Genomic DNA, 57671 nt, shown 5'->3' on the forward strand with positions numbered 1-57671 from the left:
TTTAATTCTGGCCCGTTTCTTTCCGTCGTTTTTATTTTTGTCTGCATCTACCGTTTCAGGAAATCCAAAAGGAAGGTCATGGAAAGTCTGACCATTTTCATCTGTAGGAGGTGCAGGAGCAGGTTTATCTGTGAGTAGAATTTGAATGATATCTTCTGCCTTTTTACCGGAAAGAGAGCTGAGTAACGATGGTGTATGACCAAAGGTTGTCCTTCTTAACAGATGGGCTACTTGAGCAGTTGTCAGGGGAGTTTTATGAGTATCAAGTAATGCCATGGCAGTTTGTTTAAAGAGTAATTGCAAACTGCCACTTGGATACTGAATAGAATAGGAAGGTTTAACCGGGCAAAATAAAATTAAGCGAACTTTAGTAAGCGGTAAAATAAGGGGCTCTTATTTGTTCAGAATACGTTTGATATCATTGGCCTCAGTCAGATATTGCTTAAATTTATCATATCCCTCAGAAAGCATTAAGCCTTTAAATTTTAAAAGTGTATTAATGTATTCATCTAATACGTCAATGATATTATCCTGATTTTGTCTGAAAATCGGAATCCATGTTTCAGGTGAAGACTTTGCCAGACGGACTGTTGACTCAAAACCTGAACTTGCCAGGTCAAAAATACTGTCTTCATCACGTTCTTTTGCCAGAACGGTTGACGCTAAAGCGAAAGAACAGATATGTGAAATATGTGAAATATAGGCTGTGTGGACATCATGCGAAGCAGAATCCAGGTATTTCAGCCTCATTTTCAATCCGGATTCATACATATTCTGAATGGTAGCTACTGCTTCCGGTCTGGAATCTTCTATATCACAAAGTACGCATACCTTGTTATCAAAAAGATGGTGAATTGCTGCTTCAGGGCCTGAAAACTCTGTTCCTGCCATTGGGTGAGTAGCTACGAAATTGGCTCTTTTCGGATGGTTTTTAACGGCATTAATCACCGGAACTTTCGTTGAACCTACTTCAATAATCACCTGATTTTCAGTAAGTGTATCCAAAATAGCCGGAAGGAGCGTGGCTAGCGAGTCAACGGGAGTTGCCAGAATAATGATGTCTGATTCCTTCACAGCATCATTTAATAAGGCCACTTTATCAACCAGTTTTAATTCCAATGCTTTGATAACGTGAGCAGTGCTGTTATCCACTCCAATTACTGTGTCAGCAAATCCATTTTCTTTTAAACTCAATGCCATAGAACCACCAATAAGTCCCAGACCCACAACTGTAATAGTCATAATTTTGTGTTTTATTTATAAGAGAAGAGCGGTAAAAGAAGGGGTTCAAAATCCTTCTTTCAGTCCTTAATTCTCATAATAGCATTTTCAAAAAGAGAAACCTCGGCGCAAAGAGAGATTCGGATGTATCGGTCTCCTGCCGAACCGAAAATACCTCCCGGTGTAATAAATACAGCTGATTTCTCTAAAATCAAGTCTGAAAGCTCATAGCCGGAAGTATATTTTTCCGGGATTTTTGCCCAGACAAACATACCTGTCTGAGCCGTATCATATTCACATTCAAGCAAATCCATTAATTTAAATACGGTTTGCTGACGAACTTTATAGATGGCATTCAGTTCGTCGTACCAGGACTTAGGATTCTGAAGTGCTTTAACAGCGGCCAGCTGGAGAGGCAGGAACATTCCCGAATCCATATTCGATTTGAAACGGAGAACATTACTTACATATTCTGCTTTTCCGGCAAGCATTCCAACACGCCATCCGGCCATGTTTTGCGACTTTGACAAAGAATTTAATTCCAATGCCACATCTTTCATTCCTTCAACCGATAATATGCTCATTGGGTTATCGTTCAGGATAAATGAATATGGGTTGTCATTGACAATCAGTATATTATGATTTTTTGCAAAATCTCTTAACTCTTCAAAAAAGGCTTTATTAGCTTTCGCACCTGTAGGCATGTGTGGATAATTTACCCACATTAGTTTCACTTTTGAAAGGTCTTTTTTCGCTAATTCTTTCAAATCAGGTAACCAGCCTCTGTCTTCCGAAAGCTCATATTCTACGACGGTTGCGCCGGCAAGCAATGAAGCGGCACGGTAAGTAGGATAACCCGGATTAGGAACTAAAACTTCATCACCGGCTTCCAGGTAGGTCATGGAAATATGCATGATACCTTCTTTTGAGCCTAGTAATGGTAAAATTTCAGTAACCGGATTTAAAGTAACATTAAAATAAGTCTGATACCAGTCCGCGAATGCTTCACGAAAAGCCGGAACACCCACATAGCTTTGATAAGCATGATTTTTAGGATTTTTAGCAGTTTCAGCTAAAGCCTCGATTGTTTCCGGAGAAGGGGGTAAATCGGGACTGCCAATGCCTAAATTCAATACGTCAATGCCTTTGGCGCGCATGTCGGCAATTTGTTTCAATTTGGTGGAAAAATAATATTCCTGTACCAAATTCATTCGGGATGCAGGTTGTATGTTCATTTTTGTTTAAATCAGACCTTTTGTTACTGGCAAAAGGCCTTTTCTGGTAATTTTTTGACAATAAAAAAACCGACTTTTTCAAGTCGGTTTCTATATATGATTTTTCTTTATTTCTGTTGGATTTCAGACAAACCATAACCGACTTACGCTGGAGTACCGTAGTAGTAATAGTAAGTTCTGTATGTGTTGATTGTCAAATTCATGACTTCAAAGTTAGTGCGAAAATTTTAGTTGACCAAGAAAAAAAATTATGATTTTAAAATTTCATTAACTGTCTGCCAGACGAGGTCGTTTTCGAAACCCTTGCTCAGTGCGTACCTGACAAGTTTTTGTTTTAGCATCATGGGATTCTCACCCTTTAAAGAATGGGCTTTTTTATCAATAATTTTAAGTAAAGTATCCATGTAATCTTCATCATTGATTTCAGCCATACCTGCTTTTATACAATATTCAGAGAGCTTCCGAAGTTTAAGTTCCTGTCTTATTTTCAGTCTTCCCCAGTGTTTTTGTCTGAATTTTGAACCGGCAAATACTTTGGCAAAACGCTCTTCATTGAGATAATTATTTTCAATCAGCCATACTACTATCTCTTCAGAGTCATCTCCGTAAACCCCGACCTCCATCAGTTTTTCTTTTACTTCATGATGGGTTCTTTCCTGATAGGCACAAAAATTAGCAGCTTTTTTCAGCGCTTCTTTATTCATTTTTATTTTTTGAATTTTCAGATCCGGATATAAGGTCTGACGTATGAGAAAGCATACTTATTTTAAAATCCTTTTCGTCGTTTGCAACTGATAGCGTAATAAGATCTTTTTACCGGAAACTTCCTCCAGAAAAGGCTTTAGGATTTTATCTGCATTTTCTTTCGTTTGTTCTACAATTCCGGCCTCGTAAGCAGATTGCTGAATTTGGGTTTCTGCTTGTTTAAAGGCCTGATCTACCAGTTTAGCTTCTTCCAGAAGTGCAAACTGGGTATCATAGACTTTTGATTTGCTATGATCTATTTTATAAGTACAGATTTCCGGATCCGGCAGGTGGACAACCAGGGTGTCATGACTGGTACTTAAATCGGCCATGCTGACTTTCGTCAGGTCGAGACAGCCAATGGCTTCTCCTTCCACGATTAGAATGGCTTTAGCGTCTGGCAAAAATTGCTTGTGAATCCTGCTTTCCACGACGTCTTTAAATCTGTAATTGACTAATTCCAATTTCCCCATAGCCGTAATTTTCTGAATGACTAAATGATGAGTCACTTCCAGGTCATCACCGGCAAAGGGGTTTTTGAAATCTTTGAATTTTTCCCAGATCCATATTGCTGAGACAATAATGAACAGGATCGGGAGTAAACGGATAACAGTTTTTAACATTTCTACAATGGTTTTCCGGGGCAATTTAGGGAAATTCCCGAAAGAATCAGCTTATTCTGCCCTTCATATCATTTTCAGTAAAAAGCAAAGAGCCTGCAAATTTTTAAACTTGCAGGCTCTTTTATATCAATATGGCCGAAATTAATGGCCGTGACTTTCTACAGTAATTTTCTCTAAATCAAACAATTCATTCAGTACATCCACCAGTTGTTCTGCCTCGCCGCGTTTGCAGGCAGCTTTTAACTGGATAACAGGCAGCTTAAGGAATTTTTGAACGATTCCCATGGTAATTTTCTCAATTTTCTCCGATTCCTCGGTACTCATTCCTTTGAGATGTCTTGATAACTCTTCCTTACGAATTTGTTCAAGCGCATTTTTCAGTTTGTTGATAGTCGGAGAAACAACCATTTCTTTAGACCAGTCATCAAAACCTGTAATGGCTTCGGCAATAATTTCTTTTACGTGAGGTATCGCACGAAGGCGTTGCTGTAAAGCTTCATCTGCTCTCTGACGAAGGGTATCAATATTATATACTAAAACACCAGGTAAATCTTCCAGGGTATCTTCAACACTTCTCGGTACAGAAAGGTCAATGAAATATTTGAAAGTAAGAACCTCCATTTTTGAAACCAGTTCTTTTGTAATAACAGGTTTATCCATCATTACAGAAGAAATAATTACGTCTGCTTTGGCAATTTCTTCTTCCAGATTTTCGAAATCAGCTACTCTGAAATTGTGTCCGGCAGCGATTTTGTCTGATTTGGCACGGGTACGATTGGTAATTGTAATGTCTGCAAATTCCTTATCTGCCAGATTTTTACAAACATCAGCCCCGATTTCACCTAAACCGATAATGAGGACTTTCGGCTGAGTCATTTTCTGAGTCAATTCTTCAGTCAGTGCAACAGTGGCATAAGAAACTGAAGCAGCACCATCACGGAAAGAAGTTTCCTGAGCTACTTTTTTATTGGCAAAGAAAATGGTATGCATCAGACGGTGTAAGAATGGACCAGCCATGTCTATATCCGCCGACCATTGGTAAGCATGTTTGATCTGATTTGGAATCTGTAAATCTCCTACAACTTTTGAATGTAGTCCAGTGGCTACTTCAAAGAGATGTTTTACAGCTTCTTCCTGACTTTGGAATATCTCAAAATAAGACAGGTAATCCTCTGTATTGGTAATTCCTTTTTGAATTAAAAGGGATTTGATTATGTCGCCTGAATAATTCTTGTCTGAAATATAATAGATCTCGGTACGGTTGCAGGTTGATACAATCAGACTTTCCTGTATGCCAAATAAGTCCTTAAGCATCAAGGCAAAGTTTTTACTTTCACCTTCGTTAAGTGCAACTTGTTCCCTCACTGAAAGCGGGGCAGATTTATATGATAGACTGAACGCTTTAAATTGATTTTGCATCTTCTCGATACTATATAGATTCACAAAATTACGACACGATTCATTAATAAAATACACAAATTCCGAAAGAAAAATTTATTTAGAACTTGTATAAATAATAACTAATTTTCTGACTATGATTTCCGGGAAAAATTAAATTGTTAAGAAGAAATACTTAATCGCAAAAATAGGTATTATTCAAGCCTTATAAACTGACTTTTGTCATGTTAACAACTGATTTAGAGAAGCAAAATTTTCAGGAAATTCGGGGATTTATGTAGAAAATCCCCGAAAAGTAATTCCAAACCACTAAACTATTGTCCTACAATATCTCCTTTCAAACCACCCAAAGCTGTAAGCAGCTGGATTTTGGTTCTTGATTCAACATTGTATTTTATCAAAGATGCCTGTAAGTCTGATACCAGTGCATTGAACTGAGCCTCATTGATATTCATACCTTTATGAGCAGTTTTCATATCCTTACCGGTGTATTTTTCAGTACCACCTGTAGCCATACCAACCTGATTGATCAGATTATTTCTTAGTCTGGTCAGACGGGCAGGATCAGCTACTGCTGCGGCAAAGAATGAATTAATGCGGTTATCGGCTGCCACTTTTCCTAAAAAGTCATCAATTACAGTACTGATACCTGCATTTCCACCCAAACGGACATAAAGTGTAGTCGGGCCTTCAACGATATCTCCTTTCAAACCTGCCAAAGCGGTAAGAAGTTCTGTTTTATCAGCGGCCGCTACATTAAATTTATCAAGAGAAGCACTCAGATCTGCTACTAATGCATTGAAATCTGCCTCTTCAATCCCCATTCCTTTGTGAGCCGTTTTCATGTCTTTTCCGGTGTATTTTTCCATACCACCAGTAGCCATACCAACCTGATTAATCAGATTGTTTCTCAATCTTGTCAGACGTGCCGGATCTGCAGCTGCATCAGCGAAGAAAGCGTTGATTTTAGTGTCGGCAGCGACATTTGCTATAAACTGATCAATAACGGCCGAAATGGCTGCATTTCCCCCTAATCTGTCGTAGAGCGATTTCGTCGGGGTCACTACAGGGTCATCTTTTTTGCAAGATGAAAGCAAACAAGTACCCATCAGCAGGGCTAAGCCCAAGCTTTGCAATGATTTTTTCATGTGTTTAAAAGTTTACTGGTTTAAGCAAAAGTCAGATAAATCCGCAATATCCGTCTTTCGCAAAATGATTGATTTTTAAAGAACGCGGACAAAATTTAAGTTAAAGGTTAAAGTGTGGGTATTGCGGTTCAATTTCAAAAAGGGGGTTACCGACAAGGGGCTAACGGAAACAGAGAGAAGATTTAAGATTTGTAAAAAAATCCAGATACTCAGCAGGAACAGGACATTGAGGGCCATCATATTTATCGAATTCTACTTTTTTGGCTATATAGTTTTTGGCTTCAACAATAGACTTTAAGACATTTTCAGAAGTTTCATCTCCATGATAAGTGACACTTATTGTACTGCCAATGCGATTGATTGTGCAGGCAGTTACACCTTTCTGGGCTGTAAGCTGACCAGAAATCGAAGCACTGTCTTCTGCCGAAATTGTCTTATTGATGTTAAAAACAGAAAGGTTGATCGGCTTTAGATTTAACCTTTGAGAAAGTGGAGGCTCCTCCCAATTCGCCCAAACAACGAGGCCAGCAAATATGACCAGGCAAATCGTCAATAAAACCTTTGAGGTTTTCAGGAAAAAAGTTTTCATGGTATAAATTTTAAAAAAGAATGAGTGCTTTTCTTTCGGTTGCACATATCTACGGGGATTCGTGATGCTTGGATTTAGGAAATTTCTTTTTTTTGAAGAAAGCCCGGAGACTAATACCAAAAACAGCCTTCCCGTAAAATTCAGCCGAGCGTTTAAAATATGGTTTAATAATTGAATTCAATGGATGAAGGTGGCTGTAAATGCCTGATAAAGAGTAGATAATAAGACGAAGAAACGCCGTATTCTGAGTCTATGGTATGATTTCAGAAGGAGAAATAATATTTTTTTGCTAATTATATTTTGATAAGATTTTTTGGAATAAAATTGATAAATTTGTCAAAATGGTATGCGTGCATAATAAAAAGGCTATGAAAGATTTTAAAAATATTTTATTAACTCAGGAAGATAAAGTGGCTATCCTGAAAATTAACCGGCCTGAGAAAGCCAATGCGCTGGACGTTCTGACCTGGCAGGAATTGAAAGAGGCTATGGAATGCTGTGCTGAGACACCCGGCATAAGAGCAATTGTCCTTGCAGGAGAAGGGGAAAAGTTATTTTCTGCCGGAATAGATCTCAGTGTATTAATGAGCCTGAAAGTGACAGCTGAGAATGAATGTGAGGGAAGAACGAGAGAAAATATCAGGAATTTTATCCTTCAATACCATCAGATTATCAATTTACTGGAGACCTGCCGGAAACCCGTTCTGGCTGCTGTTCACGGAGCCTGCATTGGCGCCGGACTGGATTTAATCTGTGCTGCAGATATGCGTTATTGCACGAGTGATGCATATTTCTGTATCAAGGAAATTGATATGGGAATGGTTGCTGACTTTGGTACTTTACAGCGTTTGCCTAAACTGATCAGCGATGGACTTTGCAGAGAACTGGCTTACACCGGAAGAAAGATGTATGCAGAAGAAGCTGAAAAGAGCGGATTAGTTAATAAGGTTTTTCAGGATAAAAACATGCTTTTGGAAGAAGTACTGAAAATAGCGCGGAATATAGCTGAAAAGTCGCCATTATCTGTTCGCGGAACGAAGGAAAATATCCTGTACGCCAGGGATCACAGTGTGGCAGATGGTTTGAATTTTGTAGCAACCTGGAACGCAGGTATGATTCTTTCAAATGATCTTAATGAAGCCCTCAAAGCCCAGATGGCTAAAACCGTGCCTCAATTCAAAGATTAGGATGCAGAAAATCCCCGTACGGTTTTAGCTATCAAAAGAACTGACAATTTTCAATATTGTATTTTGTAAAGATAATATATTGATTATAGTTGTTTTTGCTCTATTTTTCAAAGACAAAGGTTAAATTTATACTTTGAATAGCTGAAACAAATGCCATTTATTCGACAGTCAGATTATCAGCCGCCCCGTTGGTTACCCAATGGGCATTTGCAAACCATCTATCCTTCCGTTTTTCGCAAGGTAGAAGGTGTTGTGTATGAACGCGAAAGAATTGATACGAATGATGGTGATTTTCTTGATCTTGACTGGTCTTTTTCAAAATATGATTTTCCGAAAGGACCGGGTAAGAAGAAATTACCACTGGTTGTGCTAAGTCATGGATTGGAAGGAGATACAACCCGTCAATATATCATTGGCATGGTCAAATTGTTCAACTCGAACGGTTTTGACTGTCTTGCCTGGAATTTCAGAAGCTGTTCTGGAGAAATCAACAAAACTTTAAGATTCTATCATAGCGGCGCTACGGATGATTTGCAGACCGTACTCAATGTGGCGTTGTCAAAAGGCTATGAAGAAATATATTTAATCGGGTTTAGCCTCGGTGGCAACCTGACATTGAAATACCTTGGGGAATCAGGTGAAAACCTTTATCCTGAAATTAAGAAAGCAATTGCTTTTTCTGTACCTTTGCATCTTTCCAGCGGAAGCAGTAAGATGGAAGGGTGGGAGGATTGGATTTATACCACTCGTTTTAACCGTTCTCTGAAAAAGAAAATTCTGGAGAAAGCCCGATATTACCCGGACCAAATAAACACTTCAAACCTCTCTAAAGTGAAAACATTGAGAGACTTCGATAATTATTACACTTCACAGCTGCACGGCTTTAAAGATGCCGAGGACTATTATGCAAAAAATAGTTCGATTAATTTTATAGAAAATATTTCAGTACCTACATTGATTGTTAATGCGCAGAATGACCCGTTTCTCTCAAAGAAATGTTATCCTTTTGAATTAACGGAACGTTTGGAAAATGTCCATTTTTTTGCTCCGGAAGAAGGAGGCCATTGCGGATTTTATCAGTCAGGTTACAATGGGGTGCTATGGTCGGAGATGAAAGCACTTGAATGGATAACCCGATCCTGAACTATAACCTTAAAAAACATTGGAAATTTGAATCTTTCGAAACAACAGATAGTTACACCTATATGGCTATCGGTTGATTTTATTCAAAGATTTTCCGGATTGTTTTCGCAAAAAATAATAAGCGTTTTAATAAAATATACCAGCTGAAAAGCAAGCATTTTTTCATTCGATTACGGCTAATATACTAATATGATGTTGACAAAAACCCAGGAACAAATCTTTTTTGTAATTGATTTCGATAGCACTTTCACGAAAGTGGAAGGCTTGGACGAACTTGCTGCCATTGCTTTGGCAGGGAATAAAGACAAGGATAAAATAGTTTCAGAAATAAAATCTATCACAGACAGAGGAATGCTGGGAGAGATTGGCTTTGCAGAGTCTTTAAAGGCAAGGGTAAATCTTTTACCGGCAAACAGAGAGCATGTTGATATATTGGTAGATTTTTTGATGGGGAAAATTTCAGATTCTTTCCAGAGAAACAGAGATTTTATTACCCAGAATCAGGAAAATATTCTGATCGTTTCGAGCGGTTTTAAAGATTTTATTGTTCCTGTAGCAGTTTCTATGGGAGTTAAGGAAGAGAATGTGTATGCCAATACTTTCAGGTATGACGCAGAAGGCAACATTACCGGATATGATGAAAGTAACCTGCTTTCTCAGGATAAAGGAAAGGTGAAATTGCTTCAGCAACTGAATCTTGACGGAGATGTATTCGCCATCGGGGATGGTTACACAGATTATGAGTTAAGAGAGTCTGGTCTGGCAAATAAATTCTTTGCGTTTACTGAAAATGTTGAACGTCAGAAGGTTGTGGAAAAGGCAGATGAAGTTGTAGCTTCTTTAGACGAATTTTTATACATCAATGGATTAAGCCGTTCTCAGTCTTATCCAAAATCGAAGATTAAGGTTCTTTTACTGGAAAATGTTCACCCTAAGGCTGTTGCATCCTTTAAATCGGAAGGTTTTCAGGTAGAATTGCTGAAAGGAGCATTGGACGAAGAAGAACTGATTGAAAAGATTAAAGGCGTTTCTATTCTGGGCCTTCGTTCGAAAACAAATCTTACCAAGAAAGTTTTAGAGCATCCGAATGCCAGTCGTTTGATGGCAGTCGGAGCATTTTGTATCGGAACCAATCAGATTAATCTTGATGAATGTGAGCGCAGGGGTATTGCTGTATTTAATGCACCTTATTCAAATACACGTTCTGTCGTAGAAATGGCTATCGGGGAAATGATTATCCTTACCCGTGATATCATGACGAAATCGAATAAAATGCATGAGGGTATCTGGGATAAATCAGCTAAAAACTCTTACGAAATCAGAGGTAAGAAATTAGGATTGGTTGGATACGGAAGCATTGGTACTCAGATTTCCGTAATTGCAGAAGCGATGGGTATGGAGGTTTATTTCTATGATGCTGTAGATAAACTTGCACTCGGAAATGCAAAAAAATGTAAATCTCTTGAAGAATTATTTGGCGTGGCGGATTTCATTTCACTACACGTAGATGGCCGTAAATCTAATGCCAATATGATCGGTGAGAAAGAGTTTGCGATGATGAAGGACAATGTGATTTTCATAAACCTTTCACGCGGACACGTGGTTGAAATTCCGGCATTGGTAAAAGCATTGAAATCAGGGAAAGTCTGGGGAGCTGCTATTGATGTATTTCCTTATGAGCCAAAAACCAATGATGAGGAATTTGTCAATGAATTGAGAGGTTTGCCAAGAGTAATTTTAACTCCGCATGTTGGCGGTTCAACAGAAGAAGCTCAGGCGAATATCGGTGAATTTGTACCAAGTAAATTGTTGCAATTCATGAATAACGGAAGTACTTACGGTTCAGTGAATTTCCCTGAATTGCAGTTGCCGGCTTTGGAAGGAGCACATCGTTTATTGCATATTCACCAGAACGTGCCGGGTATTCTGGCTAAAATCAACGGAATTTTTGCGAAACACAATGTCAATATCAAAGGTCAGTATCTGAAAACAACCAATGAGATCGGTTATGTAATTACAGATGTGGCGAAAGAATATTCTGATGAAATTGTGGAAGAATTAAAAGGTATAGACAATACGATTAAGTTCAGATTGTTGTATTAAGATTATCAAAACAGTTTATATTTGTGCCACGGATGTGGCACAAATAGTTTATAGCCCTTTGGTTTATATATGATTAAGAAAATAACAATTCAAAACTTCTTTAGCTTTGGTTCAGAGCAGACAATAGAATTGAATTCTGACACGAATGTTCTGGTAGGAATTAATGGAACAGGGAAGTCAAATTTCATAAAAGCTATCCGTTTTCTGCAACAAGGAATAAAAGGGAATTTTGGTAAATTATTTTCTGAAAAATGGGGAGGCTTTTCAGGAGCATCAAACTTCATTAATCCTGAGGCTAATGAAATTAAACTGAGTTTTTATTTTGATGCAAAGGAAGTCGGTAGGGCAGCAAAAGTTGCAAATTTCGACGGTGTTATATCAGAAATTGAAATTATTTATCAAATAAGAATCGTTAAAAATGGATTAGTCGATTATCAGTTATATGAAGAAGTAATCGAAGGAAATACTAAAATAGATCTGGATGAAAAGTTAGGTCTTCCAGATAACGGAAGAAAAGAATTAAGATTAGCTTGGGCAGGAAGTGTTTTAGGAAGGCCGCTTAGCTTATTTTTACTTTATAAATCAATAGAGCAAATTTCAATCTATGATTATTTTGATACCTCATTCGAAAGTGAAATAAGACAACTTTCTCCTTATTTTTCCGAAGAGAAGCTGCTTTCAGATGGCAGAAATCTTACCGCTTTATTGAGTCATCTCAGTGGTAATTCGATTAAGGTTTATGACAGAATAAAAGAAGAAATTTTGAATATCAACCCGAATTTTAAGGACTTGATATTTACTACTCCGATAGCAGGGAAGAGCCTGCTATCACTGAAAGAGTCTAATCTGGATAAAGCTATTACGATTGAGCATATTTCAGATGGTACTTTAAAGTATTTACTTCTGTTATCAATCTTTTATAATCCCAATCGTGGAAGTGTAATTTGTATTGATGAACCGGAAAACGGGTTGCATCCGGATATGATAAATGGTATTGCGAGGGGGATAAAATATGCGGCCCAAAATGGTACCCAAATGATAATAGCTACCCATTCTCCTTTATTACTTAATTCTTTTGAATTGGAAGATTTAAAGATTTTCGAAAAAGACCAGAAGAATCAAACTGTTGTAAAAGTAAAATCGGAAGAAGATTTTCCTGATTGGGAAGGAGAATTTCTGGCTGGTCAAATGTGGTTGAGAGGCCAGATTGGAGGCACAAGATGGTAGAAGTCAGTATTTTATTAGAAGGGGGAGTAAATGTTGAAAGTAATGCTAATGCCGATACATTCGATAATAGTGAGAGATTAAGAGAAAGTTTTCAGAGATTGCTGTCGTCAGGATTAAGGGAAAATGAAGAAATTAAAATCAGAGTTGATACAAAAGGGTCATATACTTCAGTTTTAAAACTGAAAAGCCATTTGTCTTCGACTACACTTGCGCTTTTAGATTTAGATGCTGATGCTTCTCATCGTGAAAGGAGAATAGAACAATATGGTCTGTCAGGATACGAAGAATTTGTATTTTTTATGATACAAGCCATGGAAAGCTGGATTTTGTCACAGCCGGAGGCTATAGAGAAAACATTTGAAGATTTTACCAGAATAGAACAATCTCCTCTTGCGGATGATCCAATAATAAAGGGCATTAATTGTGAGTCAATCGAAAAACCTGACAAAAAATTAAACACTCTTTTATCGAAATACTTTCAACGTGAAAAGGGAGGAAGGATAAAGCCGTTGAAGTATGGAAAACTAAATAACTCATATTCACTTATAGAAAAACTGGATATAGACCTTTTAAAGGGTCGTTTTCAGGATGTTGATAATTTATTAAACAAGATTAAAGCTTTAACATTAGATGCGTAAAACATATTTTACCCCCGGGCCGGCAGAATTGTACCCTTCAGTTGAAAAGCATTATCAGGATGCTTTTAATTTACAACTTGGATCCATTTCGCACCGGTCTGCACAATTTCGTAAGATTTATCAGCATACTGCCGAGCAATTGCGGACTTTATTGAATATCCCTGAATCTCATGGGATTTTCTTTACCGGATCCGCCACCGAAATATGGGAACGTGTGATCCAGAATACAGTGGAACATGAAAGTTTTCATTTGGTAAATGGCTCATTCTCAAAGAAATTTTATGATTTCTCCAATGAGTTGCACAAGTTTGCCCATAAAATGGAGAAACCTTTCGGAGAAGGATTTGACTATGCCGAAATAACAGTACCTGAATATTCGGAGTTGATTTGTACTACAGCTAATGAAACTGCTTCAGGTGTTCAGATGCGTCCGGCTGAAATTCATAAACTGAAGAGAAGCAATAAGGATAAATTTGTAGTGGTTGATATGGTTTCCTCAGCGCCTTATCCCGACTTTGATTTTAATACAATCGACAGTGCCTTATTTTCTGTACAGAAATCATTTGGTATGCCTGCCGGATTAGGTGTCTGGATAGCCAATCCGAAAATGCTGGAAAAATCACTCCGCATGAAAACTCATGAGGCTACGATCGGTACATATCATTCTTTGCCAACACTCTGGAAGAATTTCGAGAAATATGAAACACCGGAAACACCGAATGTGCTGGCAATTTATGTCCTGGGGAAAGTTGCTGAAGATATGAATAAAACGGGCATTGAAACTATTCGCAAAGAGACAGAGAAGAAAGCCAAATTGTTGTATGACTTTGCCGAAAAGAGTAGTTTAGTGGATATTTTTGTGAAAAACCCGGATCACAGATCTCAGACCGTTGTAGTGTTGAATACGCATAAACCTGCTTCGGAGATTATTGAAACAGTTAAAAATGCTTCTGACCTGGTAATTGGTTCCGGTTATGGGGATTTCAAGGCTTCTCAGATCAGAATTGCCAATTTCCCGGCCGTAAATATCGAACAAGTGGAAGCATTGATTGCTGAAATGAAGAAGATTTAGACCTGAAATGGCTTTAATATTGACCCGAATGGTATTTATCCTTTCGGGTCTTTGTTTTTATCCTTAATTTTGAAAATTATCGCTCAAACCAATTTGACTATCATGAATGAGAATATTACCCGTTGGGGCATTATCGGTTGCGGAAGAATTGCCAATAAATTTGCCAGTGACCTGAAATTTGTTTCAGATGGCAGACTTAATGCAGTTGCTTCGAGGGACTTATCAAAATCTCAGGCATTTGCCCAACATCATGACTGTCCCAATGCTTTTGGTAGTTATCAGGAAATGCTTGAAAGTGGTCTGATCGATGTCGTATATATAGCAGTTCCTCATACTTTCCATTGTGAGCTTGCCATTATGTGTCTGGAAGCGGGTATTCCGGTATTGTGTGAAAAAGCTTTTGCAGTTAATGCTGGTCAGGTGGAAAGAATGATTCAGACTTCCAGAAATAAGGAGGTCTTTCTGATGGAAGCAATCTGGACAAGGTTTATTCCTGCGATTAATAAAATAATGGAGCTAATAGAAGCCAGGGAGATAGGAGATATCAGACATATCACTGCCGATTTTGGTTTTTTATCGGAATTTGACCCGAATAGCAGATTATATAATCCGGATTTAACGGGAGGTTCTTTGATGGATATTGGCATTTATCCATTATTTATCAGCAAATTGTTACTCGGAAACCCGGATGCTATTAAAGCTGTGGGAGTTTTAGCTCCAACCGGAGTAGATGTGAATTGTTCTGTCGTGATGTCTTATCCGGATGGTGCAAATGCTACACTTTACTCTACCTTGTCGGCAAAAACAGATACTTCCTGCACAATTTTCGGAACAAAAGGGAAGATTTATATCCCGGGGCGTTTTATTGAGGCAAAGGAATTTACACTTCAATTGGATGGCCAGGAGCCGGAAACGATTGCTTGTGAAAGAAAAGGGCTTGGCTATTGTTATGAAGCGGAAGAAGTACAAAGATGTATGGCGGAAGGCAGGATAGAAAGTAATCATTTACCACTTCAGTTTAGTCAGGAATTGATGGAACAAATGGATGAAATCAGAAGACAGATTGGAGTGGTGTATCCGATTGAAAAAGATATTGAATAATATATGACAGAACGTATTTTCGGGAATACGTTCTTGTTAAAATACAAGATAAGAGTTTACAGAAAAACTAAGATACCATGGATATTTATGTAGGAAGTATTCCTTTTAAATTAAAGGAAACGGAATTAAAAGCAATTTTTGAAAAATACGGAGAGGTGACTTCTGCAAAAATTATTATTGATAAAATCACCAGACAAAACAAAGGATTTGCTTTTGTGGAAATGCCTGATGAGGAGGAAGCAAAAGCTGCCATCGAAGCCCTTGACGGTTCAGAGTTGGAAGGACGGGTAATAAATGTATCCAAATCTTCTCCGGTAAAGGCCGGAAGTCTTGACAAGCCTAAAAAGAAGTTTTTCAAAAAAGATGAAGGAAAAGGATCTTTTAAAGGGAGTAAAAAGTTTTAAAAAACCTCAAAAAGCCTTTAACTAAGGTATTAAAGGCTTTTTGAGTCTTATTCTGATTTTATGACATTGGCAGGATGTTTTTCACCCATTGCCTGAGCAATTGTACTTCCGGCCAGCAATTGTAAAGCATGGTACAACATCAAAGGCAACAGCACCAGCCCCAGAATACTGGCATCCGGGAAAAGCACTTTCCCCATCACAACTCCCTGAATCAGAGATTTCTTGGAACCACAGAAAAGAACAGCGATCTTATCTTCCCGGCTGAATGACAACAGATTGGATAATGCCTGCATTATTCCGAAGATTACAAAGAACAGCAGCAACATCAATCCTCCTAAAATACAAATTTCTGTCAGAGAATGTCCCTCAAACATTTTACCGGCAAATGATTCCGAAAAGGAAGTATAAACAATCAGTAAAATAACCGTTTGGTCGAAATAACGGAGTTGTGTATTATATTTTCCGGCCCATTTTCCAAACTTTCCATAAAGCAGAAATCCAACCACCACTGGTAATAATACTTCCAGACAAAGTTTGAGAATGGTATGTGTAATGTCGAAATCGGCATTGGCATTTTCCAGTAATCCGCTCATCCAGAGGGGTGTTACAAAAATTCCTATAATACTTGAGATACTGGCATTGAAGATAGCTGCCGGAATATTTCCTCCTGCAATACCTACAAATACCACTGAGGATGAGACTGTTGAAGGTAAAGTCGCCAGATAAAAAGCCCCCATCCAAAGTACAGATTGATTCGCAGGATCAAAAAAGTGTCTGGCCGTCATCAGTAAAACCGGAAAAATAATGAAAGTTGAAGCCTGAATGAGTAAATGCAGTTTCCAGTTGCTTAAACCTGCTTTCAGTTTTTCAGGACTTAGTTTTAATCCGTAAAAGAAAAAGATAAAAGACACTCCGTATTCTGCAACTTCTTTTAAGTGCAAAGGACTGTGTTCTGTTCCGAAACCCGGAAAAAGCCAGGCGAGAAATATGGAAGCTAACAGACATAAAAGAAATCCGTTTATTCCAACCTTCGAGAGTAATTGAATCATGAGATTATGTATTAATACCTGATACTTTTATTTAAGGCTACTTCTTAGAAATTTGTCCGAGATAAAGTCCTAAAACAACAAAGGCCGTTCCGGCGAAAGTGTACAAAGTAATAGGCTCATCCAGCAAAACTGAGGCATAGGTAAATCCGAATATCGGGCATAAAAATAGCCAGAGTGAAGCTTTAACGGCATCAATTTTGAGGAGATAAAGCCATAATTGCACAGAGATGATAGAAACCGGAATAATCAGCCAGAATTCTGATAACCAGAAAGTCAGGTCGAAATGGTTTGGTTTCTCATGAAAATACAAGGTAAAAGGCAGAATAATAATGCCGCCAATCAAAACCTGCCAGCCATTAATCACGGTTCTTGATAGTTTCCACTTAACTTCAGAATAGTAAATTGTTCCGATTGAATAACAGACCATACTGGCAAGAAGTATCAGTAACCCCTGTACAGTAGCAAAGCTGTTTTGCAACAGGGGATAGGTGGCCAATCCTACACCGGCCATGCCAAAAACGATGGCAAACCATTCCATTTTTTTCACTTTTCTGCGGAGAACAATCGCAGAAAGAATACTGATAATAAGAGGGTTTGTCGCGGTAGAAAGGCTGCCTATTCCGGCAGAAACCTGTTTCATGGCCAAAATAAAAAAGCCCAGATAAAGAGAGGTATTCAATAACCCGAAGATGCTGAGCTCAACCCATTCTCTGTTTTTGGGTAAAGGGTTTTTCTGAAAAATATAAGCATAACCTAACAAGGCTGCCCCGGCAATAATAAAACGGATATTGAAAAGTACTAAAGGTTCGGCGGATTTCAAACCGATTTTGCCTGCTGCTGAGGCAGAAGCCCAAAGGGCGGCAAAAAGAACCCCTGCTATAAAAAATTTAACACGTTGACTCAATGGAATATATGATTAGGCAGTAATTGCTGTTTTACTGCAAAATGAACGGTATGTTATAATATTTTGAGACTGTTACTCTTCACTTCACTGAATGTCAGTTCTTTGAGAATTATTCCGTTTTCAAAGACTGTTTCGAGTATGTCTTTCCCCTCATCGTCCTGATTACGGGTAAGATACTGGCCATTTTCTCTGACCAGTTTTAAGCGGCCTCTCTTACTGGCTTTGCCATGATCTGTAACGGGATCTTTGAAAACTTCGCGTTCTTCTCCGTTTACTACGGCACAACTGCATTTAAAAGCAAATTTTTGAGTGTCTCTGTGGACTTTTTGCAATAAAGCTCCTCCCATGCCAAAGGTGATATTATCTGCGCTCCAGCCGTTTTGTTTGAGATTTTCCAGGATTTCGCCAATGCTTTCGTAATTGACGCCATCTCCCTGAATAACTCTTACCTTCGGATTGAGGACTTTATACCCCTTTTCGTTTACGGAAAATCCCAGTTTTTCTCCGAGAATTTCCGTTACTTTTAATACCACATCTTTAGGCACACCGCTGTCCGGTCTTACAACCAGTGTTCCGTTTCTTTGCAAAACTTCTTCTTTGAGTGCTTCACCCCAGATTTTTTCACAGGCATTGTATACATCATAACTATCACTTACTACCGCAACAAGACCTTCCGGATATTGACGTAACATATTTCTGTAAGCATCAATTTCACCTTCCTGTTTCCAGCTGGTGATCGTACTGTGTTCGGCAGCAGGAATGCTGAAGCCAAACATATCGTCTGTATTGTAGAAATCCTGAATGAAAGTTAAGGCAGTAACTGTATCCGTTCCCATGAAATTAATGAGATGTGAAGCGCCGCCGATGCTCGCTCCTTCCACACTGCTGACGCCTCTGAAACCAAAATCATGTAATTTAAAGTCTATCAACCCGGGATCTCCGGTTTCCTGTAAATATCTGAGAATAAGCGTTCTTACTTCTCTGCTGATGGTTGCTACCGTGCAGGGGTACCAGAGTTGAACCAGCAATGTTTCCAGAAAATTGCTTAGCCAAAAGCATTTTGGATCTGTATTTTCTACCGTCATCATTACATTATGGGCTGTAATAACTTTACCCTCAGGTACAGCTTTGATGCGAACAGGCAGATAGCCATTGTGTTCTTTTAAAATATATTCCCAGCCATCTTTGTTAAAAAGCTGATCGGTTCCGAAATGGGCAGCATATAATCTGGCAGCTTTCTCAATTTTTTCCTGGCTGACAACTTTGCCGCTCAGGTATCTTTTTAACAAATACTGTAATCCAAAAAATGTAACTTCTTCAAATTTACCACCACGGCTTTCAAAATAGCTGTAAATCTGAGTTGTTCCCGGAGGGTATTGTTTATAGTGGCTTAATTTGTAACTATCTGTTAATAAAATGATGTTATCTTCCATATTTTTAAACATTACAGACCTGAAGCAGCCTTGAAGTTAGTAATCAATAATTGAAATAATATCCGGTGTTCTTTTACAAAGTTTTCTTCTTTGAGTTGAGTAAGATCAAACCATTTCAGTTCAGCAATGTCATCCTGGGCAACAGGGTTTCCGGAAATATATTTTGCCTTAAAAAGTGTGGTAATAATTTTGTCATCTTCATTTCTATAGCGCCAGTCATCAATCTGAGCGGAGCCCGAATATTCCAGATCAGCGATTTCTACGCCGGTTTCTTCAAAAGCCTCTCTGATTGCTGCCTGTTCGTACCTGAGATCGGTCGGATCTACAAAACCACCAATAAATCTGAACAGATCCTGATGAGGTTTTCTTCCCAGCAGAATTTTTTGTCCGTCCATAATTGCCACATCTACAGTAGGATACACTTTGGGATATTGATTTTGCGTAGCGTATATTATTCCTGTTCTGAATTTCCTGGAGGCCTTTGTGATTATGCTGATTTCTTTTTCCTGAAAATCAGAGAACAGATCTGTTTTGATACGGTCAAATTTACCTGAATAGTCTTGTGTACTGTCATTGTTCAGTTCATATATAACTACTTCTTCATCCGGAAATACCGCTGTGATTCTTTGATCCAGTTCTTCACTCCGGTTATGCTCATCCGGCATTTCCGGTAATGGAAAAATGAGGAATTCAGGGAATTTTTTCAGAATCATCTCCTTTCTCGTAGCAAAGTCCAGGGGATTTCTTCTGGTTGTCAGAGCCGGAGAAACATTGATGAAAACAAGGAGTTTTTTGTGTTTTTTTGCCAGCCCGCTGAGTAGGTTTTCCAGTTCCGGATGTAGCTCCTGAACCTGAAAATGACCTGTGACTACTGCAATATCATATCGTTTAGTGCTCATAATTTTTAGAAATAGTTTATAGAAATCAGATATTTATCAGGTTTATATTCGAAAATTCAGGTCTCAGACTAATTCAAGATAAATACCGTCCTGCATAAGCTGTAAGTATTGATCCCGGTCAAATTCATAGAAATAAGCGGCTTTATGGGCTACATTCTGCTGTTTTTCAGAGAGCTGTCTCAGTAATTTGGTAGAAAGGAGCTTTTTTCTGAAATTCCTTCTGTCAAGGTTTTTTCCCAGAATAGCCTCATAAAGCTGCTGTAACTGAGGAATCGTGAATTTGGAATCAAGCAGTTCAAAACCAATTGGCTGATACTTTATTTTTCCCCTGATACGTGTTAAAGCAGTTTGTAAAATCTGATTGTGATCAAAAGCCAGATTTGTGGTTTCTGATAAGTCTTTCCAGGCTACTCTTAATTCATTATTTCCGGCAATAAGCTCAAAATCAGAAGTTTTAATTAATCCGAGATACGCAATGGAAAGTACCCGCTCTCTCGGGTCTCTGGCAGGTTCACCAAAAGTAAAAAGCTGTTCCAGATATACACCGGAAATATTACATTCTTTCTGCAAAACCCTGGAAGCACATTCTTCAAGAGATTCATTTTCTAAAAGAAAAGCGCCCGGTAATGCCCAGCTTTGTGCAAAAGGCTCAATGGCACGCTGAATCAATAAAACTCTTAATGTTTGTCCGTCAAATCCAAAAATGATGCAATCAACTGTGACTGCCGGATGCGGATATGAATATGTAAAAACCTGAGGTGTCATAAATCTTAGTGTAATACTTACGCAAAGATATCGTATTTTAAAAATAGTATCCAAATTTTAAAGTGTATTTTTTACACTAAGATGTTTTGGGAATACAAAAAAATAAAGAGGCAACAGTTGCTGTGCCTCTTTGGTATGAGTTGTCTGGATTTTGGATTGTAATATTTCAGAGATGTAATATCATGGAAGCCTCATCAGCAAATTCATTTTCACTCATTTGTATACTGTTTTTTTCCAGACTGAAAATCTCAAAGCCTTCTGACAGATAAAGGTTTTTTGCTCTTTCGTTGGATGCTACCAGAGTCAGGTAAATTTGTTTTAAGCTTTCTGATTTTTTGGCATGTTCAATGGCGGCTTTCAGCAATTTTCTACCCATTCCTGTGCCTTTGGCACCAGAAGCCACGTACATTCTGAAAATCAGACCTTTGTGTTTTAGTTTTGAAAGAATTTCCCTTTTAAATCCAACTGTTCCCTGTAAGATTCCTTCTTCACTAAATGCTCCCAGGGTGAAACTTTCATGAGAATTTCCGGTTGGAAACACTTCATTATCAAGATCCGAAGATGCGATTCTGAAAAACTGCGATTCTTCACTGACAGCATGCCGCAGCAGCGCATAATACGCCTTAATGTCCTGCTCTTCGCTTATTACTTTTATGGTCATGAGAGAATTATTAAAGAAAATACTCCATTTTGATATCGGTTCTTTCATACAGAATTTCTCCGATCGGCACCTCTGTAAAACCGAGGTTTTCATAGATTTTCAAAGCCGGCGTTAATTGTGTATTTGAAAGCAGGTACAATCTTTTGGCATCGCGGTTTTTAGCTTCCTGAATAGCAGTTTTGCAAAGCGTTTTTCCAATACCTAAACCTTGTGCTTTAGGACTTACAGCCATTTTAGCCAGTTCAAAAACCTGGTTTCCGTCATGAATTAAGGCAACAGTACCGACAACTTCTTCATTTACCAGGGCCAGAAAAATCTGCCCTCCATTCGCAGTAATGTTATCAGGAGCGTCTAATTGTTCGAGGTCATGTTCTTCAATTTTGAAATATTTTTCAATCCATTCTACATTAATTCTTTTGAAGTCCTCTTTATAATCGGGTTGATAAGGAATGATTTTAAATGAATTTTCCATGAGAAAATATGGGTGTCAGTGATTTGAAGAATTAATCTGATACTGGTAAAAATGTGTGTCAACCTCCATAATCGGGAAGCTCTCTGGCAAACCGGCTTTTTCAATCCATGTAAAACCGTTTTTCTCATAAAACCTGATTGCTGCCTGAAGTTTTTCTACCGTTCCGAGATAAATATGTTTGTAATCATGCTCTTCGGCCCAGATTTTCAGGGTATCCCAAAGTTTCTGACCAATTCCGAATTCTTTTCCTCTGAACTCTTTTTTTACAAACATTTTGCGTAAAGTACCCACGCCCTCTCCGCAATCAATCAATGCGATTGTGCCTATCACTTCATTTTCATGCAGAGCAACCCAGAAATTACCTTTTTTCGACTGGTAAAATGCAGGAATTATCATTAAATCAGGCTGGTCATCAATTGTGATCGGTACCTGAAATTCATTTTGCTGAATGTTAAGAATCATCTTAATTATAGCATCCTGATGTCCTTCTTCAAAAGTGGATATATTATACATTTCTTTAAGATTTAAGCTTTAAACATCTATTTCGCCAACTAAGTAAGGAGCAACATTTCCGGCGATTTTAACCCTGTTACCCGCTAATTCGCACCAGAGTGTACCCTCTCTCGGAGATACCTGTTTGGCTGTAAGAGCAGTTTTTCCAAGTTTTTCACTCCAGAGCGGAGTCAGGCTTGTATGGGCCGACCCTGTCACCGGATCTTCATCAATACCCGATTGAGGGCCAAAAAATCTTGAAACAAAATCAACATTTTCACCCGGAGACGTAACAATAATTCCTCTGCAGACAACCTGAGCGATTGTTCTGAAATCCGGTTTTAGCGACCTGACGGTGGATTCGCTATCGAAAACCAGAAGATAATCGGTTGAACCTTTATAGGTTTCCAAAGGGGTTTGCCCCAATCCCTGAATGAAAGCTTCGGGCGTAGCAACAGGCTCCAGTTTGTCGGCCGGAAAATCCAGTTCTAACAGATCTCCTTTCTGACTGACTTTTAAAATCCCGCTTCTGGAGGTAAATTCGATGATTTCTTCCGTAAAATTCCCAAAATTGTAAATCACATATGAAGCTGCCAGTGTTGCATGTCCGCAGAGGTCAACTTCTACGGTAGGGGTAAACCAGCGAATATGAAACCTTTCTCCATCTTTTACATAAAATGCGGTTTCTGCAAGGTTATTTTCCGCTGCAATTTTTTGCATCAGTTCTTCAGGGATCCATTCATTTAAAGGAACAATCGCCGCAGGATTTCCACCAAAGACCCGGTCTGTAAATGCGTCAAGTTGATAAATTGTCAGTTTCATGATATTGTAGGTTAATTCGGGTAAAAGATATTACAGGAGTTTATAAGAGGTATTAATGGAATAATTCCGTGCAGCATTCATTATTTGGCAGTGGTTCCGTGAAACTCAATGAAACGTTGCAGATAACTTTTTTCAAGCCAGGTATCTTCCATTTCCTTAATAGCGGATAACAGATTATGTTCTTGTTTGTCAATGATTTCTTTGTTCATAAGCCTGATTTCTTCCCAGATTTTCTGAAGAGTCGGGAGTAATTCCTTGCCTTTTTTTGAAATCTGGAGATTCCTTTTCCGGGCATCTTCGGCACATTTTTTTGAAGTAATCAGTCCTTTTTTCTCCAGTTCTTTGGCGGTTTGAATAATGGCAGGGTGGGTCACTTTCAGATTCTCCGCGATTTCCATAATACCTGCTTCTTCCCTTTGAACGAGGAAATAAAAAAGAGTAAACCATTTCGGTTCGAAGTCAACGCCATAGTGGCGATATACTTCCTGACCTCCTTTCATGACCATGTCGCTTAATCGTTTCAAACGACTGCCAAAGGCCAGAGGGCCTAGTTCTGATATTAAATCCATTTTTATGTAATCAATTACGTAAGTAGTTACGCAAATTTTAAAATTAGTTTTTAATTAAGCAAATGTTTTTTGAAAATTCTGATTTAGTGGAGGTTGGGGAGGGATGTATCGTCAGCTAAATTGTGTAAAAATGAGGTAGGTTTGATTACAATTTTCAAATCTTTATATTTTTGTGATATTTACACTCGAAAGCAATAAATTAGCATTCTGTGTCGAAATTTCAATTAAATAGAATTAAAGCTGTCCTGGCTGAGAAGAACAAAAGCAGTAAGGATTTAGCCGGTCATTTGGATAAAACCGAATCGACTGTCTCTCGTTGGTGTACAAATGAAGTCCAGCCATCAATTGAAACACTTTATGAGATTTCGAAGTTCCTGAATGTAGATATTCGGGAGTTGTTGGTGTCAACTAAGTGATAAGATGTTTAATTCCGTTTCAATTTCGTTCTCCTGGAATGTCTGAATCTTCGCTATAGTGAACACCGAAGAAGAAAAATATATCAAAAAATTAGGTGCCGGAATAAAGGCATTGAGAGAGGAGAGAAGCCTTGATCAAAAAGCATTTGCCTTTGATTGCGAGATTGGCAGGACTCAATTGCATATGATTGAGAATGGAAAAACGAATCCTCGTTTGTTTACTTTAATGAAAATTGCCAATGCTTTGGAGATTTCCTTGTCAAAACTTTTGGATCTGGACTAAAATCCCTTCTCCGGAAAGTTCCTTTCAAAGCTTTCTACATATAAAATACATTGAATTTGTGTCCGTCGGGGTCTGCGAAAACGAAACCGTAATATCCTGCTCCGAATTCTTCCGGTTCTGAAATATTTGTTCCGCCTGCTTTCACCACCTCTCTGGCCCATTGATCCACCTCGTCTTTGCTTTCTGCTGAAAGTGTAAATATAATTTCGTTTACGTTTTTCGGGTCGGCAATTTTGCCTTTCATGGCAGTTTCAAGTATATCCTTTAAGAAGAAATGCATTACAAAATTGTCATCACCCACTAAAAAACTTGTCAGTTCTTTTGTAGTAGAATGGGTGCCATTGGGCTTAAATCCTAATGCATTATAAAATCTGGCTGTTCGGTCTAGGTCGCTGACGCCGAAATTTGACCATATTTTTTTGGGTTTCATAAGCTTAGAATCAGATAGTTGTGAGAATTACTATGAAAATAATTGTAAAAATTAAATTAAAAAAATGAAGTTGTTTAAATTTTTAATTTGAGTCTTATCTTAAGCCTTTTGAGTAATTACAAATCGCAAAGCTCTCAGCCGTTGATGAGTTTTATGGCAGGGAGTTATGTTGAAATTTTGTTTTAGGTTGAAATAAGCTGACCTGAAGCTTCATATTCGGGTGAGGTTTTAGTATTAAGGTTTATTTATCTCCATCAACCCTGCTTTTATTAACCCGATTATTATTGGCAATAATAAAGTCTTTGGAAATGTTTTTTGTACGTAATATTTACGTACATTTATATCGTTGATTTAAAAATAAAATCAAGAAAATTATGGCAACTTTAATTAATGATAGAATTGACGTTCGGATTAGCAAGGAGCAAAAGGAGCTGATTAAGTTTGCGAGTGAGTTAAGCGGTTTTAAAAATCTTACTGAATTCGTTGTCTTTTGTATAAACAAAGAAGCAAATAAAATTATCATTGAGAATAATCAGGTTCTGAAGAGTATTGAAGATAAGAAGATCTTTATAGATGCGATATTGAATCCACCACAACCTAACACCAAACTTAAAAAGGCTCAATCAAATTATTTAAAATTTCTTGAATCAAATGAAGTTAATAATAGTAAGGTTTGAAAAGAAGTACGTTAAAACAGAATTTACTTGTGGTTATACACTTTTAGACGAGTACTTAAAAAAACAGGCAAAGCAAGATGTAAACAGAGATTTGTCTGTCTGTTATGTCTTAATTGACGAGAATAATTTAGTTAAAGGATATTATACACTTTCAGCTAATTCAATAAGAAGAGATGAGTTTTCAGAGGAATTAATAAAAAAAATGCCTCCCGGTTATAATGATATACCCACAATTTTACTTGGACGTTTGGCCATTGATGAATCGATCAAAGGAAATGGTTGGGGTGAAATAATCTTATTAGATGCGTTAAACCGAAGTTTATCAATTTCTGAAAGCCTGGGAACCGTTGCCGTTGTGGTGGATCCAATTGATGAAAAAGCCCGTGCTTTTTACGATAAATATGGTTTTGTTTTACTTCCGGATTCAGGAAAAATGTTTTTACCTGTGAAAACAATTAAAAATTTATTTGAATCTTAGTTTGATTAATAAACTCAGCGTTTCCCCAAAACTAATGGGATGGTTTAATCTCCAGCCCATCAATGAAACAATTTTTTATTCCTTAAGCTCCCGTTGTACCTGTCTTTACTTCTTCGGCTCACTCATAATTGGCGAAAATATTCCATTAAGCACCACAAAACTATCAGTCAAAGTACCGTCTAAGAGATAATAAATGATAACATGATTATTTTTCTCATAGGATTTTACCTCTTCTTAAAATTTGTTGATTAAACGGTTGTTCAAAACCGGAGTAGTTATGATACAAATATGAGAATCTATGCGATTTCGTTTGATAGGTAATTGTGGAAATTAAAGGGGCTGAATGCGACAAGTATTCATAAGAATCTTAGACAGATAAAGCTGTCATAATAGTGTAGCGGTTTATTGATATCTTACCGGCAGCATGTTCAATTTTAATAATACCAGCAAAGAAATCATGAATATAGTTCCTATTGCTGCAATGATATTGATGAATTTCTGTGCTTTCACACTATTACTGAATGATTTTTCAATGGCTTCAAATACCAGTAATCCGATTGCTCCGCCTATCGTATTAGTAATTATATCTGTAATGTCAAAAGCTCCGATTCTTAACATAAACTGAAGTCCTTCGAACATTAAACTGCTCAGAAAAAAGAAGAAAATTTTGTTTATCCAGGTCCATCTTTTAAATAGAACTCCTGTATAGATACCAAATGGTACAAAGATTAATACATTCAGAATGGTTTCAGGGGTATTAATTTTACCATTTGAGCGTAAAGCCTCTCTAAACGGAATAAAGTTTACACTTCTATGATCCATATAGGAAAATCGTACTCCCAGCTTAAAAAGCAGAATCCAGCATAAGGCAATCAGGTAAATGATAAATAATGCTTTTGTTAATTTATTTGCTCTGTTATTGTCTTTCATATTACTGATCTGATATTTTTGTTGTTAGGCAGGGATAATTGTTGTTACTTATTCACCCACCTTTTTCATTCTGAACCTCAAAGCCAAATCGTATGGCATCTACAAGTACTTCAATGTTTATATCTTTCAGCGTTTTGAACTTAATACAATATCCTGTCACGCTGGCCTTGCCTAGTTTTTCTCCATATGTGTTGGCTAAGTATTTCTTATCATCAATACCAAGAATATAGACAGAGATTCCGGTTGTGTTTGTACTGATCCCGATTTGATAAAACTCTTTGGTTTTTCCATCAGCATATTTTATGGTTTGAAGCCCATATCCGATATTAGGATTAGAAACGATTTTATGTTCACTGTTTTTCCCATCCAGGAACCATAATTTACAGGCTGGCATCATTCTCAGGATAATGTTATGCAAAACCTGTATTTCGCTGCGTTTCGGTTCAGCATGACTGGCAATATACTCTTTGATTTGTTCTTCAGTGGTCATGTGAAATTGTTGATTCTTAAACTAACGTTCATCCTTGGCTGATGTCTGTACAAGCCAAGTGGCAGAATAAAAATTGCCTGCAATTCCTGTTGTATCAGTCAGTTTTCTCTTAAAATGATTTATAACTTTTTAGTTTGGTGTTGATGGTTAATCTTGGCCAGTGAGGAAATCGGCCGAGGAATAAGCTTGCCATTTATTAAATGGTCGTAACGGAATTGGCCAACCTTTTCTCACCACCTTGTCTTGTCGTGTAATAACGTTGCTCAATACCGTAGAGTAATTTTTTTAATTCCTCCTCGTCTGAAATTGTAAAAGTCTCATCATTTTCATCAAAATTTAAGTCTTCGCAATATTCTCTGATGTAAACAAAAATATCGCTTCTTTCTACTGGTGTGAACTTTTGTAATGTTTCCATTGCCATAGCAATTCTTTTTCTGTTTGCTTTTTTTACTTTATCTGCTGAATATTCATTGCCAAGAGCAATAAAATCGTTTTCTAAAAATGCTTCTGTTTCTTCTTGAGTTGCCTCTTTGTATAGTTCGTCAATGCCCTTAAATATCGCTGTAATAGAAGTTAGCCTTTTGAAATATAATATGTCATCTGCTTTTACATAAATAGCGTCTGGATAATTATCAATAACAATTATTGGCTCGTTCTCAATCAAAATAGGGGCTCCAGAAAATGAAAAATACTTTTTTCTTATTATTTGGCTTGATGATAACTTTTGAAAGTAATAAATTCCTGTTTGATAAGCACATAAAAAATCAATCTTGTTATAATCATTTACAGGAAGTTGATTATAGTCTGTAGAAATAAATCTTTGAGTTAAAAACTCAATACAATATTCTTTTTCTGAAAATGCTTCTATTGCAAACCATTGGTCATCTTCAAGTTTATAGTTAGAATTATATTCTATTGGATTGTCCAAATCGTCAGGAAGTTCAAAGATTTCTTTGTTAGAAATTACTTTAAAAAAATCTCCATTTCTGCCCTTTGTTTTTGCTAATAAATGATTCATATTTTTACTTTTCTCTGTCTATAAAAGTGAAGTCATTAATACGTTTGAGTTTTGGAAAGTTTAGTTTCCTTGGGTCTTTAAGTTCTTTTCTTGTGATAAGAAATATTTTTATGTTTGTTGCAGTTGTCAAATAATAAAAGTGATATCCAAAAATCAGAAACAATGGATTGAAATAAAGTGTCTGTGAGAAGAAAGTGAATAAAAATAAAATAGCAAAAACGAAAATTAATGTGTCGCAATATGGAACACTTAGTGCTACGAAGAAATAACCCAAATAACTTGGCAAATATGCATTGTTGGCTTGTTCTATCTCCGTTATTGCTGAAACACCATTTTCAGTTTCTATACTTTCATCAATTAGTTTTCTTGATAGTAATAAACTTAGAAAAGTCAAAAAAACTGGAATGGCAAAATATATTGTGTAAGAAACAAAGTGAGGCATATTTGAAATAAATGGAAACAAACCATTCAATACTTTTTGACTCTTCACTAAATACACTACTAAAATCAACGATGTAGCATTGAATGTCAAAAAAAGTCGGAATAGTAAATTTATATATATATGCATTAGCTTGTTTAAGTTTCGCTGGCTGTATTCAACAAGATGATTCACAACAGATTAAGGGTTTGTGGTGCTGTCATAAACTAAGCTCATTAACCTGACATAGCTTGCGTTTCAGTCTCTTTACAAATATTATATTACTTTTTCAGCTGCTTGTATCGCTTCTGTCCAGCTCTTAGAAATACTTTACTAGCGTAATTATTTTTTGTTTGCCTTTTCTTTTAGTTCTTTTGCTCGTTGTACTTCTCTCCTAACTATTGTTCTTGGGAAATTTACTTTTTCAGATAAAATATCTACCATTATGGAATCTGGAAAAAGGTCTTGCTCTAACATATTTTGAATACTAATTCTTAATTCATTTAAAGATATTGAGGGTTCTCTAACGGTTTCATCAGGATTGATAAAAATTCTTTCGTTATTTAATACTTGTCTTTCATTAGTAGTTTCCATTGTTCTTAGCCTTCTATCGAGCATCCTAACGGTAGATAAAACATCTAGCATAATATCATTGTCCTTCCTTTTTGAGGATATCTCCGCTTCAGGAGTAGATTCAATTATTCTTTTAAAGTCATCTTCAAATTGATTCCAATAAGTATCGAAAACCTTTCCAAGTATAGATTCTTTTAATGCCTTTTCTTTTAAAGTTAAGTTAATGGTTCTTACCAATTCCCATACACTATCCCGAGTTGGAAATGTATGATTAAATTGGGCAAGAGGATTCTCTAAGTCGGTCGGTACAAGATCTATTAGAAAAGTACAAACTCTATTTGAGCTTAACCCTTTTGCCAAAGCACCTGATTCAAATAGAATCCAAGGTTTGTCTTTATTTTCTTTTGTTAAACAAACTATTCCAACACTTGTATTTGAAAGTTGATCAGATATTTCTGTAAACCACAAAGCTCCTCTATCGATATCTTTTGAAGACATCCAAGGGTCAACAGCCTGTATTACGCATTGAATCCAATCGTCTAATAATTCGGCAACTTGCTTACTTCTATCTCCTGACCAGCTAATAAAAACTTTCATATATTTTTCGTCATGTTTATTTTTGAGCTCATCAAACACAAACCACCCCACCTTACTATTTCTTATCAATAGCCCGTATGATGAATTCCAACTCTAATATTATTCATATTTACCCTCAAATAAATACATTTACCCCTAAATATCAAATTTATCTGACAGACTTTTTTATTTGGTCAATGTATTTGTTTTGAGATAGTTATGTGTTTTTGTGGTTTTTTAACAACGTAACGTATGTTCTCTAACGCTTTTTGTGATACGTGTGTCTTTTGTTTAGCAATATTCTTTGAAATGTGGATGATATATGAATCTTTCCAATGCAGTTTTCAGGGTATTTTTTGAGTAAAAAAACAATTTTTCAGAAAATGATAAGCCAGGTCAGAAATACTCAGAAATTACAAACTATCTTTGTAATGCGTAGAGGTCAGGAATTTAATATTTTGAAGAATGAGTAAGGTGAAGGTTCTTATATTGTTAGCTTTTTTGCTTGGATTTTATAACAATGTGAAGGCACAGACAGAGGATGAGGTAATTGAACGATACCTTGAGAGTATCGGAGGAATTACCCAGTTGAAAACAGTCTCCTCTGTATTTTCGGAAGGAAAGTTTCAATATCAGGGAAATGAATTCCCTTTTAAAACATATGCTAAAAGTCCGGGTTTCTATAAAATCGAAATCGGGAAACCTGCAACCCCTTTTGTTCAGTCATACGATGGCAGAGCAGGCTGGCGCATAGATGGTTTTAATAATAATTCGAAGCTGGTGCTTCTCAAAGGCGGTGCTGCGCTTTCGTTCCCGAACGGGGCAGAGGTTGAGCTGGAAAGCCCGTTTATTGATTACCGAAAAAAAGGAAATATTCCGGAATTGGTCAGCAAGGAAAAAGTAGGAGACAGAGAATGTCTTAAAATGAAGCTGACCCGAAAAAGCGGTAAAATCGAATACTACTTTTTTGACGGCATTACGGCTCATTTACTCCTTAAACAATCTCAGGTAAAAATGGCCGGAAAACTCGTCTGGGTTGATACCTATTTTTCAGATTTCAGAAAAATAGAGAATCTTCTCATTCCTTTCAAAACAGAAAGAAAGGTAAAAGATGAGGTGATTTCGGTAGCAACCACCGACAAGCTGGAGTTAAATACCGAAATAGCAGAATCACAGTTTTTGCCTTAATCTACCTCAAAGTTCCGATTTCTCCCACACCGTTATCCAGTCGAAGTACTTTATCCACACAATTCGGGATTTCCTCTGCATAATGGGTTACAAAAATCAGGGTTTTGTCCAGCGATTCACATACTGCTTCTACAATTGCTTTGAAGTATTCCATCTTTGAATGGTCCAATCCCTGACAAGGTTCATCAAGTACAAGCAATGGTGGATTTTTGACTAAAGCGCGGGCCAGCAAAACGAGTCTTTGTTCTCCGGTCGAAATCTCTGAAAACCGTTTTTCAGATAAATGATCAATCTTCAGTAATTTTAAATAGCTTTCAGCCAATTCCCTTTGTCCGGGTTTTAAGGCCTGGAATAAGCCATTTGTATTGAAAAGTCCGGAAGCTACTGCTTTGTACACTTCGGTTCTCTTGGTAAAATACAAATGCAGTTCCGGAGAAACGAAACCAATTCTCGATTTTATATCCCAGATAGACTCTCCGGTTCCCCGTTTTCTGTCAAATAAATCAAAATTGTTGGCATAACTCTGAGGATTATCGGCATTGATCAGACTTAGTAAAGTTGATTTTCCGGAACCGTTCGGCCCCAGCAATGCCCATCTTTCTCCCCGTTTTACTTCCCAGTTGATGTCTTGCAGTACCTTCTTTTGGCCGTAACTGACCGATACATGTCTCATGCGCACAGCATATTCAAAGTCCGTGGCAGGTTCATGCTCCATTAAGGTATGGTCGATTTCAAAAGTATTTGTTTTATGTTCGGAAAGGTCTTTTTTCTCCTTTTTTTCCGAAATCTCTGCAAAACCATCCTTCAGAGAAATAATATCGGTAATACAGTCAGGAATTTCTTCAGGACTGGTGATAAGCAGAATCTGAATGCCGGTTTCTGCGATATGATTAATCGCCTCGTGCAGTAATTTTCGCCCGTCCGCATCTATCCCCATAAATGGTGTATCGAGGATAATCATTTTAGGGCGTTTTAGTAAAGATTTGGTAATCAGCGTTCTGCGTGTTTCACCATTGGAAAGAGTCATAATCTTTCTGTCCAGCAGATGGCTGATTCTGAGTATTTTGGAAACTTCCTGTAGTTCTTCCTCAGTACAGCTTGGCGGAGGCAGTCTGACAGAGTTTTCATCAATTGTCCCGATAGGTTTCATCTGATCTGTCAGAAACTCTCTCACAGTCGGAGAATTCTGAGCATCATCCGCATTAAATCTTTGCTGATAATATTGCGCGGCAGATTGCAGAATCCGGTTGGCAGAATAATCTCTCGGAACCAGTTCTATAGAATCTTTTACAAATTGCCCGCTTTGCAGAAAATCAAACCTTATTTTACCTTCAGCTACAATACAGCGATTCATAACCGCTTCTGTCAAAGTTGTTTTCCCGGAACCATTTTCGCCAATAATAGCCCAATTCTGATCGGTCCGGATTGTCCAGTTTATATGGTGAAGAACAATTTTGTCAAATTTACGGATGGAAGCGTTCTCGAAAGAAATGAAGGTTTGTGGCATTTTTCTCTTAAATATTGAAACACAAAAGTATAATACTTTCCCCATTTTTCAGGAAAATGAAGGAAAGTAGCATAGCAAATTGTTGAATTTGTATCTGCGGTTAATCCGGAATTTGTCTGGAAACGACTTCTTCTTCCTTTTCAACGAAGGAAACAATCCGTTTGTCAACCCAATATAAATCGTCATTATTGCTTTCGTAAAACCCACAATGCCCGCCGAATTTTGGAACCTCCGAGAAAATGTAATCCGACTGAGCTGCTACGTCCAGCAATGCACAGCTGTCCGACAAAACCGGGTCGTTTTGTGCATTCAGAATTAATGAAGGCACTTTAATGTCGTTGACAACATGCCTTGCACTGCATTGGTCGTAATATTCCCTGGCATCTCTCATGCCGTGTAAGGGTGCTACATAATGTTCGGTGAAGTCATCAAGTGTTCTGAATTTCTCAAAGTCATTCAGTAATTCAGAACTTACCAAAGTGGGTCTGTTCTTAAGAAATTTTAACAGTTTTCTTTTGAAACGATTGGTATAAAATCCTTCTTTCCCCATTGCATTTACGCTTCCCTGAATGTCAGCGGGAACTGAAACCGCTACTACACTTTTGATTTCTTTGGGAATGCAGGCGTTTTTTTCTCCGGCATATTTCAAAGAAATATTGCCGCCTTTGCTAAAACCAACCAATACGATTTCATGGTATTTATGCAAAGAAAGAGCATGATTGATCACTGCTTCAAGGTCGTCAGAACCACCATGTGTCGTAAGTCTTTCCAAACGGTTACTTTCTCCGCTTAGTCCGCGGTGATTCCAGGCAAGAGCATCCCAGCCCACTTTATTGAATGCCTTGACACTCCCGAGGATATAAGGACGACTGGTATTGCCCAGAAATCCATGGGTTAAGATTACCAGTTTTGATGTTTTATTCAGAGAGGCAGGTAAACTGAAATCCGCATAACTCCAGTCGAGATCCAGAAAATCTCCATCCCAGAGTTCAATTCTTTCACGTACGTAATGCACCCCGGGAACTTTCCGGAATACGCTTGGGTATATTGTGGAGAAGTGTGCGTTCTGCCAGATATGTGAGGCTTGGTAAGACGATTCTATAATCGGCATAATTTTGAAAATTAATAATTTAGAGTCTGTTAATGAAATATAAAAGGTTGCTGAAATATTCTGCTCCTTTCTTAATAGACATACTTTTTATGGAATTAATTCCTGAAAAGTAAGTTCTTTAATCCAATATTTCAAAATTTCTGTAATTCTGACGAAAACGGATTTAAATAGGGATTTTCTGCATTTGCAGAATGTAATTCCCTCATTTAGAAACGCAGAAAAGGCTTGCCTATTATGGAAAGAGTAGATTTAAGTTAGGGCATTAGGGAATATCACAAGGGCATTCCTGCATCCTTTTGCATTCCTGAAAATATTAACGGCTAACGTTTCAGATCCGGAAATAAACGATTCGTTTTGAAACAGAATTTGTACATTCTTTAGGTTTATCTTATCTGGCATTTTACTGTCCTGTTTAATAAATGTGTTAATTTTGATTTTCACACGCTATGAAATTAAAGATGCTCAGTTAGTTGCAGGGCTGAAAATATAATTATGGAAAGTAACAGAAAGGTAGATGTTGCAGTTAACGTTTATGGAAAACCTTACCAGACAGCAGTAACCTTATTAACTCTTCTGAAACATTCGGGAGAGTGGATTAATAAGATATATTTCATTGAAGAAAAATTCCAGCCAGAACCTCCCAGGTTCCAGCCTCTGTTAGATAAACTCGGGGATAAAGTGATTTATTTTAAACCCAGGTCATGGTTTGGGCCGGGAAATCCGAAATTTAAATTCCTTACAAAATTAAAGAAATATAGACATGGTATCCGTTATCAGTATGCCTGGGAAAATTCTGACCAGGAATTTTTACTTGTAACTCATAATGATGTTTATTTCAAAAAGGATTTGCTGAAGGCCTATATTGAGCAGATAGGGGAGGCTTCCGGGATTGGCCGAATCGGTCAGTGCTGGAATTGTCCGGCTCTCGCCGCAAAGAAATGCGATTCTGAAAGTTATACAGCTTATAAGCCGGATTATAAGGAAATTGTGACTATGGCAAATACTTATCCGCAGGCTCGCACAAGCAGATATGCAGAAGTAATTGACCCGAAAAAGCCCTGGCCATTACCGGAGTGCAGGTTGAATGAATACATGGCAATGATTAATCTGAATAAAACCAGAAAAGATACAATTCCGAAAGGTAAAGGATCTGCTTTTGGCTCAAATTATGGCCTGGATACAGGGGTAAAATGGTTTGCCGATATGAACAATATGAATCATACTTTCAGGCATTTTGACTATGATCCTTATGCAATACATAGCTGGGTGAGCCTAAAAAATGCCGGAATTGCTGCTCAGTATAATATTGAGTTATATCAATATGAAGAATCTGTGGCTAAAAAAGTTTTAAATGAAGAATTTAATTTTACCTTCTGATGGTTAATTCTGGTAGATTATCCCTTAAACAGTAAAGAGATAATCTACCAGAATCCCGTCAATTTTTTCGAGTTTTCCTGTAACCTGATTCGTCAGGGTTTTTCTGAATTCTATTTCAATAACACATTGATTATCAAATGTTTGATTTCTTATTTTCAGGTCAAACTCTTTGATAACCTTCATTACCTCATTCATACGGATGTATTCGAAGGAAACTGCATATACTTCATTCACAGTTTTTTCCAGGATTTCTGCTTCATTTAATGCTTCTTCGGTGGCTGATTTATACGCATTGATTAATCCGGGAACTCCCAAAAGTGTTCCTCCGAAATAGCGGACTACCACCACCAGAATATTCGTGACATCTTTTGAAAGCAGGACGTTCAGAATCGGTTTTCCGGCAGTGCCGGAAGGTTCACCATCATCATTTACCCTGAAATTCGTTCTGTCCAGTCCCAGACGCCAGGCATAGCAATGATGCACGGCTTTGAAATGTTCCTTTTTGAGCAGTTCAAGCAAAGCTTTTACTTCTGATTCTTGTTCAATAGGGTAGGCAAAGGCAAAAAATTTACTCCCTCTGTCTTTAAATAGTCCTTCAGATGGAGTTTTGATGGTTTTGTAAGTATCTTCAAATAACATTTCCCGGATGATAAAGCTAAAGTATGCAAGTTAATATTTTATTTAATCGCAACTTTCATCATATTTGTTTCAGCTTCAGTAAATCCTGATTGCAGAGGTTTTGGGTTAAAAAAACCTTGAAAGTTGTTTGAAAAGAGAATTTGAACCTTTTACCATTGAAACGATGAAACTACAGGAAGCAAAGGTCTTAATAACCGGAGGAAGTTCCGGAATCGGGTATGAAACCGCCCGTCAGTTAATTACGCATGGTGCAAAAGTGGCAATTTGCGGAAGAAATCTTGAAAAGCTGACCAGAGCAGCTGCCGAACTGGGAGCGTTGCCAATTCATGCGGATGTCAGCAAGGAAGCGGATGTGAAAGGAATGATAGAGACAGTTCTGGAAACTTTCGGAGATTTTAACGTAGTGATCAACAATGCAGCTTATGGATATTTCAATGCCCTGACAGAACTGGATGCTCATAAATTTCAGGAATTGATACAGACGAATATTTTAGGAGCCATGATGGTCGGGAAGGAATCAGCCAGGCATTTTGTTGCCAGAAATTATGGGAATATTGTCAATATTTCCTCAACTGCCGGAAACGCTGGGTTTGCCATGGGAACAGCTTATTGTGCTACGAAATTTGCCCTGAAAGGAATGACGGAGTCGTGGAGGGCCGAACTGAGGAAACATAATATCCGGGTAATGCTGGTCAATCCTAGTGAAGTGCAGACCAATTTTGGCCATAATGCAGGAAGAGAAAGCAAAGCGTTTAATCCTTCGAAATTAGAGTCAGAGGAAATAGCACATCTCATAATCAGTATGTTAGAAATGAGAGATGTAGGATTTGTAACAGAAGCAACGGTTTTTGCTACTAATCCTCAAGGATAAAGTTTTGAGACAGGCCAGAAGCCTGTCTCTTCTGTTTTTAAAGAAATGGCTAACTTTGTGTACAAATCACATTAGCCAAAGAATTAAGTATCAATGCAGACTAATTATTATTTTCTTCGTCAACTGTCGAAGGCCCTGGAGGAAAAGCTTGTTGGAATGGTCATGGCAGAATGTTTTTCCCAGGAAAAAGATGAGTTACTGATTGGTTTTTGCACGGATGGAAATCAGTGGCGCAAAAGCAGGGATTTTTACATCAAAGCGGTTTTACATCCCGATTTTGCCTGTCTTACTTTCCCGGATGATTTCAGGAGAGCAGGCCGTAATTCTGTTGATTTGTTTAAAGACCTGATTAATTTAAAAGTTACCGGTATAAAGCAATTTTTGAATGAGAGGGCTTTTTCTCTGCAATTTGAAAACAATTTTACCCTGCTTTTCAAGATGTATGGAAACCGGTCGAATATTATTCTTTTTCAGGAAAATGAAGTGCTGGATTTATTTCATAACAAACTGGTAATTGATAATAATGTTGATTTATCAACGCTGGACAGACCTATTGATCAGAGTTTTGAGGCCTTTCAGGCTGCGGAGGGAGATTTCAGAAAGCTGTTTCCGACTTTTGGAAAAATAGCCCCGGCTTTAGGAAACCATCCCGACTGGCAGGCTTTGCAGGAAGTACTGTCACAGCTTGAAAAACCAACCTATTTCATCAAAGTTGTCAACTACCAGCCCGTACTTTCTCTGCTTCAGGAAGGAGGGGAAATATTGCGGACTTTTCAGGATCCGATTGCGGCGTCTAATGACTTTTACTATGCCTATACCCGGCTAAATGTTTTTGACAAGGAAAAAGGCACAGTTTTGAAAGTTCTGGAAAAAAGAAGGGTCAGGACCCAGACATATATTGATAAATGTTATCAGCAATTATCCGGTCTGGAAACGGGCATAAAACATGAGGAAATTGCCAATATTATCATGGCGAATCTCCATGCTATACCGGAAAGAACGGAAGTGATAGAGTTGTACGATTTTTATCGGGATAATCAGTTGAAAGTGAGGTTAAAACCGGACTATTCTCCTCAGAAAAATGCTGAAAGTTATTACCGGAAGGCTAAGAATGAGAAAATTGAGATTCAGAAGCTGATGGAAAATATTGAGATAAAAGAAGCTGATCTCGCTGAAATTGATCAGCATAAAAATGCCATAGAAGCGATAGAAACGCTTAAAGAATTCAGAAAATACCTGAAAGTAAACCAGCTTGAACAGTCTGAAAAGCAGGTTGTTACTGTTCAGGACCTGTTTAAATATTATCAATTTGAAGGTTTTGAGATTTTAGTCGGTAGAAACGCCAAAAACAATGATCTGCTTACGCAACGCTACGCCCGTAAGGAGGATTTATGGCTTCATGCCCGGGATGTATCAGGTTCGCATGTAGTTATCAGAAAGCAGGCAGGAAAGAGTTTTCCCGTGTCAGTTGTAGAAAAAGCGGCTGCCCTTGCAGCCTATTATTCGAAAAGGAAAAATGACACTCTTTGTCCGGTAATCGTTACACCGAAAAAATACATCAGAAAAACACGCGATTTACTGGAGGGTCAGGTGATTGTTGATAAAGAAGAGGTTATTCTTATCGAACCTAATGCCTGAGTTAAACATTGTACTTCCCGAAAAATAAAATCCTTTTTGGTAGTCAGAATTTATTGTTTCAAGTGATTTCTATAATCAGTTGAAGAATAAGCTTATGAGAAAAATAAAATTTTTTCATGATAAAGTTATTTATGTGGGAATAACACTTTTGTTAATTTTGGAGGAATTTTTTTAATTATTTGACAAAAAATATCTTAATTTATATAGAACAGTATAGAATAGTTGCTATGTTTGTACCGCAATAAAAATAAGGTTGGATAATATTCTTTCAAATTTGTATAAACCAAATAATCAATTATTTAAATCATTTAATTAATTATAATATTTTGCATTATTATTGTATTTAGCGGATAAAATTTGTTTTTATTTGTATATTTCGACTCCAAAAAAACTAATCCCTAAAAGCTTAACTAAAAAATAACTAATCTCTCATGCAAAAAGGATTGCAAACCCTTGATTATCTGGTATTTCTCTTCTACTTTATTGTTGTAGCCAGTTATGGTTATTGGATTTATCAAAAGAAAAAATCTAAGGAAGCTTCTTCAACAGACTTTTTCTTAGCAGAAGGCTCTCTTACCTGGTGGGCTATTGGTGCGTCACTCATTGCTTCTAATATTTCTGCGGAACAATTTATCGGAATGGCCGGCTCAGGTTTTACGATGGGTCTAGGGATTTCAACATATGAATGGATGGCTGCTGCTACCCTGATGATTGTTGCGATTTTCTTCATGCCGATTTATCTCAAGAACAGGATCTTTACCATGCCTCAGTTCCTGACTCAGCGATATAATTCAACCGTTAGTACAATTATGGCAGTTTTCTGGTTAATTCTTTATGTAGTGGTTAACCTGACTTCTATTCTGTATCTGGGTGCATTAGCGATTACTACTATTTCGGGTATTGACTTCAATATTTGTATGTGGGCGCTGGCGTTCTTTGCTGTAGTTATTACTTTGGGAGGGATGAAAGTAATTGGTTTTACCGATGTAATTCAGGTTTTCTTCCTGATTTTGGGTGGTTTGGCTACTACATATCTTGCTTTGAATCTTGTTTCATCCGAATTTGGAGAACAGGGTGCTATCAAAGGAATGAGCCAGATGCTTGCGAATGCGGATGACCATTTTCATATGATTTTTAAGAAATCGTCTCCACATTACCCATCACTTCCGGGGCTGACAGTTCTTGTAGGTGGTATGTGGATTGTAAACCTTAATTACTGGGGCTGTAACCAATATATTACACAACGTGCCCTGGGAGCAGATTTGCCAACGGCTCGTGAAGGGATTTTGTTTGCTGCTTTCCTTAAATTGCTGATGCCTCTTATCGTAGTAATCCCGGGTATTGCAGCTTATGTGTTGTATTCAAAAGGAATGTTCCAGCAGGAAATGCTTGGTGCAGATGGTACGGTAAATGGAGATCATGCTTATCCGGTATTATTGAATTTATTACCTTCAGGTCTGAAAGGCCTTTCTTTCGCAGCATTAACTGCGGCCATTGTTGCTTCTCTTGCCGGAAAAGCAAACTCAATTTCAACGATTTTTACACTCGATATTTATAGAAAATTTATCAAAAAGGATGCTACTGAGCAGCAATTGGTAAATGTAGGACGTATCGTTATTGTGGTGGCAATGATATTGGCAATTTTTATCTCTCCTCTTTTGGGAATTGATAAAAAAGGCGGTTTCCAATATATTCAGGAATATACCGGTTATGTATCCCCAGGTATTTTCGCAGTATTCTTCCTGGGCTTTTTCTGGAAACGTGCTAATTCTGCAGGAGCTTTGGTCGCAACAATCGGAGGGGTAATTATGTCATTTGTTTTGAAATACTTCCCTGAGCAGACAGGTCTTTATGATACCTTGCTTTACTCAACTTTTGTAGATGGAGAAGGACAGCATATTATCCCGTTCCTTGACAGAATGGGCTTGGTCTTCCTGTTCTGTGCCTTGTCAATGATCATTATAGGTCTGGCAGATCCTTCAACTAAAAACAACCCTAGAGGCCTGGTGATCGACAGCTCTATGTTTAGAATGAAAACAGGATTTGCGATCGGCGCAACTGTTATTTTAGTCGTTATTACAATTCTCTATACAACCTTCTGGTAAAACCAGACCCCTGTTTAACTATGATAAAAGGTATCTCTCAAGGGGGATGCCTTTTTTGTTATCCCAGGGATCGGCTTTCCGGATCGTTTACTTAGTCAAATATTAGTAAATTTGTCGGAACATTGATGAAATTCAACCAGGTAGTAAAATTGGAATTAAAGAAATATCATAAAACGCTTATTGTAATTGCCGGACCGACAGCTGTAGGAAAAACTGATCTGTGTGTAAAACTGGCAAAGGAATTGCATACCGAAGTGATTTCGGCAGATTCGAGGCAGTTTTACAAAGAATTGGCTATCGGAACCGCCAAACCTACTCAGGAAGAAATGCAGGGTGTGAAGCACCATTTTGTGGATTCACATTCAATAAAAGATTATTTCTCCGTTGGAGATTATGAAAAAGATTGTCTGAAAGTTATCGCTGACATCTTCGAAGAAAGAGACGTTGCCATATTAACGGGAGGTTCCGGAATGTTTCTGAAAGTAGTTATTGACGGCATTGATGAAATGCCGGATGCCGATCTTGAGCTCAGAGAAACATTAATGTCGAGATTGGAAAAAGAGGGACTGGAAATGCTCGTGAATGAACTGAAAACGTTAGATCCGGTTTATTATGAGCAGGTCGACAGGCAAAATACCCAGAGGGTAGTCAGGGCATTGGAAGTTTGTCTGGCGACAGGAAAACCTTATTCCGGGTTCAGAAAGAATGAGAAGGTTGAAAGACCCTTTAATATTCTGAAAATCTGTATTGAGCGCCCTCGTGAGGAACTTTATGAAAGAATTGACATGAGAATGGATCTTATGCTAAAAAATGGTCTGGTGGAAGAGGCTAAGCAATTTGTAGATTTTCAGGATCATTATGCATTAAGAACCGTAGGTTATAAAGAAGTATTTGAATTTCTCGAAAATCAGTATGATTATGAAGAAATGGTCAGACTTCTGAAGAGAAACTCCCGGCGTTTTGCCAAGCGGCAATTGACCTGGTTCCGAAACCAGGATGATTTTGTGTGGCTGAAAAATGAGGAAGTGGAACCCTTTGTTAAAAATTACCTTAAAACATAAAGATTTTCAAAGATTAAGAAAAGCCTCCAGGCCGCCTTCCAGGTTTCTGAGTCTGGAAAAACCCTTCTTTTCAAGAATCTTTCTGGCTATTTCACTTTGTAATCCGGTATAGCAGATTACAACGATTTCATCATTTTTGAGGTGTTCAAATTCATTGATTCTCAGTAAAAGTTCGTCTAAAGGAATATGAATGCCTCCGAAATTGAAGTTTTCAAATTCTCTCGGCGTTCTGATGTCAAGAATAAGTAAAGTCTCAAGGTAGTCTTTGAACTCAGAAGGACTGATTGAAAAGGAAGGATCCTGATTTGTGCTTGTCATGAAGCTTTAAAGATTGTCGCGGAATAGGATTTAACCTTCCGCGACAAGTTTTATATCTGTTTGGATGCTCTGTTTAAAGAAGACAGAGATATGGAATCAGCCTAATTCATTCCAGGCTAAAATTCCGCCTGTAACATTTCTCACATTCTGAAATCCCTGGCTTTCCATAAACGATTTAGCTCTGGCAGATCTGGCTCCAGAACGGCAATGAACAAGTACTTCCTGGTCTTTCCAACCTTCAATTTCTTCCAAACGGTCAGGTAATTCTCCTAATGGGATTAATTTTCCTCCTAAATTCTGGTCCTCAAACTCATATTCTTCTCTTACGTCAAGGAGGTTTACTTTTTCGCCGGCGTCGATGCGCTGCTTTAATTCTTCTACGGTAATATCCATGTTAGATTGAGTGCTTTAATGGGTAACAAAAATTTGAGGCAGAAATTACAAGAAATTTTTATTATTTCATGCAGTTTACAGGTCAAAATATCTAAAACTTAGTGCTGGATTATTATTTTTCTCATGAAGTATTTCTCTCCTTTCGATAATCTCAGCAAATAAACGCCGGATTGAAGTTGTGATAAATCCATTTCCTGGTTTTCAGTGAGGCCTTTCCAAACGGTTTTTCCACTGATATCCACCACTTCAGCCATTTTGAGGGAATTGTCGTTCCAACGGATTATTCCGGAAGACGGATTTGGAGAAACAATGAGGTTTTTCTCCTGATATTCTTCTTCAGAACCAAGCGGAGCATTTGACTGAGGAATTCCGTTGATAATGGTGACAGGAATAATCAGTAAATCACATTGCTGGTTCTTTTTATCACAAATGTTAACAACGATCTGATCGTAACCATTTACAATGCCTTCTCTTTGGGTGTATTTAAAGCAAACCGTACTTCTTGCGGTATCAGTTGAAATAACCACATCTCCTTTGGCAGGTTTTAATACCACTGTGGTACTAAGAGAATCTTTGGTCTGGATTGCAACGCTGGTACAGATATTCACAGTTTTATCAAGATCCGGAATAATGACCTGTGCATTGGAAAGCGGGGTTTTCGGAGCCTGTAAAGTCGGATCTATGATTCTGATCGGAATCATTACTTTGGTACATAACAGCAGATTATCACAAACTTCCACACAAACAGAATCAGCTCCTGTTTTTCCGGCTGGTGGAGAATATTTAATACATAGTTCGTGAGAGCTGTTGTTTACCGAAAGTTTAAACCTGGCAGAATCTTTAAGCGCATTGCACAGATTCGCAATATGAGTATCTCCGGTATTTAATTCACGGATTTTAATACAAATCGTTGTTGAAGAATCCTTTAAGGTAACAATCGGTTCATTTAACAGCAAAGGTGCCTGAGGAATCAGCGTAGGTGTTGGTGTAGAAATTACAGTAACCGGAATATTCGCCTGCGTACATTTTCCTCCCTGATCGCAAATGCTCACGCAAATCTGGTCAGTGCCTTTAAATCCTGCATTTGGCGTATAAGTCAGGCAGGCTCTTCTGATTGTTTTGTCGATACTGATACTTGCTGTGCCATTTGAACCTTGTCCGCAGATCCGGGCGATATGAGTATCACTGGCATTAAAATCCCCGTAGGTCAGGCAGATTGTTTTAGCCTTGCCCTGTTCTGTTACCAGCGGTCTGGAACTAATAGAAGGACTGAAATTTGTATTCATAACGGGACGGATCATTAATGAACCAACGGCTTTGTCAGATGATTTCGGATCTACATTTGAGCTCAGACGCCATCCGGAGCCTTTATCAAAATAGGTATGCTGAGTGGCAATCGTATTGTTCTTGTCGAAACCTATTACTACAGGATCATTTTCAGCAATTTGTGTATAGCCTACATAAAAAGTGTCCGTAACAGCAACAGGATCAAGAGGAAATTCAATGAATCCATTTCTGACCTGAGGATAAGAAATAGTTGCAGTTATTTGTTTGAGCACATTAGCGGGTTGTCCGTTTTTATTGCCGAAAACCTGTAAGTAAAATTGCTGACCGGAAATGTCTTTTAAAGTAGGATTAAAATTGATTCTGACTGCGGTAACTGTATCAGGTTTATTGACAATATACCGTACAGCAAGCTTTCCATAGCCTTGTCCGATATAAGCCGCCACTTCTGCAATACCGTCGTCATAGGCATAATAGTTGTCGAGAACGGTTTGTCCTGAAATCGTATCGTTTATTCTCAGATCTACGTTAGGAATCGAACCTTTAGAGGTAGAAAGAATCTGAAATTTATATTTTAAAATGGCCTTATTCTGCAAGGATGAGGTTCTCAGTGCGATTTTGGTGGAAATAGGAACAGTGGTCCATAATTGAGTATTAACCCCGGTAGAAGGCTGAGGATCCTGAAGGACTGTATTAGAAACTAAATCTGAGACAGTTAGAATATGACTTATCGGATTTAAGACATTCCAGAGCTGATAAATTCCTGTTCCCACCGATTCTGCCAATTCCGTTTTCGGACTAATCAGAAACTGTTTTAAAGGCATGGCAGTATAGCGTTTGAGAATGCTGTTTACCGGTAAATTTACCGCATAGTCATTTACATATAAATCTGTGTTCGATCTTTTTGAATCCATGTAAATATAATCCACATGCCAGGCATCAAACTGTCCGGATTGGTTTCCTACTGCTCTGAATCTGAACTGAAAATCTGAGTGGAAATAAATACCTGCATCAACCTTGACTAATTTCTGGTAAAAAGCGGGGTTTTTAACATCTTTGATTTTAGCACTATCAATCTGAACACTATCCTTATGTGTTAAAGGCCAGACCGTTTTCCAGATACCACCGTTTGTTTTAAATTCCAGAAAAAGACCATCTGTCGGATCGGGGAGCTCTCCTAAACCTTGTTGCTGCCAGAAAAAACTGATATAAACAGAATCTTTGAGGGAAAAATTTGAAAGATCAATGGGTCTGGAAGTAAGGGTATCTGTACCACCATGAGCCAGATCATCATTAGAAACATAAGCGTTTCCATCTTTTTTGAGCCCGTCGAAAGTAGCAACATTTACAGAAGGATGATTGAGCGGGTAGGTATTGTTAATAAAAACATTGCTTCCGGGCATCCAGTTTGAGTTATCCGGTTCTGAGCCTTTTGTTGTGGAAAAATCCTCAAAGAATGGTAAAACAAGAGGCGTTGACGCGCCAACTCTCCCTGATGAATGAGCTTTAACCTTAGCGGGATAAGAAATCGGAACCGTAATGAGCTGAGCTTCGGCGCAGAATGTAAAGATTAACAGGGGTAGGAAATAAAACTTTCCAAACACAGGTCTGGAAAGTTTATATGATAATTCAATAAATGATATTTTCATAAGCCATTAATTCGGCGGCGTTCCGGCCACCCATAAGTCAATCGTTTCGCCAGCGTGAATCTTATCGTTAGAACAGGTTGTGCAGTTTTGTTTGGTTACAGTTCCGGCAGGCTGGTCTGATTCAGACTCATAAATTACGCTGCCAACCTGTAGCTGCATTCCTGCCAGGAGTATTTTTACTTCGTCAAAAGGTTTGCCTACCAGATCAGGTACTTCCATTTCCACATCTCCTGTACCGTTACCGATGACCAGATCGACTTTTGAGCCTTTTGAAATTAACGTTCCGGATTCGATTTTCTTGCCCTGATATTCTACTTCAATAACTTCATTGATCCGGATATCATTCACATATTTAAGATTGCCTTTCAGAAGCCCTGAAATAAGTAATTGCTGTTCGGCACTTCTTACAGAAAGTCCGTTTAACTGAGGAAGTTTGATCTGCGGAGGCGTTTCTGAATTAATGGTCAGATAGATTTTACGTCCTTCCTTAACTTTGGAATTGGTAAGCGGATATTGTGATAAAACCGTCAGAGGTTTTGCTCCTGCCACAAATGTACAGTCTGAAACTTCATAGTTAAGATTTCTTTCACTTAAAAGGTCTTCCATTTCTTCAATAGTAAGTCCTTTAAGATTGGGAACTGTTATGGTTTCACCATGATTGGTACTCCAGGGTAAATACACAAAGAAAAAACCAAAAAATAAAGCCAGTAACAGTGAAATAATCAATGCGGCATGTATGTAAACGTCTTTCTTGGAATTGGTTGATATTTTTATCATCAGCTTTTTTAAACTTACTTCCTAGGGTTCAATTGATTTCTGAACGGAATTGTAATCTTTTCGCAAGTTACAACTTTAGGCAAATATATAAAAAAACAAACGGTCTCTCTGTTTAAACATTGTATTCAAATCTTAATTAATTGCGGTGTTAAAAACCGGATTGGCTCAGATAAGGGTCAATTGAGGGGAGGAGGAATGAAAAATCCCTGCAAGTATCAAGCTTGCAGGGATTTCCAAAAGATGACAAATGTTATCTTCTTAGTATTTGAAGATTTTTCCACCAGCCATAACATTCTGAGTTTTCTCATCAAATGTTACGCGTTCACCGGTACGATAAGCTGCGTTAGCCATGATGGTAGCAATTGAATGCTGATATCCTGCCTCAATCGGAGCATTTGGCTTTTTGCGGGAGCGAACGCATTCCATCCAGTTTTTCACGTGGTTGAATGTTAAAACATCACCGCCGGTGTTTGATCCGGTTTCTACTTTAGGGCCTTCCAGTTTCATGGCTGTAAGTAAATTCGCCTGCATTCCCATTTCTCCTGCTTCTCTGGCAGACAAACCGCCGTTTGGAGAAATCATATTGGTATCAAGGTTCAATTCACCGCCATTTGAGTAATAAATTTCTTTGGTACCGCCAGCTGAGTTAGAGAAACGTGACTGGAATGAAACCTGGAAACCATTGGTTGGATCATTTAAAGGACCGTAATCAAATACTACGGTTAAAGTGTCGGCATTTTTACGGCCATCTTTCCATTGATAGATACCTCCGTTGGCTACGGCACTTCTTGGATGAGCTAAACCGCTGAACCAGTGTACAGTATCAATCTGGTGAGACATCCATTGACCCGGAATACCTGAAGAGTATGGCCAGAAAAGACGATATTCAAGATATTTACGGGGATCAAAAGAATCTTCTGGTCTGTTGATCAGGAAGCGTTTCCAGTCCACATCAGATTCTTTCAGATCTTTGGTAAGATTTGGTCTTCTCCAACGACCAGGCTGGTTTACATTCCACATCAATTCAACCATGGTAATCGGACCGAATTTACCGGATTTAATGTATTCGTCTGCTGCCCAGTAGTTTGCACCGCTACGACGCTGAGAACCGATCTGAACAATTTTACCCGAATCTCTTACCGCTTTCAATACCGCACGGTTATCATCCATTGTTTCAGCAAGCGGCTTTTCTGTATAAGTATCGCAACCGGCTTTAACTGCCTCAATTGTATGGTAAGCATGCTGGAAGTCTGCAGTAGAAATGAATACAGCATCTACAGATTTTGAAGCATACAGCTCATCATTGTTTCTGTAAACTTTGATGTCATTGCCAAGTTGTTTCTCTAAAAATGCTTTACCTTCTTCTCTACGACGATTCCAGATGTCTGATAAAGCTACCATCTCAAAATTCATTTCTTTAGCCAAAGCTTTGAAAGGAGGAACGTGAGAGGCACGGTGACGATCTGAAAAACCAACACAGGCAACTCGGACACGGTCGTTGGCTCCGATGATTTTTGAGTATGATTTTGGACTGAAAGCAAGCGCTCCTAACGAAGCGAAAGCTGATTTCTTGACAAAGTCTCTGCGGGTTGTCATAGTTTATATTAGTTTGAAAATATTTTAATGTAAAATTTTATTTAAAATGCCATAACGAGTATGGTCCGGATACTTAAAAGCTGATTTATCGGAGTAAAGCGGTTGCGCACCATAAAACCGGTGCTTGTCCGTGCATATCTCCTGTAATTCTTTTCCTGTCAAGATAATACTGATGGTCATTCTTTTTATTGGTCCCTTCGCACACTTCTCTGATGTCTGAGTTGTTATCCAGATAAGTAATAAGTGCTAGCCAGCCTTTTCTTGCTGCAGGCGTATAAGTTGCCTTATCTAACCAGCCATTTTTTACCCCTGTAATCATCGCAAAAGTAAACATTCCTGTTCCCGAAGTTTCCGGCCATGATTCAGGATCGTCGATTAACTGCCGCCACATTCCGTCAGGAGCCTGGTATTTAAGCAAAGAAGCCATCATGGTTTTATATCCTTCCATAATGCGTTTGCGGTCCGGGTTACTGGCTGGTAATACACGAAGTAATTCGCTCATTCCTGCTGCCATCCAGCCGTTTCCTCTTCCCCAGAAAAAAGGGACATCCGGTGCATGGTAAAAAAGTCCGTTCGGGCGTTGCAGTTCATTCAGATAAACAACCATCTCTTTGGCTGCTCTTTCAATATATTTAGGCTCTCCGGTGGCTATGTAAGCCTGAGACTGAACAGCGGTGATCATAAACATATCGTCAATCCAAAGCCTGGTCTGCCAGGTCAGCCCCTGATCGTAATACTTTTGTGACTCAGCAGTAGCCCGGGGTCCTTCCGGACTGCCCCATTGTTTGTCGGCAATCGTTTTACCAATTGTCAGATACTTTGGTTTTTTTGTCTCGATATACAATTCAAGCGGAATTGCTCCGAAAACCGAATGATCAACGTGGTCAGGTATCGGAATAAGTTTTGCTTCTTCATTTTCCAGCGGTTCAAAGCGTTTTTCCAATTGATCGGAAAGTGCTTTATTTCCGGATAATTTAGCAAAAGTCAACGCTCCGTACCAGGCACAGACCTCGGGATAAGTAATAGAATTCGGAGGGCCTGGTCTCCCGAAATTCGGATGTGGAGTTGCTACAAATCTGTCAGCAACTTTTAGCCCGATTTCCTCCGGTGAACTACCTTTAGGCCAATGTTTTAAATCCCCGCTCTGCGCATTTACAACATAAGAAATTCCTGCAACCCATCCCGCTAATAAATACTTTACTGCGTTTTTCTTCATTTTGATAGTTAATTATGACTCCTGAAAAGGAATCAGATTTGAGGTTGGAGTATAATATGCTTAGTATCTGTTTAGGGCTTGGTTAAAAATCGGCTGTTTTGGTTTAATTTTTCAAAAACTATTTAATCGTTCTGATCTTGAGATTTTTGAATGAAACATTATTGCCATGATCCTGTAAAAGAATCGGGCCCTGCTCAATCATTCCAAAATTTTCAAAATCCTTGTATTTACTTCTGGCCACCAGTGCCTTGAAGATATTGCTGCCTCTTTCATATTCAACTACTTTGAAGCCATTCAGCCAGTGCTGAACAATGTTGTTCGGATAAACAATTATTCTGGCCTGGTTCCATTCTCCAATCTTTCTCTGGAATCTTTTGTCTAATTTATAAGAAGGAATAAGGTCATACAAAGAAGCCATAGTACGGTTTCCGGCAGCTCCTAATTTTGCATCAGGGTGTTTTTCGTCATCTAATACCTGATACTCCAATCCGATTCCTGATTTTCCTCCTGAATCAAATGCTTCATTTACAAAATATTTTACGCCTGAATTAGCTCCTTCTGTAAGTCTGAACTCAAAAGTCAGCTCAAAAGCAGAGAACTTTTTGTCGGTTACAATATCATTACCGGTTTCAGATCCGTCCGACGGGCTTACATTGATTTCTCCATTCTCAACTTTCCAGTGTTTTGCAGGCATTTTGTCCTGATGAACACCTCTCCAGCCTGTAAAATCCTTTCCATTGAAAAGGAATTCATATCCTTGTGCTTTTTCCTGATCTGAAAGTGTGTTTAGTGTTAAGTTGATGACAGGCGTATTATCAGCCGGATGTGGTTTCATATCAGCACCAGTCTGGATTCTGATATTTTTCCAACGGATCGGCGTTCCTTCTTTCTGATCTTTTCCGATAGAATGAACCTGCAGGGCAATAAAACCTTTTGCTGTGACATCGTCAATCAGACAAGCCACCGGAATACCGTTAATCCAGGTTCTGATAACATTCCCGATTGCTTCTACACGGTATTTATTCCATTGTCCTTTTTTGAAAGCTTTTTTGCCTTCCGGATTAATGTTTGGAATATAAAGCCAGTCTCTGCGGCCTTCATCGTAAATCCCGCCGGACCATGCTCTGTCTGAAGGATCAACTTCCATCTGATAACCATGTACTCTGCCATTCTGGTAATCAGGTTTTGATAAACTCCTGAACTGAATACCTGAATTCATGGAATTATCTACCAAAAGCTCTACTTCAAAAATGAAATTATCGTATTCTTTTTCTGAACATAGAAAAGAGTTGGGCGTGTTAGCAACAGTAGTTCCTACGATCTCGCCATTGCTTACTTCATATTTAGCTTTTCCTCCTAATTGTTTCCAGCCGTTCAAAGTTTTACCATCAAAAAGGTTTGTCCATTTTTCTTTCTGAGCAAAAACGCCGGGAGTGATCAGAAGACTCAATAAAAAAATCAAAATTCTTTTTCTCATGATTGATTTTGTGTTGGATAAATAATATTGAAGAAAGACAGGCCGGAGACTTATTTACTCATTTGCATTTGAAATATGTAATTAAATAAAGCCTGGTTTGAACAGTAAAGTGTTTTAATACTTTTCTGAAATCTTTTAGACCCTTCCGGAATTTCCCTCCGAGCTATTCTTTTGAAACGCAGAATATACCTGGTTTAGCCTGTCTGAGGTGTATCAGCATAGCAGGTTTACTAGCGTTCAAGGTGTACTAGCAAGGGTAGTTGGGTGTACTGTTTCATACAGTTAATACACCTTGGTAGTACACCTTCAGAAGTGTTTTGCCGGTTTCAGGATTATAATTATTCACATTCTTTAATTGTTTTTGAAAATTTATCAAAATATAAATGATTGATTATGAGATTGTTATTTGATTTTTTGATTGATTTTGAATTTTTTTTCAAAAAACACTTGACTCGTATTTGATTTTCGCCATACATTTGCAGTGTACTAATTAACTAATACACCACCACAATAATAAACAATAGCAATAATTTAAAAAACTTCTAAACGAAAACGAACATGAAAAAGTTAACAATCCTCTCGACCTTAGTATTTGTAACAGTAGTATCAATGACCTCTTGCCAAAATCAGAATGAAGTGTTATTGCCAAAGTCAGCACAAGTCATCACAGAGCAGGGCACGATCAGACCTCAGGTTGACAATGAAACTGAAGTGAAAAAAGAAGAATCACCAGTGAAGTTGACACCAGTTACTGCAAGACCAGCCCGGGAAACCTCACATGTTGAAATGCTTGAAGTGCAATAAGAAACTGAAAACTCTCTGAACCTTTTGAAGATTTAAGAACCTCTGTAAACCGATTGCCTGAAAAGTATAAAGCCTCTGAACAAAACGATTAATACATTATAATAACTAAATCTATTTATTACTGAAACCTTTATCATTTACAAAACATCTAAACTTTACAAAAACATGAAAAAGTTAATCATCCTCTCGACCGTAGTATTTGCAACAGTATCAATGACCTCTTGCCAAAATCAAAACGAAGTATTATTGCCAAAATCGGTAGAAACTGTAAGAAACGATCAACACAATAATCCGAATCAATTTATTCCTGCAACCGTGGAACTTGAGCATTCAGGAGAGCAGCCAGGAAAAGTAAGACCTGCTATTCCGGTTTCTCCTGCTCCAAAAAAATCGAATGAAATTGTGCCTGAATTGTAATTATTGTAAAAAAAGACCGACTTACAGGTAAATCTTAAACTGACAAACTGTACCCAATCAAAGCTCAGAAATAATCAAATGAAAAATGTTATGAAACATACATCCGTTTTATCAGTCATTGCCTTGTTCGCTGTTGTTATGGTTGCTTCGGTATTTTGTCAGAATGGAAATCAAACTTTTTTACCTAAAGCTCATTCTCCGCTGGGAAGACTGGAAAAACTGGCAGAAGGCAAAGCCGGATCCGGAAGTTTATCAGAAAAAGAAATGAGTGTCAGTCTGAGTGGTTCTGTGAAAGTTTCCGTCGTATCAATTGCTGATTTAATTAACTAACAAAATTTACCAAAACCTTTAAATCTTTAATACCATGAAAAGGATCTCTGTTTTTAAATTATTTGTAGCGTTCTTCTTATTTCTCAAAGCGGTAAAATCTCTTAAGAGATTGCTGAAATTCGACTATGATTTTAGCAGTTATACTGCCGGACTGCATTCTTTTGATGTGATTTCTTACAATGCAGTTTACATTTTCATCTTTTGTCTTTTTGTCTATCTTATCAACAGAAAAGACAGTTTACCGGCCCGGAATTTCTAAGAAAAGAATGCTTTGATAAGAAATTGAACTGTATTATATTTGTAGTACACTAATTTTCTATAACACTATTTCTTTATTATGAAAATAGTAGTGTAAAAGGGACAAAATAGCCTCAAAAACGTCATGATAGAAATTCAGAACCTTTCATTTGGTTACGCTAAGAACAAACCTGTTTTTAAAAATCTCAATCTGAGTCTTAAAGCCGGTAATATTTATGGGCTTTTAGGTGAAAATGGATCGGGGAAATCCAGTTTAATGAAAATTATGGCTGGCTTGTTATTTCCTCAGGAAGGTTCTTGTGTGGTTGAAGGTTATCGGGCGCAACACCGGGAACCTGGTTTTTTGAGAGAAATGTTCTTTTTGCCGGAGGAATTCCATGTTTCGGATCTTCCTTTGAAGGATTTTGTAAGAACAAATGCTCCTTTTTATCCGAATTTCAGCCAGGAACAATTTCAGCTTTATCTGAAAGAATTCAATATTGCCGAAGCAGAAAACCTGAGCAAACTTTCTTACGGACAAAAGAAGAAAGTGCTGATTGCTTTCGGAATTGCTACCAATACGCATTTACTGATTATGGATGAACCGACAAATGGTTTGGATATCCCTTCTAAAAGTCAGTTCCGTAAGGTAATTGCTTCAGCGATTGATGAAAACAGGGTGATTATTATCTCAACACATCAGGTCAGAGATTTGAGCGGATTGATTGATCCGATTATTGTAATTGATCAGCAGGAGATTATTTTCAATGAGTTATTGGATGATGTATCTGAGAAATTATCCTTCAGGCTGCTGACAAAAATAACGGAAGAGGATAAAGTACTTTATTCCGAACATTCTCTTAAAGGAACAGCAGCTGTTTTGGAAAATACTACAGGAGATTTCACGAAAGTGGACCTGGAACTTCTTTTCAATGCCGTTTTGGCCAATAAAGGAAGAATCAGGGAAATCTTCTCTGACAAAAAGGTTGCTGAGGATTTTCAGGGGGAATAAAAAAGGATTTTACTTATAATAAACTTATTGACTGATATTGATTATGAATAATCTTTTGGATTTCAATCGTTTGGGTTTACTGATTAAAAAGCAGTGGATAGAACAGCGTAAAACCTATCTGATTAGTGCAGGAGCATTGGTGGCGATTTTGGGTATAATGTTCTTTTTCACGCTTTTTTTTAGCAGAAATGTTACTTTGGAGGGGCAGACTTTTCAGATGTTTTTATTTATCATTTCATTTATGATAAGCGGGACGATTAATACCAGCCGGATGCTCAAATCTCTCTCAGAGCGCACGGAATCTATCAGCTTTTTATTATTACCTGCTTCCCATCTTGAGAAATTTCTATGCTCGATGTTTTATTCAATTTTCGTCTATGGAATAGTCTTTCTGATGGCATTTTATCTGGTCGATTTTGTGGCTGTAACGATATATAATTTTCAAAATCATGCGAATGTTTCTCTGATTAACTTTTTAGGAGGGCCTTCTTCTTCCGGTAAGGTCTTTTTGAAAGGGCTTTCTCTGGCTTTACTGATACATGCTTTCGGCCTTTGGGGAAGTGTATTTTTTAAGAACAGAACCTTTATCAAAACAATGTTTTTAGGATTTGTAGCAGCCGTTGTATTTGGATTGATAAGTCAGGGCTTAGGTTTTGCCGTTTTCGGCCAATCGGCTACTATAGATGCATTCCGGTCAGTTACGCTGGGTGGAACAGATATCCGGGAGCCGTTGAAAATTGAGCTGCCATCAGGATTGGGGGAAATTCTTCAGTATTTTGTCTGGACAGTGGTTACGATTGGATTATGGGTAGCCGGATACTTCGGTTTAAAGGAAAGAGAAATAGTGTAATGGCCATTTTACCGGTTCCGGAATTTTTTATCAGATTTTAACTCGCAAACGATATGGAATTTAGAGATTCACAAGCTATCTATCTGCAAATTGCCGATCTGGTATGCGAAAATATACTTTTGGGGAAGTGGAAGGCTAATGATAAGATTTTATCTATCAGAGATTTAGCCGTGGAGTTGGAGGTTAATCCTAATACCGTAATGCGTTCGTACGAGCATTTGCAAGGAAAAGGAATCATTTTTCAAAAGCGTGGAATTGGTTATTTTGCCTCTGAGGATTCTACAGAGAAAATTGTGGCTGTCCGCAGAGATGAGTTTTTAGCTAATGAATTACCGGTTTTGTTCAGGAATCTGTATCTTCTCAAAATCGATATTCCCGAATTGGCTAAACGTTTCGAAGTTTTTAAACAACATAATTTCGAAGAATTAACCCATTAAAATGATCTGAATCCTATTGAAAACTGAAATTTAATTGTCATGAAAATGAAAACCAGCAATAAAATAATAGTAGGGTTGATGAGCTTTATTCTTATAATGATGTTTACAACTACTTTACTGCTTAAAGCTGAATATAAGAAACGACTCAACCTTAAAATTGATGAATATTCAAATCTTCTCAATGAAAAGGTCGGAGGGTTCTCAGAAGTGAAAATTCTGGGACATAAAACGTATCCTGTTTTTGTACAGTCTTCTTCTTCCTATGGTTTGAAAGTATCAGAAGAGATGAAAAGTAATAAGGCATTCAGATACGTTGTTAAAGATTCTGTATTGACTATTGATTTCAGTAACGGAGATAGCGATCCGGGAGATGTTAATTCAAATGATCGTACGGCAATAGTAGTTCTCTGCCCTAAGCTTAAGGAAGTTACCTTTTCAGGTGTGAGAGGAAGAGTTAAGGGGCTTACTGTAAGTGACTTATCCGTAAATGTAAGAAATAAAGCGACAGCTTTGTTCTACAGGAATACAATCGGTAATATTAAGATTTCAAGTGATACGATTGATTCAGCAGTTGAGATCTATAAAGGCAATAAAATTGATAATTTAACGCTGGATATGCAGGCACACGGAGGCTCCTTTTTAGCTGATAATGTGCTGTTTAAATCCTTGAAAATGAATGTGTCAGATAGTATTGAAGTGACCTTGAAAGGAAAGTCATTAGGTTTTCTGCGAAGCAGACAATAATGAGCAATACTGAAGATACTCAGATACTAATGTCCAGTTGTGTGCCTCGCATTGCCAGGTAAAATGAGCAATACGGGAAGAGGCCAGTTTATAAAGAACGGGATTTTCATAGGCCGTAAGGAAGCCTGCAATAAAAAAATAAAAACCTTTGAATAACTCATTTGACAGCTCCGGTTTTCCCGAAACCGGAGCTGTTTTTTGTTCCAGAATATGAATGATTTCCGGTTTTTTGAGCGCATTAAGCCGTAACAGAGAAGTTTCAAGAAGGAGTTTATCCATGAGATGCAATGACTCATTCCTCAGCAGAAAAAGGGTATCTTCCACGATTTTATTCCGGCAGATTTCCAATTCCGGCAAGGGAAATGCCTCCATTAACCTTGTCACATGATAAATAATCAGTGAAGTTTTAGGGTACTGATGCGCTACCCTGAATGGCTGTTTAAGGTACTCGTCTTTAAGAATAACAGATTGAATGTATCTGAGGCAGTCTTTCCCATGCTCATCCAATACTAACTGATCTGAAAGCTGACAGTATAACATGTTTGACATTACACAGGCATCGAACTCAATGTACATGTTTTTCCCGAACCAGGTAGAATAAGCTTTTAATGATTTGTAATGTGGAAAAGTATTATTGATTGTTCTCCGGTAATTGTTGGAATGTAAAATCAGTTTCTGTTGTAACCATTCGGCATCTTCTTTAGAATGCGCTGAGGTAAGATAGATAAATGCCGTATCATCTATATCATCAGGAATTCTGAAATGCTCAAAGTGTTTAAAAAGGTAACCATTCGGGAAATGTCTGGAAGGTTTTGTCCGAAAGAAATTATAGGTTTTGAGCCCATCCTTGTTTTGAAACAGCGGATAATTCCGGATAGCTTTCTCTGAAATCTCCCCAATTTGTTTTTGGGACTTTTCAGGTAAATATTGTTTAATTTGATTGAGGGTAAAAACCGTAATGGCAGTAAAGAAAATATTTGTATCAGGTCTTCTGTAAAACAAAAAAGCGTTCTCCCGATAAGAGGGGAGAACACCTTCCGGAAAATACCGCCGATCGGCAGTATGCTGAAGTTTCGCTATTTTATCAATAATCAGGGGGATTTCAATTTTACTCATATTTAACTTGCTGCAAATCAGGGAATTACTATGTAAATCGGAATTATTCTTCACTTACCTGCAAAATCAGTTTTCCGAAGTTTTTCCCTGAAAATAATTTTAATAAAGTAGGATGAAAGTTTTCGATCCCTTTTTCAATATGCACTTTAGACTGCAATTTACCTTCAAGAAGCCATCCGGCCATTTCTTTGGCAGCCTCTCCGTAACGGGCAAAATTATCAAAAACCACGATTCCCTCCATTCTTGCACGGTTTACCAATAGTGAAAGATAATTTGCCGGACCTTTTACGGGTTCAGTATTATTATATTGTGAAATAGCACCGCAGATCACAATCCTTGCTTTAAACCTGATTTGCTGGAGAGCAATATCAAGCAGTTCACCGCCGACATTGTCAAAATAAATATCAATTCCTTCAGGGGCAATGGCTTTTAATGCTTTTCTGACGTCCTCAGTCTGATAATTGATGCAGGCATCAAAGCCGAGTTCATGTACACAATAATTGCATTTGTCTTCTCCTCCGGCAATACCAATTACCTTACAGCCTTTTATTTTAGCAATTTGTCCGACAGTACTTCCGACAGCTCCGGCGGCACCTGATACCAGAACCGTTTCGCCTGCTTTGGGTTGTCCGGAATCAAGAAGGCCAAAATAAGCAGTAAGGCCTGTCATACCTAACGTGGCGATATAAGTATGTAGGGGAAGGCTTTTGGCATCAACTTTTAAAAGTTCTTTCCCTTTAACGGCAGCGTATTCCTGAACACCCCATATGCCGGTAACGTATTGACCTTCCTGAAAATCAGGGTGTTGGGATTCAATCACCTTTCCGGCAGTAACAGCCCTGAAAACTTCTCCGATTTCTACGGGACGGACATAGGATTTACCTTCATTCATCCAGCCTCTCATGGCAGGATCTATTGAAATATAAATGGTTTTTACCAGGACTTCTCCATCCTTCAGTACCGGAACAGGATTTGATTCCAGTAAAAAATCTGAAGGCTGAGGAGTACCTTTAGGTCTTGATGCTAATTTTAGTTGTTGATTCATAGTTTGATGGACATTGTTTTGGAATGAATTGGTGGATTTTTTGATAAATATAATGTTTCTGCCGGTCGGATTAGAACCGTTCTTACGAGGAAAATACCATTCGTATCAAATGAGTTTCTTCATACCGGAGGATTTCCGATAAATTTGTCAAAAAACCAAAACAAAGTAACGATACAAATTCAGTCGTATTGATTAAAATTATACAAAAATATGATAAGCAAGAATGCTTTTATCCGGAAAGTAAAAGACATTACCATCGGGAGTTCCATCTCTCTGGCATTATT

At 38.0% G+C, this 57671-nt stretch carries 63 protein-coding genes (2 of these 63 cut by a window edge); 27 read left to right on the forward strand and 36 right to left on the reverse strand.

Going from position 1 to position 57671, the window contains the following annotated elements; translation table 11 throughout:
• The 8 genes from BM179_RS03275 to BM179_RS03310 all read right to left on the reverse strand — a co-directional run.
• Nucleotides 1-276: the start of a DUF1800 domain-containing protein gene (locus BM179_RS03275; protein WP_092012175.1), read on the reverse strand. 1287 nt of this gene lie to the left of the window's left edge; 276 of the gene's 1563 nt are visible here — the first part of the coding sequence; it begins with the start codon at nt 274-276; its stop codon lies off the left edge, out of view.
• A 117-nt stretch (nt 277-393) separates the two neighbouring features.
• Nucleotides 394-1242: a prephenate dehydrogenase gene (locus BM179_RS03280; RefSeq protein ID WP_092012178.1), complete on the reverse strand. Its 849-nt coding sequence runs from the start codon at nt 1240-1242 to the stop codon at nt 394-396.
• A gap of 59 nt (nt 1243-1301) precedes the next feature.
• Nucleotides 1302-2432, reverse strand: coding sequence for an aminotransferase class I/II-fold pyridoxal phosphate-dependent enzyme (locus BM179_RS03285; protein WP_229632888.1), 1131 nt, complete (start codon nt 2430-2432; stop codon nt 1302-1304).
• Nucleotides 2433-2704: 272 nt separating this feature from the next.
• On the reverse strand, nt 2705-3160 hold the full coding sequence (locus BM179_RS03290) for a regulatory protein RecX (protein ID WP_092012185.1): 456 nt from the start codon (nt 3158-3160) through the stop codon (nt 2705-2707).
• Nucleotides 3161-3217: 57 nt separating this feature from the next.
• Nucleotides 3218-3823: a DUF4230 domain-containing protein gene (locus BM179_RS03295; protein WP_092012188.1), complete on the reverse strand. Its 606-nt coding sequence runs from the start codon at nt 3821-3823 to the stop codon at nt 3218-3220.
• 141 nt (nt 3824-3964) lie between these two features.
• On the reverse strand, nt 3965-5242 hold the full coding sequence (hemA, locus tag BM179_RS03300; protein WP_092012191.1) for a glutamyl-tRNA reductase: 1278 nt from the start codon (nt 5240-5242) through the stop codon (nt 3965-3967).
• A 293-nt stretch (nt 5243-5535) separates the two neighbouring features.
• A complete protein-coding gene (locus BM179_RS03305) occupies nt 5536-6369 on the reverse strand; it encodes a group I truncated hemoglobin (RefSeq protein WP_092012194.1) in 834 nt (277 codons plus the stop codon).
• 160 nt (nt 6370-6529) lie between these two features.
• A complete protein-coding gene (locus tag BM179_RS03310) occupies nt 6530-6958 on the reverse strand; it encodes a hypothetical protein (protein WP_092012196.1) in 429 nt (142 codons plus the stop codon).
• Between the two features lie 368 nt (nt 6959-7326).
• Between BM179_RS03310 and BM179_RS03315 the strand changes: the two genes are divergently transcribed.
• The 8 genes from BM179_RS03315 to rbp all read left to right on the forward strand — a co-directional run bounded on the left by BM179_RS03315 (nt 7327) and on the right by rbp (nt 15833).
• Nucleotides 7327-8145 carry a crotonase/enoyl-CoA hydratase family protein gene (locus BM179_RS03315; protein ID WP_092012199.1) on the forward strand — a complete coding sequence of 273 codons (819 nt, stop codon included), beginning with the start codon at nt 7327-7329 and terminating at the stop codon, nt 8143-8145.
• A 150-nt stretch (nt 8146-8295) separates the two neighbouring features.
• Nucleotides 8296-9288: a YheT family hydrolase gene (locus BM179_RS03320; RefSeq protein ID WP_092012202.1), complete on the forward strand. Its 993-nt coding sequence runs from the start codon at nt 8296-8298 to the stop codon at nt 9286-9288.
• Nucleotides 9289-9480: 192 nt separating this feature from the next.
• Nucleotides 9481-11391: a phosphoglycerate dehydrogenase gene (gene serA / locus BM179_RS03325; RefSeq protein ID WP_092012206.1), complete on the forward strand. Its 1911-nt coding sequence runs from the start codon at nt 9481-9483 to the stop codon at nt 11389-11391.
• 69 nt (nt 11392-11460) lie between these two features.
• Nucleotides 11461-12618 (forward strand): AAA family ATPase, encoded by a 1158-nt coding sequence (locus BM179_RS03330; RefSeq protein ID WP_092012210.1) that lies wholly within the window; start codon nt 11461-11463, stop codon nt 12616-12618.
• Nucleotides 12582-13256, forward strand: a complete 675-nt coding sequence (locus tag BM179_RS03335) for a DUF4276 family protein (protein ID WP_143095142.1) — start codon at nt 12582-12584, stop codon at nt 13254-13256. Before BM179_RS03330 ends, BM179_RS03335 begins: the two co-directional genes overlap by 37 nt.
• Nucleotides 13249-14328 carry an aminotransferase class V-fold PLP-dependent enzyme gene (locus BM179_RS03340; protein WP_092012215.1) on the forward strand — a complete coding sequence of 360 codons (1080 nt, stop codon included), beginning with the start codon at nt 13249-13251 and terminating at the stop codon, nt 14326-14328. The genes BM179_RS03335 and BM179_RS03340 overlap by 8 nt, the downstream gene beginning before the upstream one ends.
• Nucleotides 14329-14430: 102 nt before the next feature.
• Complete coding sequence (locus BM179_RS03345; protein WP_092012218.1) at nt 14431-15429, forward strand: Gfo/Idh/MocA family protein; 999 nt, start codon at nt 14431-14433, stop codon at nt 15427-15429.
• 77 nt (nt 15430-15506) lie between these two features.
• Nucleotides 15507-15833, forward strand: a complete 327-nt coding sequence (rbp, locus tag BM179_RS03350; protein WP_092012221.1) for an RNA-binding regulator — start codon at nt 15507-15509, stop codon at nt 15831-15833.
• Nucleotides 15834-15880: 47 nt separating this feature from the next.
• Here rbp and BM179_RS03355 read toward each other — a convergent pair whose 3' ends face one another.
• From BM179_RS03355 to BM179_RS03400, 10 genes are all read right to left on the reverse strand, one after another.
• Nucleotides 15881-16882, reverse strand: coding sequence for a bile acid:sodium symporter family protein (locus BM179_RS03355; RefSeq protein WP_092012224.1), 1002 nt, complete (start codon nt 16880-16882; stop codon nt 15881-15883).
• Between the two features lie 37 nt (nt 16883-16919).
• Nucleotides 16920-17786 carry a DMT family transporter gene (locus BM179_RS03360; RefSeq protein WP_092012227.1) on the reverse strand — a complete coding sequence of 289 codons (867 nt, stop codon included), beginning with the start codon at nt 17784-17786 and terminating at the stop codon, nt 16920-16922.
• A 53-nt stretch (nt 17787-17839) separates the two neighbouring features.
• Nucleotides 17840-19219 carry a nicotinate phosphoribosyltransferase gene (locus BM179_RS03365; protein WP_092013600.1) on the reverse strand — a complete coding sequence of 460 codons (1380 nt, stop codon included), beginning with the start codon at nt 19217-19219 and terminating at the stop codon, nt 17840-17842.
• An 11-nt stretch (nt 19220-19230) separates the two neighbouring features.
• On the reverse strand, nt 19231-20118 hold the full coding sequence (locus tag BM179_RS03370; protein WP_092012230.1) for an NUDIX domain-containing protein: 888 nt from the start codon (nt 20116-20118) through the stop codon (nt 19231-19233).
• A 63-nt stretch (nt 20119-20181) separates the two neighbouring features.
• On the reverse strand, nt 20182-20883 hold the full coding sequence (locus BM179_RS03375; protein WP_092012233.1) for an NUDIX hydrolase: 702 nt from the start codon (nt 20881-20883) through the stop codon (nt 20182-20184).
• Nucleotides 20884-21049: 166 nt separating this feature from the next.
• Complete coding sequence (locus tag BM179_RS03380) at nt 21050-21544, reverse strand: GNAT family N-acetyltransferase (protein ID WP_218159155.1); 495 nt, start codon at nt 21542-21544, stop codon at nt 21050-21052.
• Nucleotides 21545-21554: 10 nt separating this feature from the next.
• A complete protein-coding gene (locus BM179_RS03385; protein ID WP_092012239.1) occupies nt 21555-22016 on the reverse strand; it encodes a GNAT family N-acetyltransferase in 462 nt (153 codons plus the stop codon).
• Between the two features lie 15 nt (nt 22017-22031).
• Entirely contained in the window at nt 22032-22529 is a 498-nt protein-coding gene (locus tag BM179_RS03390; protein WP_092012242.1) for a GNAT family N-acetyltransferase, read from the reverse strand.
• Between the two features lie 18 nt (nt 22530-22547).
• The gene (locus tag BM179_RS03395; protein WP_092012245.1) at nt 22548-23330 is read right to left on the reverse strand and encodes a PhzF family protein; all 783 of its coding nucleotides are present in this window, start codon (nt 23328-23330) and stop codon (nt 22548-22550) included.
• Between the two features lie 80 nt (nt 23331-23410).
• Nucleotides 23411-23899 (reverse strand): MarR family winged helix-turn-helix transcriptional regulator, encoded by a 489-nt coding sequence (locus BM179_RS03400; RefSeq protein WP_092012248.1) that lies wholly within the window; start codon nt 23897-23899, stop codon nt 23411-23413.
• 209 nt (nt 23900-24108) lie between these two features.
• Here BM179_RS03400 and BM179_RS03405 point away from each other — a divergent pair, with 209 nt between their 5' ends.
• Together BM179_RS03405 and BM179_RS03410 are read left to right on the forward strand one after the other, a co-directional pair.
• Nucleotides 24109-24315 (forward strand): helix-turn-helix transcriptional regulator, encoded by a 207-nt coding sequence (locus tag BM179_RS03405; RefSeq protein WP_092012250.1) that lies wholly within the window; start codon nt 24109-24111, stop codon nt 24313-24315.
• Nucleotides 24316-24373: 58 nt separating this feature from the next.
• Nucleotides 24374-24598 carry a helix-turn-helix domain-containing protein gene (locus BM179_RS03410; protein ID WP_092012253.1) on the forward strand — a complete coding sequence of 75 codons (225 nt, stop codon included), beginning with the start codon at nt 24374-24376 and terminating at the stop codon, nt 24596-24598.
• Between the two features lie 34 nt (nt 24599-24632).
• Here the strand turns inward: BM179_RS03410 and BM179_RS03415 are convergent, their stop codons facing one another.
• Nucleotides 24633-25028, reverse strand: coding sequence for a VOC family protein (locus tag BM179_RS03415; RefSeq protein ID WP_092012256.1), 396 nt, complete (start codon nt 25026-25028; stop codon nt 24633-24635).
• Between the two features lie 374 nt (nt 25029-25402).
• On the opposite strand from BM179_RS03415, the gene BM179_RS03420 reads away from it, so the two are divergent.
• Together BM179_RS03420 and BM179_RS03425 are read left to right on the forward strand one after the other, a co-directional pair.
• Nucleotides 25403-25705, forward strand: coding sequence for a type II toxin-antitoxin system TacA family antitoxin (locus BM179_RS03420; protein ID WP_092012259.1), 303 nt, complete (start codon nt 25403-25405; stop codon nt 25703-25705).
• On the forward strand, nt 25680-26183 hold the full coding sequence (locus BM179_RS03425) for a GNAT family N-acetyltransferase (protein ID WP_092012262.1): 504 nt from the start codon (nt 25680-25682) through the stop codon (nt 26181-26183). Before BM179_RS03420 ends, BM179_RS03425 begins: the two co-directional genes overlap by 26 nt.
• Nucleotides 26184-26585: 402 nt before the next feature.
• On the opposite strand, the gene BM179_RS03430 is transcribed toward BM179_RS03425, so the two are convergent.
• From BM179_RS03430 to BM179_RS03450, 5 genes are all read right to left on the reverse strand, one after another.
• Nucleotides 26586-27113: a VanZ family protein gene (locus tag BM179_RS03430; protein WP_092012265.1), complete on the reverse strand. Its 528-nt coding sequence runs from the start codon at nt 27111-27113 to the stop codon at nt 26586-26588.
• A gap of 52 nt (nt 27114-27165) precedes the next feature.
• Nucleotides 27166-27603, reverse strand: coding sequence for a hypothetical protein (locus BM179_RS03435; protein WP_092012268.1), 438 nt, complete (start codon nt 27601-27603; stop codon nt 27166-27168).
• A gap of 196 nt (nt 27604-27799) precedes the next feature.
• Nucleotides 27800-28621: a hypothetical protein gene (locus BM179_RS03440; RefSeq protein ID WP_092012271.1), complete on the reverse strand. Its 822-nt coding sequence runs from the start codon at nt 28619-28621 to the stop codon at nt 27800-27802.
• A 4-nt stretch (nt 28622-28625) separates the two neighbouring features.
• On the reverse strand, nt 28626-29234 hold the full coding sequence (locus tag BM179_RS25540; RefSeq protein ID WP_218159156.1) for a KwaA family protein: 609 nt from the start codon (nt 29232-29234) through the stop codon (nt 28626-28628).
• Between the two features lie 147 nt (nt 29235-29381).
• On the reverse strand, nt 29382-30278 hold the full coding sequence (locus BM179_RS03450) for a TIR domain-containing protein (RefSeq protein WP_218159157.1): 897 nt from the start codon (nt 30276-30278) through the stop codon (nt 29382-29384).
• Between the two features lie 375 nt (nt 30279-30653).
• Here BM179_RS03450 and BM179_RS03455 point away from each other — a divergent pair, with 375 nt between their 5' ends.
• Nucleotides 30654-31376, forward strand: coding sequence for a hypothetical protein (locus tag BM179_RS03455; protein WP_092012276.1), 723 nt, complete (start codon nt 30654-30656; stop codon nt 31374-31376).
• Between the two features lies 1 nt (nt 31377).
• Here BM179_RS03455 and BM179_RS03460 read toward each other — a convergent pair whose 3' ends face one another.
• Nucleotides 31378-32883 (reverse strand): ATP-binding cassette domain-containing protein, encoded by a 1506-nt coding sequence (locus tag BM179_RS03460; protein ID WP_092012279.1) that lies wholly within the window; start codon nt 32881-32883, stop codon nt 31378-31380.
• A gap of 100 nt (nt 32884-32983) precedes the next feature.
• Entirely contained in the window at nt 32984-33994 is a 1011-nt protein-coding gene (locus BM179_RS03465) for a YheT family hydrolase (protein WP_092012282.1), read from the reverse strand.
• A 492-nt stretch (nt 33995-34486) separates the two neighbouring features.
• On the opposite strand from BM179_RS03465, the gene BM179_RS03470 reads away from it, so the two are divergent.
• Nucleotides 34487-35371 carry a hypothetical protein gene (locus tag BM179_RS03470; protein ID WP_092012284.1) on the forward strand — a complete coding sequence of 295 codons (885 nt, stop codon included), beginning with the start codon at nt 34487-34489 and terminating at the stop codon, nt 35369-35371.
• Between the two features lie 24 nt (nt 35372-35395).
• Here BM179_RS03470 and BM179_RS03475 read toward each other — a convergent pair whose 3' ends face one another.
• Entirely contained in the window at nt 35396-36010 is a 615-nt protein-coding gene (locus BM179_RS03475; RefSeq protein WP_092012287.1) for a YigZ family protein, read from the reverse strand.
• Nucleotides 36011-36137: 127 nt separating this feature from the next.
• On the opposite strand from BM179_RS03475, the gene BM179_RS03480 reads away from it, so the two are divergent.
• From BM179_RS03480 to miaA, 4 genes are all read left to right on the forward strand, one after another.
• The gene (locus BM179_RS03480) at nt 36138-36881 is read left to right on the forward strand and encodes an SDR family oxidoreductase (protein ID WP_229632889.1); all 744 of its coding nucleotides are present in this window, start codon (nt 36138-36140) and stop codon (nt 36879-36881) included.
• Between the two features lie 93 nt (nt 36882-36974).
• Nucleotides 36975-38519, forward strand: a complete 1545-nt coding sequence (locus BM179_RS03485) for an NFACT RNA binding domain-containing protein (protein WP_092012290.1) — start codon at nt 36975-36977, stop codon at nt 38517-38519.
• Between the two features lie 431 nt (nt 38520-38950).
• A complete protein-coding gene (locus tag BM179_RS03490; protein ID WP_092012293.1) occupies nt 38951-40624 on the forward strand; it encodes a sodium/sugar symporter in 1674 nt (557 codons plus the stop codon).
• A 125-nt stretch (nt 40625-40749) separates the two neighbouring features.
• Complete coding sequence (miaA, locus tag BM179_RS03495) at nt 40750-41685, forward strand: tRNA (adenosine(37)-N6)-dimethylallyltransferase MiaA (protein WP_092012296.1); 936 nt, start codon at nt 40750-40752, stop codon at nt 41683-41685.
• Nucleotides 41686-41691: 6 nt separating this feature from the next.
• Here miaA and BM179_RS03500 read toward each other — a convergent pair whose 3' ends face one another.
• From BM179_RS03500 to BM179_RS03530, 7 genes are all read right to left on the reverse strand, one after another.
• On the reverse strand, nt 41692-42003 hold the full coding sequence (locus tag BM179_RS03500) for a rhodanese-like domain-containing protein (RefSeq protein ID WP_092012299.1): 312 nt from the start codon (nt 42001-42003) through the stop codon (nt 41692-41694).
• 96 nt (nt 42004-42099) lie between these two features.
• Nucleotides 42100-42396 (reverse strand): rhodanese-like domain-containing protein, encoded by a 297-nt coding sequence (locus BM179_RS03505; RefSeq protein ID WP_092012302.1) that lies wholly within the window; start codon nt 42394-42396, stop codon nt 42100-42102.
• Nucleotides 42397-42494: 98 nt separating this feature from the next.
• A complete protein-coding gene (locus BM179_RS03510) occupies nt 42495-45329 on the reverse strand; it encodes an Ig-like domain-containing protein (protein ID WP_092012305.1) in 2835 nt (944 codons plus the stop codon).
• Between the two features lie 6 nt (nt 45330-45335).
• Nucleotides 45336-46106: a PASTA domain-containing protein gene (locus BM179_RS03515; protein WP_092012308.1), complete on the reverse strand. Its 771-nt coding sequence runs from the start codon at nt 46104-46106 to the stop codon at nt 45336-45338.
• Nucleotides 46107-46364: 258 nt separating this feature from the next.
• Nucleotides 46365-47702, reverse strand: a complete 1338-nt coding sequence (locus BM179_RS03520; protein ID WP_092012311.1) for a Gfo/Idh/MocA family protein — start codon at nt 47700-47702, stop codon at nt 46365-46367.
• 85 nt (nt 47703-47787) lie between these two features.
• Nucleotides 47788-48918, reverse strand: a complete 1131-nt coding sequence (locus BM179_RS03525) for a glycoside hydrolase family 88/105 protein (RefSeq protein WP_092012314.1) — start codon at nt 48916-48918, stop codon at nt 47788-47790.
• A gap of 118 nt (nt 48919-49036) precedes the next feature.
• Entirely contained in the window at nt 49037-50395 is a 1359-nt protein-coding gene (locus tag BM179_RS03530; RefSeq protein ID WP_092012316.1) for a 3-keto-disaccharide hydrolase, read from the reverse strand.
• Between the two features lie 558 nt (nt 50396-50953).
• On the opposite strand from BM179_RS03530, the gene BM179_RS03535 reads away from it, so the two are divergent.
• From BM179_RS03535 to BM179_RS03570, 8 genes are all read left to right on the forward strand, one after another.
• On the forward strand, nt 50954-51199 hold the full coding sequence (locus tag BM179_RS03535; protein ID WP_143095143.1) for a hypothetical protein: 246 nt from the start codon (nt 50954-50956) through the stop codon (nt 51197-51199).
• Nucleotides 51200-51364: 165 nt separating this feature from the next.
• Nucleotides 51365-51616 carry a hypothetical protein gene (locus tag BM179_RS03540; RefSeq protein ID WP_143095144.1) on the forward strand — a complete coding sequence of 84 codons (252 nt, stop codon included), beginning with the start codon at nt 51365-51367 and terminating at the stop codon, nt 51614-51616.
• 90 nt (nt 51617-51706) lie between these two features.
• On the forward strand, nt 51707-51946 hold the full coding sequence (locus tag BM179_RS03545) for a hypothetical protein (RefSeq protein ID WP_143095145.1): 240 nt from the start codon (nt 51707-51709) through the stop codon (nt 51944-51946).
• 34 nt (nt 51947-51980) lie between these two features.
• Nucleotides 51981-52205 (forward strand): hypothetical protein, encoded by a 225-nt coding sequence (locus tag BM179_RS03550; protein ID WP_092012328.1) that lies wholly within the window; start codon nt 51981-51983, stop codon nt 52203-52205.
• Nucleotides 52206-52328: 123 nt separating this feature from the next.
• Nucleotides 52329-53195: an ABC transporter ATP-binding protein gene (locus BM179_RS03555; RefSeq protein ID WP_092012331.1), complete on the forward strand. Its 867-nt coding sequence runs from the start codon at nt 52329-52331 to the stop codon at nt 53193-53195.
• Nucleotides 53196-53238: 43 nt separating this feature from the next.
• Nucleotides 53239-54045: a hypothetical protein gene (locus BM179_RS03560; RefSeq protein ID WP_092012334.1), complete on the forward strand. Its 807-nt coding sequence runs from the start codon at nt 53239-53241 to the stop codon at nt 54043-54045.
• 53 nt (nt 54046-54098) lie between these two features.
• Complete coding sequence (locus BM179_RS03565; protein ID WP_092012337.1) at nt 54099-54482, forward strand: GntR family transcriptional regulator; 384 nt, start codon at nt 54099-54101, stop codon at nt 54480-54482.
• Between the two features lie 39 nt (nt 54483-54521).
• Complete coding sequence (locus BM179_RS03570) at nt 54522-55226, forward strand: hypothetical protein (RefSeq protein WP_092012339.1); 705 nt, start codon at nt 54522-54524, stop codon at nt 55224-55226.
• On the opposite strand, the gene BM179_RS03575 is transcribed toward BM179_RS03570, so the two are convergent.
• Together BM179_RS03575 and BM179_RS03580 are read right to left on the reverse strand one after the other, a co-directional pair.
• Complete coding sequence (locus tag BM179_RS03575) at nt 55200-56342, reverse strand: hypothetical protein (RefSeq protein WP_092012343.1); 1143 nt, start codon at nt 56340-56342, stop codon at nt 55200-55202. The genes BM179_RS03570 and BM179_RS03575 overlap by 27 nt on opposite strands.
• Nucleotides 56343-56385: 43 nt before the next feature.
• Complete coding sequence (locus tag BM179_RS03580; RefSeq protein WP_092012346.1) at nt 56386-57387, reverse strand: NADP-dependent oxidoreductase; 1002 nt, start codon at nt 57385-57387, stop codon at nt 56386-56388.
• Nucleotides 57388-57597: 210 nt separating this feature from the next.
• On the opposite strand from BM179_RS03580, the gene BM179_RS03585 reads away from it, so the two are divergent.
• Nucleotides 57598-57671 carry the beginning of a Cj0371 family chemotaxis-regulating polar lipoprotein gene (locus BM179_RS03585; RefSeq protein ID WP_092012349.1) on the forward strand. Its footprint extends 601 nt past the window's final position, so the window shows 74 of its 675 coding nt (coding positions 1-74); it begins with the start codon at nt 57598-57600; its stop codon lies off the right edge, out of view.

It is taken from the genome of Pseudarcicella hirudinis (genome assembly GCF_900115665.1).
GTDB lineage: Bacteria > Bacteroidota > Bacteroidia > Cytophagales > Spirosomataceae > Pseudarcicella > Pseudarcicella hirudinis.

Coding starts and splice junctions, on each gene's coding strand:
- BM179_RS03280 (WP_092012178.1), bottom strand. CDS start 1,242: ATGACTATTACAGTTGTGGGTCTGGGACTTATTGGTGGTTCTATGGCA.
- BM179_RS03285 (WP_229632888.1), bottom strand. CDS start 2,432: ATGAATTTGGTACAGGAATATTATTTTTCCACCAAATTGAAACAAATT.
- BM179_RS03290 (WP_092012185.1), bottom strand. CDS start 3,160: ATGAATAAAGAAGCGCTGAAAAAAGCTGCTAATTTTTGTGCCTATCAG.
- BM179_RS03295 (WP_092012188.1), bottom strand. CDS start 3,823: ATGTTAAAAACTGTTATCCGTTTACTCCCGATCCTGTTCATTATTGTC.
- hemA (WP_092012191.1), bottom strand. CDS start 5,242: ATGCAAAATCAATTTAAAGCGTTCAGTCTATCATATAAATCTGCCCCG.
- BM179_RS03305 (WP_092012194.1), bottom strand. CDS start 6,369: ATGAAAAAATCATTGCAAAGCTTGGGCTTAGCCCTGCTGATGGGTACT.
- BM179_RS03310 (WP_092012196.1), bottom strand. CDS start 6,958: ATGAAAACTTTTTTCCTGAAAACCTCAAAGGTTTTATTGACGATTTGC.
- BM179_RS03315 (WP_092012199.1), top strand. CDS start 7,327: ATGAAAGATTTTAAAAATATTTTATTAACTCAGGAAGATAAAGTGGCT.
- BM179_RS03320 (WP_092012202.1), top strand. CDS start 8,296: ATGCCATTTATTCGACAGTCAGATTATCAGCCGCCCCGTTGGTTACCC.
- serA (WP_092012206.1), top strand. CDS start 9,481: ATGTTGACAAAAACCCAGGAACAAATCTTTTTTGTAATTGATTTCGAT.
- BM179_RS03330 (WP_092012210.1), top strand. CDS start 11,461: ATGATTAAGAAAATAACAATTCAAAACTTCTTTAGCTTTGGTTCAGAG.
- BM179_RS03340 (WP_092012215.1), top strand. CDS start 13,249: ATGCGTAAAACATATTTTACCCCCGGGCCGGCAGAATTGTACCCTTCA.
- BM179_RS03345 (WP_092012218.1), top strand. CDS start 14,431: ATGAATGAGAATATTACCCGTTGGGGCATTATCGGTTGCGGAAGAATT.
- rbp (WP_092012221.1), top strand. CDS start 15,507: ATGGATATTTATGTAGGAAGTATTCCTTTTAAATTAAAGGAAACGGAA.
- BM179_RS03355 (WP_092012224.1), bottom strand. CDS start 16,882: ATGATTCAATTACTCTCGAAGGTTGGAATAAACGGATTTCTTTTATGT.
- BM179_RS03365 (WP_092013600.1), bottom strand. CDS start 19,219: ATGGAAGATAACATCATTTTATTAACAGATAGTTACAAATTAAGCCAC.
- BM179_RS03370 (WP_092012230.1), bottom strand. CDS start 20,118: ATGAGCACTAAACGATATGATATTGCAGTAGTCACAGGTCATTTTCAG.
- BM179_RS03375 (WP_092012233.1), bottom strand. CDS start 20,883: ATGACACCTCAGGTTTTTACATATTCATATCCGCATCCGGCAGTCACA.
- BM179_RS03380 (WP_218159155.1), bottom strand. CDS start 21,544: ATGACCATAAAAGTAATAAGCGAAGAGCAGGACATTAAGGCGTATTAT.
- BM179_RS03385 (WP_092012239.1), bottom strand. CDS start 22,016: ATGGAAAATTCATTTAAAATCATTCCTTATCAACCCGATTATAAAGAG.
- BM179_RS03390 (WP_092012242.1), bottom strand. CDS start 22,529: ATGTATAATATATCCACTTTTGAAGAAGGACATCAGGATGCTATAATT.
- BM179_RS03395 (WP_092012245.1), bottom strand. CDS start 23,330: ATGAAACTGACAATTTATCAACTTGACGCATTTACAGACCGGGTCTTT.
- BM179_RS03400 (WP_092012248.1), bottom strand. CDS start 23,899: ATGGATTTAATATCAGAACTAGGCCCTCTGGCCTTTGGCAGTCGTTTG.
- BM179_RS03415 (WP_092012256.1), bottom strand. CDS start 25,028: ATGAAACCCAAAAAAATATGGTCAAATTTCGGCGTCAGCGACCTAGAC.
- BM179_RS03420 (WP_092012259.1), top strand. CDS start 25,403: ATGGCAACTTTAATTAATGATAGAATTGACGTTCGGATTAGCAAGGAG.
- BM179_RS03425 (WP_092012262.1), top strand. CDS start 25,680: ATGAAGTTAATAATAGTAAGGTTTGAAAAGAAGTACGTTAAAACAGAA.
- BM179_RS03430 (WP_092012265.1), bottom strand. CDS start 27,113: ATGAAAGACAATAACAGAGCAAATAAATTAACAAAAGCATTATTTATC.
- BM179_RS03435 (WP_092012268.1), bottom strand. CDS start 27,603: ATGACCACTGAAGAACAAATCAAAGAGTATATTGCCAGTCATGCTGAA.
- BM179_RS03440 (WP_092012271.1), bottom strand. CDS start 28,621: ATGAATCATTTATTAGCAAAAACAAAGGGCAGAAATGGAGATTTTTTT.
- BM179_RS03455 (WP_092012276.1), top strand. CDS start 30,654: ATGAGTAAGGTGAAGGTTCTTATATTGTTAGCTTTTTTGCTTGGATTT.
- BM179_RS03460 (WP_092012279.1), bottom strand. CDS start 32,883: ATGCCACAAACCTTCATTTCTTTCGAGAACGCTTCCATCCGTAAATTT.
- BM179_RS03465 (WP_092012282.1), bottom strand. CDS start 33,994: ATGCCGATTATAGAATCGTCTTACCAAGCCTCACATATCTGGCAGAAC.
- BM179_RS03470 (WP_092012284.1), top strand. CDS start 34,487: ATGGAAAGTAACAGAAAGGTAGATGTTGCAGTTAACGTTTATGGAAAA.
- BM179_RS03475 (WP_092012287.1), bottom strand. CDS start 36,010: ATGTTATTTGAAGATACTTACAAAACCATCAAAACTCCATCTGAAGGA.
- BM179_RS03485 (WP_092012290.1), top strand. CDS start 36,975: ATGCAGACTAATTATTATTTTCTTCGTCAACTGTCGAAGGCCCTGGAG.
- BM179_RS03490 (WP_092012293.1), top strand. CDS start 38,951: ATGCAAAAAGGATTGCAAACCCTTGATTATCTGGTATTTCTCTTCTAC.
- miaA (WP_092012296.1), top strand. CDS start 40,750: ATGAAATTCAACCAGGTAGTAAAATTGGAATTAAAGAAATATCATAAA.
- BM179_RS03500 (WP_092012299.1), bottom strand. CDS start 42,003: ATGACAAGCACAAATCAGGATCCTTCCTTTTCAATCAGTCCTTCTGAG.
- BM179_RS03505 (WP_092012302.1), bottom strand. CDS start 42,396: ATGGATATTACCGTAGAAGAATTAAAGCAGCGCATCGACGCCGGCGAA.
- BM179_RS03510 (WP_092012305.1), bottom strand. CDS start 45,329: ATGAAAATATCATTTATTGAATTATCATATAAACTTTCCAGACCTGTG.
- BM179_RS03515 (WP_092012308.1), bottom strand. CDS start 46,106: ATGATAAAAATATCAACCAATTCCAAGAAAGACGTTTACATACATGCC.
- BM179_RS03520 (WP_092012311.1), bottom strand. CDS start 47,702: ATGACAACCCGCAGAGACTTTGTCAAGAAATCAGCTTTCGCTTCGTTA.
- BM179_RS03525 (WP_092012314.1), bottom strand. CDS start 48,918: ATGAAGAAAAACGCAGTAAAGTATTTATTAGCGGGATGGGTTGCAGGA.
- BM179_RS03530 (WP_092012316.1), bottom strand. CDS start 50,395: ATGAGAAAAAGAATTTTGATTTTTTTATTGAGTCTTCTGATCACTCCC.
- BM179_RS03535 (WP_143095143.1), top strand. CDS start 50,954: ATGAAAAAGTTAACAATCCTCTCGACCTTAGTATTTGTAACAGTAGTA.
- BM179_RS03540 (WP_143095144.1), top strand. CDS start 51,365: ATGAAAAAGTTAATCATCCTCTCGACCGTAGTATTTGCAACAGTATCA.
- BM179_RS03545 (WP_143095145.1), top strand. CDS start 51,707: ATGAAACATACATCCGTTTTATCAGTCATTGCCTTGTTCGCTGTTGTT.
- BM179_RS03550 (WP_092012328.1), top strand. CDS start 51,981: ATGAAAAGGATCTCTGTTTTTAAATTATTTGTAGCGTTCTTCTTATTT.
- BM179_RS03555 (WP_092012331.1), top strand. CDS start 52,329: ATGATAGAAATTCAGAACCTTTCATTTGGTTACGCTAAGAACAAACCT.
- BM179_RS03560 (WP_092012334.1), top strand. CDS start 53,239: ATGAATAATCTTTTGGATTTCAATCGTTTGGGTTTACTGATTAAAAAG.
- BM179_RS03565 (WP_092012337.1), top strand. CDS start 54,099: ATGGAATTTAGAGATTCACAAGCTATCTATCTGCAAATTGCCGATCTG.
- BM179_RS03570 (WP_092012339.1), top strand. CDS start 54,522: ATGAAAATGAAAACCAGCAATAAAATAATAGTAGGGTTGATGAGCTTT.
- BM179_RS03575 (WP_092012343.1), bottom strand. CDS start 56,342: ATGAGTAAAATTGAAATCCCCCTGATTATTGATAAAATAGCGAAACTT.
- BM179_RS03580 (WP_092012346.1), bottom strand. CDS start 57,387: ATGAATCAACAACTAAAATTAGCATCAAGACCTAAAGGTACTCCTCAG.